At 69.2% G+C, this 54,750-nt stretch carries 56 protein-coding genes and 1 tRNA gene (2 of these 57 running past the window's edge); 35 read left to right on the top strand and 22 right to left on the bottom strand.

Annotation, left to right across the window (positions count from 1 at the left end; translation table 11 throughout):
* Positions 1–1,314, top strand: partial view of a DNA repair protein RecN gene (gene recN, locus WAE60_RS01400; protein WP_029916507.1) — the 3' portion only. 381 nt of this gene lie to the left of the window's left edge; 1,314 of the gene's 1,695 nt are visible here — the last part of the coding sequence; the start codon falls outside the window, past its left edge; it ends in the stop codon at positions 1,312–1,314.
* 96 nt (positions 1,315–1,410) lie between these two features.
* Here the strand turns inward: recN and WAE60_RS01395 are convergent, their stop codons facing one another.
* Positions 1,411–2,532: an acyltransferase gene (locus WAE60_RS01395; RefSeq protein WP_337684523.1), complete on the bottom strand. Its 1,122-nt coding sequence runs from the start codon at positions 2,530–2,532 to the stop codon at positions 1,411–1,413.
* Between the two features lie 845 nt (positions 2,533–3,377).
* On the opposite strand from WAE60_RS01395, the gene ligA reads away from it, so the two are divergent.
* The 3 genes from ligA (at position 3,378) to WAE60_RS01380 (ending at position 6,848) form a co-directional block, all read left to right on the top strand.
* Positions 3,378–5,732, top strand: a complete 2,355-nt coding sequence (ligA, locus tag WAE60_RS01390) for an NAD-dependent DNA ligase LigA (RefSeq protein WP_029916503.1) — start codon at positions 3,378–3,380, stop codon at positions 5,730–5,732.
* On the top strand, positions 5,729–6,334 hold the full coding sequence (locus WAE60_RS01385; protein ID WP_337684522.1) for a 3'-5' exonuclease: 606 nt from the start codon (positions 5,729–5,731) through the stop codon (positions 6,332–6,334). The genes ligA and WAE60_RS01385 overlap by 4 nt, the downstream gene beginning before the upstream one ends.
* 97 nt (positions 6,335–6,431) lie before the next feature.
* Complete coding sequence (locus WAE60_RS01380) at positions 6,432–6,848, top strand: DUF2147 domain-containing protein (protein ID WP_029916499.1); 417 nt, start codon at positions 6,432–6,434, stop codon at positions 6,846–6,848.
* Positions 6,849–6,987: 139 nt separating this feature from the next.
* Here WAE60_RS01380 and WAE60_RS01375 read toward each other — a convergent pair whose 3' ends face one another.
* From WAE60_RS01375 to WAE60_RS01365, 3 genes are read right to left on the bottom strand one after another with little or no spacing between them, the layout of a single operon-like run.
* Positions 6,988–7,791, bottom strand: coding sequence for an RNA methyltransferase (locus WAE60_RS01375; RefSeq protein ID WP_029916497.1), 804 nt, complete (start codon positions 7,789–7,791; stop codon positions 6,988–6,990).
* 5 nt (positions 7,792–7,796) lie between these two features.
* On the bottom strand, positions 7,797–8,708 hold the full coding sequence (locus WAE60_RS01370; RefSeq protein ID WP_337684519.1) for a class I SAM-dependent methyltransferase: 912 nt from the start codon (positions 8,706–8,708) through the stop codon (positions 7,797–7,799).
* An 18-nt stretch (positions 8,709–8,726) separates the two neighbouring features.
* Positions 8,727–10,190, bottom strand: coding sequence for a glycosyltransferase (locus WAE60_RS01365; RefSeq protein ID WP_337684518.1), 1,464 nt, complete (start codon positions 10,188–10,190; stop codon positions 8,727–8,729).
* A gap of 165 nt (positions 10,191–10,355) precedes the next feature.
* On the opposite strand from WAE60_RS01365, the gene WAE60_RS01360 reads away from it, so the two are divergent.
* From WAE60_RS01360 to WAE60_RS01345, 4 genes are read left to right on the top strand one after another with little or no spacing between them, the layout of a single operon-like run.
* Positions 10,356–10,991 carry a TetR/AcrR family transcriptional regulator gene (locus tag WAE60_RS01360; RefSeq protein WP_029916490.1) on the top strand — a complete coding sequence of 212 codons (636 nt, stop codon included), beginning with the start codon at positions 10,356–10,358 and terminating at the stop codon, positions 10,989–10,991.
* A gap of 5 nt (positions 10,992–10,996) precedes the next feature.
* Positions 10,997–11,809: an ABC transporter substrate-binding protein gene (locus tag WAE60_RS01355; RefSeq protein ID WP_029916487.1), complete on the top strand. Its 813-nt coding sequence runs from the start codon at positions 10,997–10,999 to the stop codon at positions 11,807–11,809.
* Positions 11,752–12,792, top strand: a complete 1,041-nt coding sequence (locus tag WAE60_RS01350) for an iron ABC transporter permease (RefSeq protein WP_337684551.1) — start codon at positions 11,752–11,754, stop codon at positions 12,790–12,792. Before WAE60_RS01355 ends, WAE60_RS01350 begins: the two co-directional genes overlap by 58 nt.
* Complete coding sequence (locus tag WAE60_RS01345; RefSeq protein WP_337684516.1) at positions 12,789–13,544, top strand: ABC transporter ATP-binding protein; 756 nt, start codon at positions 12,789–12,791, stop codon at positions 13,542–13,544. Before WAE60_RS01350 ends, WAE60_RS01345 begins: the two co-directional genes overlap by 4 nt.
* A 4-nt stretch (positions 13,545–13,548) precedes the next feature.
* Here the strand turns inward: WAE60_RS01345 and WAE60_RS01340 are convergent, their stop codons facing one another.
* Complete coding sequence (locus tag WAE60_RS01340) at positions 13,549–15,711, bottom strand: lytic transglycosylase domain-containing protein (protein ID WP_337684515.1); 2,163 nt, start codon at positions 15,709–15,711, stop codon at positions 13,549–13,551.
* Between the two features lie 262 nt (positions 15,712–15,973).
* On the opposite strand from WAE60_RS01340, the gene dapA reads away from it, so the two are divergent.
* Complete coding sequence (gene dapA / locus WAE60_RS01335) at positions 15,974–16,858, top strand: 4-hydroxy-tetrahydrodipicolinate synthase (RefSeq protein WP_337684513.1); 885 nt, start codon at positions 15,974–15,976, stop codon at positions 16,856–16,858.
* Positions 16,858–17,316 carry an SsrA-binding protein SmpB gene (gene smpB / locus WAE60_RS01330; protein WP_056759915.1) on the top strand — a complete coding sequence of 153 codons (459 nt, stop codon included), beginning with the start codon at positions 16,858–16,860 and terminating at the stop codon, positions 17,314–17,316. The genes dapA and smpB overlap by 1 nt, the downstream gene beginning before the upstream one ends.
* A 7-nt stretch (positions 17,317–17,323) precedes the next feature.
* Here the strand turns inward: smpB and WAE60_RS01325 are convergent, their stop codons facing one another.
* Both WAE60_RS01325 and WAE60_RS01320 read right to left on the bottom strand, forming a co-directional pair.
* On the bottom strand, positions 17,324–17,791 hold the full coding sequence (locus WAE60_RS01325) for a RidA family protein (protein WP_337684504.1): 468 nt from the start codon (positions 17,789–17,791) through the stop codon (positions 17,324–17,326).
* A 17-nt stretch (positions 17,792–17,808) separates the two neighbouring features.
* Positions 17,809–18,480, bottom strand: coding sequence for a spermidine synthase (locus WAE60_RS01320; protein ID WP_337684503.1), 672 nt, complete (start codon positions 18,478–18,480; stop codon positions 17,809–17,811).
* 129 nt (positions 18,481–18,609) lie between these two features.
* On the opposite strand from WAE60_RS01320, the gene WAE60_RS01315 reads away from it, so the two are divergent.
* From WAE60_RS01315 to WAE60_RS01295, 5 genes are all read left to right on the top strand, one after another.
* Positions 18,610–19,386 (top strand): class II aldolase/adducin family protein, encoded by a 777-nt coding sequence (locus WAE60_RS01315; protein WP_029916472.1) that lies wholly within the window; start codon positions 18,610–18,612, stop codon positions 19,384–19,386.
* A gap of 107 nt (positions 19,387–19,493) precedes the next feature.
* Positions 19,494–20,183 (top strand): hypothetical protein, encoded by a 690-nt coding sequence (locus tag WAE60_RS01310; RefSeq protein WP_337684500.1) that lies wholly within the window; start codon positions 19,494–19,496, stop codon positions 20,181–20,183.
* Between the two features lie 117 nt (positions 20,184–20,300).
* The gene (locus tag WAE60_RS01305) at positions 20,301–21,434 is read left to right on the top strand and encodes an efflux RND transporter periplasmic adaptor subunit (protein ID WP_337684498.1); all 1,134 of its coding nucleotides are present in this window, start codon (positions 20,301–20,303) and stop codon (positions 21,432–21,434) included.
* Complete coding sequence (locus WAE60_RS01300; RefSeq protein WP_337684496.1) at positions 21,434–24,577, top strand: efflux RND transporter permease subunit; 3,144 nt, start codon at positions 21,434–21,436, stop codon at positions 24,575–24,577. Before WAE60_RS01305 ends, WAE60_RS01300 begins: the two co-directional genes overlap by 1 nt.
* Positions 24,578–24,592: 15 nt before the next feature.
* Entirely contained in the window at positions 24,593–26,947 is a 2,355-nt protein-coding gene (locus WAE60_RS01295) for a transketolase (RefSeq protein ID WP_337684495.1), read from the top strand.
* A gap of 16 nt (positions 26,948–26,963) precedes the next feature.
* Here the strand turns inward: WAE60_RS01295 and WAE60_RS01290 are convergent, their stop codons facing one another.
* The 3 genes from WAE60_RS01290 to WAE60_RS01280 are packed head-to-tail and all read right to left on the bottom strand — an operon-like array spanning position 26,964 to position 28,197.
* Positions 26,964–27,317, bottom strand: a complete 354-nt coding sequence (locus WAE60_RS01290) for a nuclear transport factor 2 family protein (protein ID WP_337684494.1) — start codon at positions 27,315–27,317, stop codon at positions 26,964–26,966.
* Complete coding sequence (locus tag WAE60_RS01285) at positions 27,314–27,682, bottom strand: nuclear transport factor 2 family protein (protein ID WP_337684492.1); 369 nt, start codon at positions 27,680–27,682, stop codon at positions 27,314–27,316. The genes WAE60_RS01290 and WAE60_RS01285 overlap by 4 nt, the downstream gene beginning before the upstream one ends.
* A gap of 8 nt (positions 27,683–27,690) precedes the next feature.
* On the bottom strand, positions 27,691–28,197 hold the full coding sequence (locus WAE60_RS01280; protein WP_337684491.1) for a cytochrome c family protein: 507 nt from the start codon (positions 28,195–28,197) through the stop codon (positions 27,691–27,693).
* 290 nt (positions 28,198–28,487) lie between these two features.
* On the opposite strand from WAE60_RS01280, the gene WAE60_RS01275 reads away from it, so the two are divergent.
* The 3 genes from WAE60_RS01275 (at position 28,488) to WAE60_RS01265 (ending at position 30,036) form a co-directional block, all read left to right on the top strand.
* Entirely contained in the window at positions 28,488–28,976 is a 489-nt protein-coding gene (locus WAE60_RS01275) for a GcrA family cell cycle regulator (protein ID WP_337684490.1), read from the top strand.
* Between the two features lie 40 nt (positions 28,977–29,016).
* Positions 29,017–29,250, top strand: coding sequence for a hypothetical protein (locus tag WAE60_RS01270; RefSeq protein WP_029916460.1), 234 nt, complete (start codon positions 29,017–29,019; stop codon positions 29,248–29,250).
* A gap of 261 nt (positions 29,251–29,511) precedes the next feature.
* Positions 29,512–30,036 carry a MarR family transcriptional regulator gene (locus tag WAE60_RS01265; RefSeq protein ID WP_029916459.1) on the top strand — a complete coding sequence of 175 codons (525 nt, stop codon included), beginning with the start codon at positions 29,512–29,514 and terminating at the stop codon, positions 30,034–30,036.
* Here the strand turns inward: WAE60_RS01265 and WAE60_RS01260 are convergent.
* From WAE60_RS01260 to WAE60_RS01245, 4 genes are all read right to left on the bottom strand, one after another.
* Positions 30,033–30,563 (bottom strand): GNAT family protein, encoded by a 531-nt coding sequence (locus WAE60_RS01260; protein ID WP_337684489.1) that lies wholly within the window; start codon positions 30,561–30,563, stop codon positions 30,033–30,035. The two genes, WAE60_RS01265 and WAE60_RS01260, sit on opposite strands and share 4 nt — an antisense overlap.
* Before the next feature lie 122 nt (positions 30,564–30,685).
* Positions 30,686–31,108: an alternative ribosome rescue aminoacyl-tRNA hydrolase ArfB gene (arfB, locus tag WAE60_RS01255; protein WP_337684488.1), complete on the bottom strand. Its 423-nt coding sequence runs from the start codon at positions 31,106–31,108 to the stop codon at positions 30,686–30,688.
* Complete coding sequence (locus tag WAE60_RS01250) at positions 31,105–31,560, bottom strand: YaiI/YqxD family protein (RefSeq protein ID WP_029916455.1); 456 nt, start codon at positions 31,558–31,560, stop codon at positions 31,105–31,107. Before WAE60_RS01250 ends, arfB begins: the two co-directional genes overlap by 4 nt.
* Entirely contained in the window at positions 31,557–32,465 is a 909-nt protein-coding gene (locus tag WAE60_RS01245; protein ID WP_337684484.1) for an alpha/beta hydrolase, read from the bottom strand. Before WAE60_RS01245 ends, WAE60_RS01250 begins: the two co-directional genes overlap by 4 nt.
* A gap of 504 nt (positions 32,466–32,969) precedes the next feature.
* Here WAE60_RS01245 and WAE60_RS01240 point away from each other — a divergent pair.
* Positions 32,970–33,143: a hypothetical protein gene (locus tag WAE60_RS01240; RefSeq protein ID WP_197026750.1), complete on the top strand. Its 174-nt coding sequence runs from the start codon at positions 32,970–32,972 to the stop codon at positions 33,141–33,143.
* 143 nt (positions 33,144–33,286) lie between these two features.
* The gene (locus tag WAE60_RS01235) at positions 33,287–33,511 is read left to right on the top strand and encodes a hypothetical protein (protein ID WP_029916451.1); all 225 of its coding nucleotides are present in this window, start codon (positions 33,287–33,289) and stop codon (positions 33,509–33,511) included.
* Positions 33,512–33,523: 12 nt separating this feature from the next.
* Here the strand turns inward: WAE60_RS01235 and WAE60_RS01230 are convergent, their stop codons facing one another.
* Positions 33,524–34,168 carry a TetR family transcriptional regulator gene (locus tag WAE60_RS01230; protein ID WP_337684483.1) on the bottom strand — a complete coding sequence of 215 codons (645 nt, stop codon included), beginning with the start codon at positions 34,166–34,168 and terminating at the stop codon, positions 33,524–33,526.
* A 391-nt stretch (positions 34,169–34,559) separates the two neighbouring features.
* Between WAE60_RS01230 and WAE60_RS01225 the strand changes: the two genes are divergently transcribed.
* Entirely contained in the window at positions 34,560–37,079 is a 2,520-nt protein-coding gene (locus WAE60_RS01225; protein ID WP_337684482.1) for a TonB-dependent receptor, read from the top strand.
* A gap of 84 nt (positions 37,080–37,163) precedes the next feature.
* Here WAE60_RS01225 and WAE60_RS01220 read toward each other — a convergent pair.
* A tRNA-Thr gene (locus WAE60_RS01220) sits at positions 37,164–37,238 on the bottom strand.
* Between the two features lie 132 nt (positions 37,239–37,370).
* On the opposite strand from WAE60_RS01220, the gene WAE60_RS01215 reads away from it, so the two are divergent.
* From WAE60_RS01215 to WAE60_RS01200, 4 genes are read left to right on the top strand one after another with little or no spacing between them, the layout of a single operon-like run.
* Entirely contained in the window at positions 37,371–38,690 is a 1,320-nt protein-coding gene (locus WAE60_RS01215) for a serine hydrolase domain-containing protein (protein WP_337684481.1), read from the top strand.
* Positions 38,691–38,734: 44 nt separating this feature from the next.
* The gene (locus WAE60_RS01210) at positions 38,735–39,697 is read left to right on the top strand and encodes a zinc-binding alcohol dehydrogenase family protein (protein WP_337684480.1); all 963 of its coding nucleotides are present in this window, start codon (positions 38,735–38,737) and stop codon (positions 39,695–39,697) included.
* On the top strand, positions 39,694–40,629 hold the full coding sequence (locus WAE60_RS01205) for a nitronate monooxygenase family protein (RefSeq protein WP_029916440.1): 936 nt from the start codon (positions 39,694–39,696) through the stop codon (positions 40,627–40,629). The genes WAE60_RS01210 and WAE60_RS01205 overlap by 4 nt, the downstream gene beginning before the upstream one ends.
* 15 nt (positions 40,630–40,644) lie before the next feature.
* A complete protein-coding gene (locus tag WAE60_RS01200; protein ID WP_035018987.1) occupies positions 40,645–41,412 on the top strand; it encodes an SDR family oxidoreductase in 768 nt (255 codons plus the stop codon).
* A 5-nt stretch (positions 41,413–41,417) separates the two neighbouring features.
* Here the strand turns inward: WAE60_RS01200 and WAE60_RS01195 are convergent, their stop codons facing one another.
* A complete protein-coding gene (locus tag WAE60_RS01195) occupies positions 41,418–42,269 on the bottom strand; it encodes an arginyltransferase (RefSeq protein WP_029916436.1) in 852 nt (283 codons plus the stop codon).
* A gap of 207 nt (positions 42,270–42,476) precedes the next feature.
* On the bottom strand, positions 42,477–43,379 hold the full coding sequence (locus tag WAE60_RS01190) for a flagellar motor protein MotB (RefSeq protein WP_029916435.1): 903 nt from the start codon (positions 43,377–43,379) through the stop codon (positions 42,477–42,479).
* A gap of 116 nt (positions 43,380–43,495) precedes the next feature.
* Here WAE60_RS01190 and WAE60_RS01185 point away from each other — a divergent pair, with 116 nt between their 5' ends.
* Positions 43,496–44,350, top strand: coding sequence for an NAD(P)-dependent oxidoreductase (locus tag WAE60_RS01185; protein WP_337684479.1), 855 nt, complete (start codon positions 43,496–43,498; stop codon positions 44,348–44,350).
* A gap of 727 nt (positions 44,351–45,077) precedes the next feature.
* On the opposite strand, the gene WAE60_RS01180 is transcribed toward WAE60_RS01185, so the two are convergent.
* Positions 45,078–45,335 (bottom strand): hypothetical protein, encoded by a 258-nt coding sequence (locus tag WAE60_RS01180; protein ID WP_029915243.1) that lies wholly within the window; start codon positions 45,333–45,335, stop codon positions 45,078–45,080.
* Positions 45,336–45,475: 140 nt separating this feature from the next.
* On the opposite strand from WAE60_RS01180, the gene WAE60_RS01175 reads away from it, so the two are divergent.
* Positions 45,476–45,718, top strand: coding sequence for a hypothetical protein (locus tag WAE60_RS01175; RefSeq protein WP_337684476.1), 243 nt, complete (start codon positions 45,476–45,478; stop codon positions 45,716–45,718).
* A gap of 110 nt (positions 45,719–45,828) precedes the next feature.
* Here WAE60_RS01175 and WAE60_RS01170 read toward each other — a convergent pair whose 3' ends face one another.
* Both WAE60_RS01170 and hemB read right to left on the bottom strand, forming a co-directional pair.
* Positions 45,829–46,218 (bottom strand): NUDIX domain-containing protein, encoded by a 390-nt coding sequence (locus WAE60_RS01170; RefSeq protein ID WP_337684475.1) that lies wholly within the window; start codon positions 46,216–46,218, stop codon positions 45,829–45,831.
* 33 nt (positions 46,219–46,251) lie between these two features.
* On the bottom strand, positions 46,252–47,253 hold the full coding sequence (gene hemB, locus WAE60_RS01165; protein ID WP_029915238.1) for a porphobilinogen synthase: 1,002 nt from the start codon (positions 47,251–47,253) through the stop codon (positions 46,252–46,254).
* A gap of 118 nt (positions 47,254–47,371) precedes the next feature.
* Between hemB and WAE60_RS01160 the strand changes: the two genes are divergently transcribed.
* Positions 47,372–48,403 carry a proline iminopeptidase-family hydrolase gene (locus tag WAE60_RS01160; RefSeq protein ID WP_197026731.1) on the top strand — a complete coding sequence of 344 codons (1,032 nt, stop codon included), beginning with the start codon at positions 47,372–47,374 and terminating at the stop codon, positions 48,401–48,403.
* A gap of 6 nt (positions 48,404–48,409) precedes the next feature.
* Here WAE60_RS01160 and WAE60_RS01155 read toward each other — a convergent pair whose 3' ends face one another.
* Positions 48,410–48,850, bottom strand: coding sequence for a DUF2147 domain-containing protein (locus WAE60_RS01155; RefSeq protein ID WP_029915236.1), 441 nt, complete (start codon positions 48,848–48,850; stop codon positions 48,410–48,412).
* Positions 48,851–49,057: 207 nt separating this feature from the next.
* Between WAE60_RS01155 and WAE60_RS01150 the strand changes: the two genes are divergently transcribed.
* From WAE60_RS01150 to mmsB, 7 genes are all read left to right on the top strand, one after another.
* Positions 49,058–50,197, top strand: a complete 1,140-nt coding sequence (locus WAE60_RS01150; RefSeq protein WP_337684473.1) for an isobutyryl-CoA dehydrogenase — start codon at positions 49,058–49,060, stop codon at positions 50,195–50,197.
* Complete coding sequence (locus WAE60_RS01145; RefSeq protein WP_337684472.1) at positions 50,194–50,490, top strand: hypothetical protein; 297 nt, start codon at positions 50,194–50,196, stop codon at positions 50,488–50,490. The genes WAE60_RS01150 and WAE60_RS01145 overlap by 4 nt, the downstream gene beginning before the upstream one ends.
* 86 nt (positions 50,491–50,576) lie before the next feature.
* Positions 50,577–51,170, top strand: a complete 594-nt coding sequence (locus WAE60_RS01140) for a histidine phosphatase family protein (RefSeq protein ID WP_337684471.1) — start codon at positions 50,577–50,579, stop codon at positions 51,168–51,170.
* Positions 51,171–51,184: 14 nt separating this feature from the next.
* On the top strand, positions 51,185–52,237 hold the full coding sequence (locus WAE60_RS01135) for an enoyl-CoA hydratase/isomerase family protein (protein ID WP_337684470.1): 1,053 nt from the start codon (positions 51,185–51,187) through the stop codon (positions 52,235–52,237).
* A 56-nt stretch (positions 52,238–52,293) separates the two neighbouring features.
* Entirely contained in the window at positions 52,294–53,100 is an 807-nt protein-coding gene (locus WAE60_RS01130; protein ID WP_029915230.1) for a class I SAM-dependent methyltransferase, read from the top strand.
* Complete coding sequence (locus WAE60_RS01125; protein WP_337684469.1) at positions 53,097–53,927, top strand: hypothetical protein; 831 nt, start codon at positions 53,097–53,099, stop codon at positions 53,925–53,927. The genes WAE60_RS01130 and WAE60_RS01125 overlap by 4 nt, the downstream gene beginning before the upstream one ends.
* A 12-nt stretch (positions 53,928–53,939) precedes the next feature.
* Positions 53,940–54,750, top strand: the 5' portion of a protein-coding gene (mmsB, locus tag WAE60_RS01120; protein WP_304413049.1) for a 3-hydroxyisobutyrate dehydrogenase. 116 nt of this gene lie beyond the right edge of the window; the window shows 811 of its 927 coding nt (coding positions 1–811); the start codon lies at positions 53,940–53,942; its stop codon lies beyond the right edge, outside the window.

Genomic DNA, 54,750 nt, shown 5'->3' with positions numbered 1-54,750 from the left:
CTGGAGGTGCACGGCCAGCACGAGACGGTCGGCCTGCTGGACGTGCGCACCCACCGCACCCTGCTGGACGCCTTCGGGGCGGTCGGCGTCGGGGCCGTGGCCTCGGCCTGGAGCGGCTGGCGCGCCGCCCGCGAGAAGGCCGCCGCCCTGCGCGACCTGGCCGACCGCGCCGCCGTCGAGACCGAGGAACTGACGCTTCGCCTGTCGGAGCTGGACCGGCTGGACCCGCGCGAGGGCGAGGAGACGCAACTCGCCGAGGAGCGGGCCCTGCTGGGCTCGGCCGAGAAGGCCCTGGCCGACATCAGCGCCGCGTCCGAGGCCCTGGGCGGCGACAACCTTTCGGGCAAGCTGGCCGGCGCCTTCCGCGCCCTGGAACGGGCCCGCGACCGCGCCATCCAGGCCGGCGCCCCCGCCGACGGCCCGGCCGTCAGCCGCCTGGCCGCCGCCTGCGAGGCGGTCGACCGCGCCCTGGTCGAGGCCCAGGAGGCCGCCGCCGCCATCGACGGCGCCGCCGAGGCCTTCGAGTTCGAGCCCGACCGGCTGGAAAAGGCCGAGGAGCGGCTGTTCGCCCTGCGCGGCATGGCCCGCAAGCTGAACGTCGCCGTCGAGCTGCTGCCCGACAAGCGCGCCGAGTTCGCCGCCAAGCTGCAGGCCATCGAGACCTCCGGCGAGGCGCTGCTGGAGGCCGAGCGCGAGGCCGCCGACGCCCGCGACGCCTATCTCTTCGCGGCCCAGGCCCTGTCGGCCGAACGCCGCGCCGCCGGTGACCGCCTGGCCGCCGCCGTCGAGGCCGAGCTGACGCCGCTGAAGCTGGAGAAGGCCCGGTTCCGGGTCGCCGTCGAACCGCTGGACGAGGACCGCGCCGGCCCCACCGGCGCCGATCGCGTGGCCTTCGAGATCTCGACCAATCCCGGCGCGCCGTTCGGTCCGATGGAGGCCATCGCCTCGGGCGGCGAACTGGCCCGCTTCGCCCTGGCCCTGAAGGCCGCCCTGGCGGGTCGCGAAGGGCCCCAGCCGCTGATGATCTTCGACGAGGTCGACCAGGGCGTCGGCGGGGCCGTGGCCGACGCCGTGGGCCTGCGCCTCAAGCGCCTGGCGGCGAACGCCCAGGTGCTGGTCGTCACCCACTCGGCCCAGGTCGCCGCCCGGGCCGACGCCCACTGGCGGATCGCCAAGTCCGGCGACGACACCTCGACCCGCACGCGGGTGGAGCCGCTGTCGCCGGCCCAGCGCCAGGAGGAGATCGCGCGCATGCTGTCGGGGGCCGAGGTCACCGAGGCGGCTCGGGCGGCGGCCAAGGCGCTGATTGGGTAATTTTCTATCCGCTCATCCCGGCGAATGCCGGGACCCAGATGGAATGGCGCTGAGCTGACCTCCAAGAGCGCTGAGCTTTTCCAATCAGACCCAAAGCTAAGGGATCTGGGTCCCGGCATTCGCCGGGATGAGCGGATGATTGGGAGCGCGCGACCACCCCTTCACCCACACCTGCAGCGGCGCGTCGACGAAGCGTTCGAACAGCCAGGCGGCGGCGACGCAGGCGGGCAGGGCCAGGGCCCAGGCGGCCCAGAGAGCGGGGCCCTCGACGCCCAGCTTGCCCTCGACGACCCGCAGCAGGCCGAACCAGACCACGGCGACCAGCTGGTTGGTCAGGAACAGGGCGAACGACAGGCGGCCGGCCAGGCCCGCCCAGCCCCAACCTTTGGCTCCCGAGGCGCCGGCGGCCCAGATCAGCAGGCCCAGCAGGGCCAGGCTCGCATGGTCGAAGCGCCCGACGACCTGCAGGGCCACGACGCCGACGCCGGCGGCGAGGGCCAGGCCGTCGGGCCAGCGCGAGGGCAGGGCGGTCGGCAGGCGGGCGATCAGCATGCCCAGCGCGAACAGCGGGATCCCGCGCACCAGGCCGAACCGCAGCGGCAGCTGGTGGGCCGGGATGCCGGTCACGGCCTTGGCGGCGTAGTCGACGACCAGGAACAGGGCGACACCGATCGCCAGGGTGGTCCAGGGCGAGGTGATCCGGGCCGCGGCCCGCCAGGCGGCCGGGAAGCCGGCGTAGCAGACGATCAGGGCCGACAGGGTCCAGGTCGGCATGTTCCAGCCCGACGGGCCTGGCACGAACCAGGCCTGCATCAGGAAGACCTGCGGCAGCAGCTGGTCCCACTGGAACCACTGCGGATTCTGCGGGGCCAGGCCGACGGCGCCGGTGGCCAGGATGAAGATGACGAACAGGACCAGCATCACCAGGTGGGCGGGCCAGATGCGCAGCAGGCGGCGCTTGAGGAACTCGCCCGTGGTGACGCCCTGGCCGAGCACCCGAGGCCCGTAGGTCTTGGCCAGGACATAGCCCGACAGCATCAGGAAGAAGTCGGTGGCCAGGTAGCCGCGCCCGAACGCGGGGTGGATCGCGAACAGCGACACCGGCGCCCGCTCGGCCACGTGATAGAGCACGATGAACAGCGCCGCCACGAACCGCAGCAGGTCCAGGGCCCCGCCGCGCGACAGGCCGTTCTGGGACATCGTGGCGGTTTGGGACATGCGGCGGCTCCTTTCCCGCGAGGGAGCAAGGGCCGGGCCAGGAGAGGATGTGCGACCGGGGACATGCCCTTGGGCGTGTCCCCAGGTCTCGCGCGGCGCCAGGTGGTTGGGGACACGCCGCAAGGGCATGTCCCCGACTGAGCGACTTATCCTCGGCGGATAGCGAACAGACTTCAGCGTTTTCAACGCCCTGAACTTTTTCGACCGAACTTATGCTCACCCTTCCAGGCGCCCGTATCCTGAGGTCACCTGAAGGCGGGGGAGGGCGCACGTACGGCGACCGATGCGGCCTTCGGGGGTGGACGAGCGGGAAGGCTTTGTCCGTCGTGTCTCCTCGGAGACGCCCTGGGTTGGAGTTGGAGCAGGTTCGCCTTAGCCGCGACGAAGCTCCGGCGCTCGGGGAGACGGAGAAGCCGCCAGGCCTGGGCTGAAATCGCCCAGGCGGTCCGGGGTGCGGCCAGCACCTCGCCCGTCGGGGGCCTCTCTCGGAGCGGGTTAAAAATCCGCGATCCGAAGGCTTCCGGATAACGGCTCCGCGCGAAGCGCCTGTCTTCGTCGAAACGGTATTCAAAACTGCAAATCATCCGGGCGAGGCCCGGGCGCTTCGCACCCTTCCCACCCGCTCACAGCCGCAGGCGTGAGATCACACCCCCTTGCCCCAACTGACCGCTACGCGGTCTGTCCGCCCCGTAGGGGGCGGAGCCTTCGCGCCAGCGCTCTTCCCCCTCCGGGGGAAGACGACCGCGTAGCGGTCCGTAGGGGGCAAGTGTTCGCCTGCACTGAGCTCCCCCACGGCAAGACGGCCTGCTAGTCTCGCCGCCGTTCCACAGCCTCCGGATTCGCCCGTGTCCCAGATCGCCGTCGCCGACCTCACCAAGGACCAAGCCGATGCCGAACTGGCTTGGCTGGCCGACGAGCTGGCGGCCCACGACCTGCGCTATCACCAGCAGGACGCGCCGACGATCAGCGACGGCGAGTACGACGCCCTCAAGCGCCGCAACCTCGACATCGAGGCGCGGTTCCCCGACCTGATCCGCGAGAACTCGCCGTCGATGCGGGTGGGCGCGGCCCGGGCCGAGCAGTTCTCGCCGGTCGAGCACGGCGTGCCGATGCTGAGCCTGGACAACGCCTTCTCCAACGACGAGGCCTCCGAGTTCGACGCCCGCATCCGCCGCTTCCTGCGCCTGTCCGCCGACGAGCCGGTCTTCTACACCGCCGAGCCCAAGATCGACGGCCTGTCGGCCTCGTTGCGCTACGAGAAGGGCGTGCTGGTCCAGGGCGCGACGCGCGGCGACGGCCGGGTGGGCGAGGACGTCACCGCCAACCTGCGGACCATCGCCGACATCCCGCACAAGCTGAAAGGCTCCGGCTGGCCCGACGTGATCGAGATCCGCGGCGAGGTCTATGTCGAGCTGGAGGCCTTCGCCGAATTCAACGCCGCCGCCCTGGAGGCCGGCCAGCGCACCTACGCCAACCCGCGCAACTTCGCCGCCGGCTCGCTGCGCCAGATCGACCCCAAGATCAGCGCCCAGCGTCCGCTGCGTTTCTTCGCCTATGCCTGGGGCCTGGTCAGCGGGCCGTTCGCCGCCGGCCAGTGGGAGGCCCTGGGCAAGCTGCACGACTGGGGCTTCGTGACCACGGCCCCGCCGGCCAAGCGCGTCCGGGACGCCCAGGGTCTGCTGGACGCCTATGCCGAGTTCGAGGTGCTGCGGCCCAAGCTGCCGTTCGACATCGACGGCGTGGTCTACAAGGTCGACGAGCTGGAGCAGCAGCGCCGCCTGGGCTTCGTCTCGCGCTCGCCGCGCTGGGCCATCGCCCGCAAGTTCCCGGCCCAGCAGGCCCGCACCATCCTGGAGGCCATCGACCTGCAGGTGGGCCGCACCGGGGCGATCACCCCGGTGGCGCGGCTCAAGCCCGTGACCGTGGGCGGGGTCTCGGTGACCAACGCCACCCTGCACAACGCCGACGAGATCGCCCGCCTGGACGTCCGCGTCGGCGACACCGTGGTGATCCAGCGGGCCGGCGACGTGATCCCGCAGATCGTCCAGGTGGCGCTGGAGGAGCGTCCGAGCCCCGCGCCGGAACCCTATGAATTCCCTCACCAATGCCCGTGCCCGCTGAAGACGCCGCTGGCCCGCGAGGTCAACGCCTCGGGCGCGGAGTCGGTGGTGCGCCGCTGCACCGGCGAGTTCGCCTGTCCGTTCCAGCGCATCGAGCACCTGCGCCACTTCGTGTCGCGCCGCGCCTTCGACATCGAGGGCCTGGGCGAGAAGCAGCTGGCGGCCTTCTTCGAGGAGGGCTGGATCAAGGAGCCGGCCGACATCTTCAGGCTGGCCCGCGACGAGGAGAAGCTGGCCCAGCTTCGGGAACGCGACGGCTACGGCGAGACCTCGGTGGCCAACCTGGTCAAGGGCATCGAGGCCCGGCGCACCATCGGCCTGGACCGGGTGATCTACGGCCTGGGCATGCGCGACATCGGCGAGACCACCTCGACCGTTCTGGCCCGGAACTTCGACCGCTTCGAGGACCTGCAGGCGGCCGCCGAACGGGCGGCGGGGCAGCTGCCGGGCGCGGTCTATCTGGAGCTGGCGGGGGCGGCCGGGGTCGGACCCAAGGCGCGCGACGAGCTGGTCGAGGCCGGCAAGGGCGGGCTGAAGGCCGACCCGTGGCCCGAGGCCGACAGCCTGGAGGTCAAGATCGGCCACGCCGTGCCCAAGCTGAACAAACCGGCCCGCGCGGCCCTGGCCGAGCGCTACGGCGACTGGAACGCCTTCGCCCAGGCCCTGGCCGAGGCCGGGCAGGGGGCGCCGGGCGACGACTATCTGAACCTGGCGGCCATCGACGGGATCGGCCCTGTGGCCGCCCAATCGATCGCCCGGTTCTTTGCCGAGGACCACAATCGCGAGAAGGTCGCCAACCTCGTCGCCGAGCTCGACATCCAGCCGGTGGCCAAGCCCAAGACCGACACGGCCGTGGCCGGCAAGACCATCGTCTTCACCGGCTCGCTGGAGAAGATGACCCGCGACGAGGCCAAGGCCCAGGCCGAGGGGCTGGGGGCCAAGGTAGCCTCGTCGGTGTCGAAGAAGACCGACCTGGTCGTGGCCGGCCCGGGGGCGGGCTCCAAGCTGAAGACCGCGACCGAACTGGGGATCCAGGTGATGACCGAGGACGAGTGGCTCGAGATGGTGGGGGCTGGATGACCGTCGTCGCCATCGACTTCGAGACGGCCAACGAGCAGCGTTCAAGCCCCTGCGCCATCGGCCTGGCCTGGATCGAGGACGGGGCGATCACGGAGGTCGAGCACCACTACATCCGGCCGATCGACATGCGCTTCTCGGGCTGGAACATCGCCGTCCACGGCATCCGGCCGGCCGACGTCGAGGACGCCGACGAGTTCCCGGCGGTGCTGTCGCGGCTGCGGGACCGGATCGAGGCGGCGACGGTGATCGCCCACAACGCGTCGTTCGACATCAGCGTGATGCGCCGGACCTGCGAGCTCTACGGCCTGCCGTATCCGCGCTTCGACTACATCTGCACGGTGCAGGTGGCCAAGAACACCTGGCCGCAGCTGCCGTCGGCCAAGCTGGACGCGGTCTGCGGTTTCCTGGGCGTGGACTTCAAGCACCACGACGCCGCCCAGGACGCCTATGCCTGCGGGGCCGTGGCCCTGGCGGCCGTGGAGGCGACCCAGGCGGCGCACATCCGCGAGCTGCCGGACAGGCTGGGCATGACGGCCGGGCGGCTGAACGCCGACAGCTACACCACCTGCTCCAGTCCGGGCCTGCGGCGGCGGGCCGGATAGGGGATCGGCGAGCCTTGTTCGAACTTGGCCACCAATTCATGGCCGGTTCAGCCGAACGCGCGTTAGAAGGGTGACAACAACAGGGAGAGGACCCCCCATGAAACTGCCCATCGTCGCCGCCGTCCTGGCTCTTTCTGTCTCCGCCCCGGCCTTCGCCCAGGACGTCACGGGTCTGTGGCAGACCCAGACCAACGGCGGCCAGGTCGAGATCAGCCGCTGCGGCAACAGCCTGTGCGGCAAGCTGGTCAGCTCGGATCACATCAAGAAGGATCCGACGGTCAAGGACGAGAAGAACAAGGATCCCAGCCAGCGCGGCCGCACGCTGAAGAACATGCAGATGCTGTACGACTTCACCGGCGGTCCGACCAAGTGGACGGGCGGCAAGGTCTACAACGCCGCCGACGGCGGCACCTATTCGGGCACGATCACCGTGCTCTCGGCTAACGAGCTGAAGCTGAAGGGCTGCATCGTGGCCCCGCTGTGCAAGACCGAGAAGTGGACGCGGATCAAGTAGCTGGAGATTTCTCCCTCCCCCTTGTGGGGAGGGGGACCAGCGAAGCTGGTGGGTGGGGTCTGCGGAGTCATCAAGCCCCACCCGACCCTGGCTCCGCCAGGGCCACCCTCCCCACGAGGGGGAGGGAAGGATCAAAACCCTATCCCGTCACCGTGTAGATCATGATCCCCGTCGCCACCGACAGGTTCAGGCTGTCGGCCCGGCCCCGCATGGGGATCTTGACGTTGACGTCGCAGGCGGCGGCCAGTTCGGGCGGCAGGCCCTGCTGCTCGTTGCCCATCAGGATCAGCGACGGCTTCACATAGTCGGCGCTCTTGTGGTCGACCGTGGCGGTCAGCAGGGTGCCGATCACGCTGCCGGGCCAAGTCTCGCGCCAGGCCAGGAACTCGGCGATCGAGGCCTTGGCGATCTTGACCGCGAAGATCGAGCCCATGGTCGCCCGCACGCCCTCGACCGAATAGGGGTCGACGCAGTCGCCGACCAGGATCACCCCGCCGCAGCCGGCCGCGTCGGCCGTGCGGATCACGGTGCCCAGGTTGCCCGGGTCGCGGACGGCCTGCATGGCCACCCAGCACGGGGCGCTCTCGGGCACGATGGCGCTGAGCGGGGTGAAGACCTGTTTGAACACCCCGACCACGGCCTGCGGATTGTCGCGCCGCGAGACCTTCTCGAGGATCTCGCGATTGACCTCGATGACCTCGCCGCCGGCCTTCAGGCAGGCCTGGCTGGCCTTCTGCAGCATCGGATGGTCGGCCGCGTCGCGGCCGTACATCAGGATCTTGGGCGCGTGGCCGCAGTCGATCGCCTCGATGACGATCTTCAGGCCCTCGGCCAGGAACAGTCCGCTCTCCTCGCGCTCCTTGCGCATGTGCAGGGCGCGGACGGCCTTGACGGTATTGTTCGACAGGGAGGTGACGGTCTTTGAGTGCTGGGGGGCGTTCATGGCGACTACTCCGACGCCCAGCGGGCGAAGAACGACAGGCCGATCTGGCGGTCGCCCTTCTCCTCGACCAGGGCCAGCTCGCCCCAGTCGATGACCCCGCCGCGACCCTTCAGCTCCTGGGCCAGCAGGCCCGACATCGCCGCGCCCGAGACCCGGGCGGCGTAGGCGTTCATCAGCAGGAACGAGGCGTCGGGCGCCAGGATCTGGGCGCAGCTTCGAGTCAATTCCGCCAGGTCCTCGAACAGGCGCCAGACCTCGCCGTCGGCGCCGCGGCCGAACTTCGGCGGGTCCAGGATGATCCCGTCATACTGCGAGCCGCGCCGGACCTCGCGGGCCACGAAGCGGCGGGCGTCCTCGACGATCCAGCGGATGGGCTTGTCGGCCAGGCCGGCGAAGGCGGCGTTCTCGCGGGCGAAACCGACCGACTTCTTGGAGGCGTCCACGTGGGTCACGGCCGCGCCGGCGGCGGCGCAGACCAGGCTGGCCACGCCGGTGTAGCCGAACAGGTTCAGGACCTTGGGCTGGCGACCCCCAGGGGCTTGCGAGATGGCGCGGACCCGCTGGTCCTGCCAGGCCCAGTTGGCGGCCTGCTCGGGGAAGAAGGCGAGGTGGCGGAACGGCGTGAACTGGCCGTGGAACTTGGCCTCGCCCCAAGCCAGGGGGAACTTCTCCAGGGGCTTGCCCTTGAAGCGCCAGCGGCCGGCCTCGTCCTCGTCGGTGGGGTCGAAGACGGCGTCGGCGGCGTCCCAGACCTTTGGGTCCAGGCGCGGGGCCCAGAAGCACTGCGGCTCGGGGCGGACGACGGTGTAGCGGCCGTAGCGCTCCAGCTTCTTGCCGTGGCCGCTGTCGAGCAGGGCGTAGTCGGCCCAGCCGGTGGTGCGCATGACGAGCGGGGCGGCGGCGATGGTCGGATTCATGCCCCCGCCAATACGCGCTCAGGGCAAGGCCCGTCCAGTCCGCGCCAGCAGCCGGGGCAGGAGACGGTTCGCGGACCGGGGCGTGTGCGGGGTCTTGTCCCAGTGGAACGGCGCGACGACGAACTGCCGAAGCGCCTCGGCGGCCGCCAGGCTCTGCAGCGGCCAATAGGCGATCGCGCCCAGCAGCGGCAGCATCCGCTGGCGGTGTCCGGCCCGCCGCTGGGCCACGGTCCCGGCGACGGCGATGCAGGTCCAGCCGAAGACCATCAGCATCCAGTCCATGGCCGGCGCCGCGGTCCAAAGGCCCAGCTTGGCGCCGATCCCCTGCATCAGCAGCCAGGCGAACAGCGGACCGTGGACGTGGGAGGACACGACGGGCAGGGCCAGGGTGAGGATCAGCGCGACGAGGCCGCGCGGCGAGCGGGCCGCCGGACCGCGGGCGTGGACGGCCAGGGTCTGGAGATGGCCCTTGATCCAGCGCGCCCGCTGCGGCTTCCAGACCTTGAGGCTGGCGGGCGAGGTCTCGAAGGTGGGCCGGGTCAGGACGCCGAGCCGGCGGCCCTGGGCGGCCAGGCGAAAGCCGATGTCGGCGTCCTCGGTGACATTGTACGGGTCCCATCCACCGGCCGCGCGCAGGGCGCCGGTCCGGAAGTGGTTGCTGGTCCCGCCCAGCGGGAAGGGCAGTCCCCAGCGGGCCAGGGCCGGCAGGAAGACCTCGAACAGCACGGCGTATTCCAGCGCGAACTGGTCGGGCAGGAAGCGCGGGTCGGGTTCGATCCGCAGCGGTGCCTGCAGGCAGGCCAGCTCGGGCCCGGCCTGGGCGAAGCGCGCGGCGGCCTCGCGCAGCTGGTCGGGATGCGGCGCGTCCTCGGCGTCGTAGATCACCACCAGGTCTCCATGCGCCCGCTCCAGGGCGATGTTGCAGGCGCGCGGCTTGGTACGGGGCGTGCCGGGTGGGGCGATCAGCACCTGGAAGCCGACCGGCAGGTCGAGGGCGCCGAACGCGGCCTGGGTCTCGTGGTCCTGGGCTTCCAGCACGATCAGGACCTGCAGCCGATCGCGCGGATAGTCGAGGCGGGCCAGGTTGGCGATCAGCTCCGCCGCGACCGCCGCCTCGCGATAGAGCGGCGCGATGATCGTGTAGGCGGGCAGGGCCTCGTCCGGAAGCGGCGCGGCGGTCGTCGACGGACGCGGCGTGAAGGCGGCGACCAGCTTGATCCCCGAATGGCTCAGGAAGCCGACGAAGAACAGCAGATGGAAGCCCTGCATCATGGGGTCGGGCCGCCAGGCCGTCAGGAGAAGCAGCGCCAGCGCCAGGACCGCCAGTCCGACGATCTGCCCTCGCGACAGGCGTCGATGGGCGCCGTCCTGCAGGGGCGGGGCCGCCGAGCCGATGTCTTCCGGAAGGGCCTCGATCCAAAGCCCGTCGGCCGTCTTGGCCCCGAGCGTCCGCCCCCGCTGGTCTCTTTCCTCTCGCGCCATAGCCCCCGCCGCGCCATATCGGATCCAGCGAGCAGATAACGAATCCTCAACCATGACGCGTCAATCAGAAAAACACGCGTTTTGGCTAAATCGTTGAGAGTTGCGACGTTTGGGTGATTCCCGTTTAGTGTCGGGTTTGGGGACTAGGTAGGGGAACGCCATATCGTGACGGTCGCGTTGAAGAAGCCGCACAAGTCGGCGCGAAAGCCCAAAGGGGACGGGCATCTGCGTCGCGGAGAAATCCTGGCGGCCGCCGAGAAGATCTTCATCGCCGAGGGCTACGCCGGGGCGACGATCCGCAAGATCGCCGACGCCGTGGGCGTGTCGTCGACGGCGCTGTACATGCACTTCCGCGACAAGGACCAGATCCTGCTGGAGATCAGCGACGGCGCGATCGGCCAGCTGCTGGCGGTCAATGTCGACATCGCCCACCGGCCGATCGACGCGGTGGCGCGGGTCAAGCTGATGCTCGAGGCGTACATGCGCTTCGCCCTCGACAACCCCAACACCTACCAACTGGTGTTCTGCGGCTCGCGCGACGTGATCTCCAAGGAAAAGCAGGCCGCCACGGCCGAGCTGGGCGATCGCTGCTTCGCCGAGTTCAGCGGGCCGATCCATGAGATCGCCGCCGCCGGCCGTCTGCGCACGGGCTCGGGCGAGAGCGCCGCCCAAGTGTTGTGGGCCGCCTGCCACGGCCTGGTGGCCCTGCTGATCACCATGCCGGACCGCAATTGGGCGCCGCGCGAGGAACTGATGAAGGTCACCCTCGAAGGGCTGCTGCACGGCCTGGTCACGGACTGACATCCATGCGCGCCGCCTTGCTCGCCGGCCTGATCGTCGGCTTGGCGGCCGTCGCGGATCCCGCGGCCGCCCAGACCACGGCAAGGCGGGTGATGTCGCTGGACTCCTGCGCCGACCAGTACGTGCTGGCCCTGGCCCCGCGCGAGGCGATCGTCGGCGTCTCGCCGCGCGCCGACGCGCCGGATTCCTTCCTCCGCGCCAAGGCGATCGGCCTGCCGCAACGGCGGACGACGATCGAGGCCGTGCTGGGCGCTCGTCCCGACGTCGTGGTGCGACAGTGGGGCGGCGCCGCCCGGCTGACGGCGGCCGTCGCCCGTCGCGGCGTGCGGACCATCAGCCTGGGCGACGCCACCGACTTCGACGGGGTGCGGGCCAATGTCCGCCAGGTCGCCCAGGCCCTGGGTCGCCGGGCCGAGGGCGAGGCGCTGCTGGCGCGGATGGACGCCGACCTGTCGCGGGCCGAAGGGGCGGGCAGGGGGCGCGCCGCCTTCTACCTGACCCCCGGCGGCTACACGGCCGGACCCAACACCATGATCGACGCCATGCTGCGGGCGGCGGGCTTCACCAACGCCTCGACCCAACCCTACTTCTCGCCCGCGCCGCTGGAGAGCCTGGTGCTGAACCCGCCCAAGGCGGTGGTGCTGGGCTTCTTCGACCTGACCCGCGCCGGCGCCGATCGCTGGGGACCGGGGCGTCACGCAGCCTTGCGCAAGACCACACGCGGCCGGGTGGTCGCCTCGCTGCCCGGCGCCATGCTGGGCTGCTCGGCCTGGTTCGCCGCCGATGGCGCCCGGACCCTGGCGGAGGCGGCGCGATGAGCCCGCGCCGTTTGGAACTGATCCTCCTGCTGATCCTGGTCGTCGCGGCGGCGATCGCCGTCAGCCTCGGCGAGAGCCCGCTGAACGCCGCGCAATATCACCAGGCCCTGACCGACCCGGCCTCGCCGCCGGGCGAGGTGCTGTGGACCATCCGCCTGCCGCGCGTGCTGATGGCGGCCCTGGTCGGGGCCGGCCTGGGCCTGGCGGGGGCGACCATGCAGGGGCTGTTGCGCAATCCCCTGGCCGAGCCCGGCGTGCTGGGCGTCTCGGCCTCGGCGGGGCTGGGCGCGTCCCTGGCCATCGCCGGCGGGCTGGCGGCCCTGCCGGGCGCGATCGAGCTGGCCGCCCTGGTCGGAGCCCTGCTGGCCGGAGGCGCGGTGGTCGGCCTGGCGGCGCGGTTCCGCGAGCCCGAGGTGCTGATCCTGTTCGGGGTGGCGCTGTCGGCCTTCGCCGGGGCGCTGACAGCCCTGGTCTTCAACCTGTCGCCGTCGCCGGTGGCCGTCGCCGAGGTCCTGGCCTGGCTGATGGGCTCGGTCGAGAACCGCGACTTCACCGACATCCTGCGCGCCTTGCCGCCGATGGCCATCGGCGCTGGGCTCTGCCTCTACGCGGCGCGGGGCCTGCGGATGCTGACTCTTGGCGAGGAGGCGGCCCAGATGTCGGGCCTGCCGATGGCCCGGCTGCGGGTGGCGGCGGTGGCCGGCTCGGCCTTGCTGGCTGGCGCCTCGGTCGCCGCGACGGGCGTGATCGGTTTCGTCGGCCTGGCCGCGCCGCACCTGGTGCGCGCCGCCGTCCGGGACGATCCGGGCCGGTTGCTGCGTCCCTCGGCCCTGGCCGGAGCCGTGCTGCTGGTCGCCGCCGATCTGGCCGCCCGCGTGATCCCGACCGAGCAGGAGCTGAAGCTCGGCGTGGTCACCGCACTGTTCGGCGCGCCCGTCTTCGCTCTGCTGGCCTGGCGCGCGGCGCGGAGCTGGCGGTCATGACCGCGGCCTGGACGATCGAGGGCGCGAAGGCCCGGCGCGGCAAGGCCCTGGTGCTGGACGGCGCGTCCCTGACCGTCGCGGCGGGCGAGGTGCTGGGCGTGGTCGGCCCCAACGGCGCGGGTAAGACCAGCCTGCTGCGAGCGGGCCTGGGGCTGATGCCGCTGGAGGCCGGTTCGGCCCTGCTGGCCGGGCGCCCGGTCGGAAGCCTCAACCCTGTCGAACGGGCGCGGCTGGTCGGCTACCTGCCGCAGGAGCGGCGGTTGGCCTGGAACCTGCCCGCTCGCGACGTCGCCGCCCTGGGCGCGCCCGACCTGCCGCCGGAGCAGGCGCTGGCCGTCGCCCGCGAGCGGTTGGAACGGGTGGGCGTGGCCGCCCTGGCCGATCGCGGCGTGCTCGACATGTCGGGCGGCGAGCGGGCGAGGGTTCTGCTGGCCAGGCTGCTGGCGACGCGCGCTCCGCTGCTGGTCGCGGACGAGCCCGTGGCCGGGCTGGACCCGGACGCCCAGCTCCTGACGCTGGACCTCCTGCGCGCCGAAGCGGCGTCCGGGGCGGCGGTGGTGGTCACCCTCCACGACCTGGGCCTGGCGGCGCGGACGTGCGATCGGGTCCTGGTGCTGGATCGCGGTCGCGTGGCGTCGCAGGGCGCGCCGGTCGAGGCGCTGTCGCCCGGTGTGCTGGCGTCCGTGTTCCGACTGGACGGCGCCTTGATCGACACGCCGGCCGGGCTGGTCGTCGCGGCCAGGCGCCGTTAGCCCGTCAGCGGGTGCCGGGAACGTAGCCGCCTTGAGGGATGGCGGTGGTCGAGGCGGGCGTCGTTCCACCGATCGGCGGCAGGCCGCTGGCCGTGGTTCCCGCCGGGCCCGCATAGCTGTAGCCGCCGCGCTTGAGATCGCTCGACAGGGTCAGCGGCGTGACGCCGCCGTTGAGGCGGGCGCGGTAGACCATGGTCGTCTCGATGGTCCGCATCACGTAGTTGCGGGTCTCGGAGAACGGGATGCACTCGATGAAGTCGAGCGGGTCGGTGGTCGCGCCGCGCGGGTCGCCGCACAGGGTCACCCACTGGGCCGGTCGTCCGGGGCCGGCGTTGTAAGCGGCGGCGGCCATGATGTACGAGCCGCTGAAGTTGCTGACCATGCTGCCCAGATAGGTCGAGCCCAGGCGCATGTTGTAGAACGGGTCGGACAGGCGGTCGGCGCTGTAGCTCTCGCCCATCTGGCGCGCGACGATGGCCGCCGTCGACGGCATCAGCTGCATCATGCCGCGCGCCCCGACGCCCGAGCGGGCGTTGGGGTCGAAATTGCTTTCCTGGCGCGAGATCGAATAGACGAACGCCGTCTCGGCCGCGCCCGGTCCGGGCGTGAACAGGTGGTCCAGCAGCGGGTAGCCGCGCTCGGGCAGGGTGAAGCCGCGCTGGGCGGCGGTGCGCACCGCCCGCATGGCCAGGTCGGGATCGCCGTAGCTGCGGGCCAGATCGACCAGCAGGGCCTCCTCCTCGGCGGTGGGCAGCTGGTCGTCGATGTAGAGCACGAAGACCCGGACCTGGTCGCGGGCCCCGGCCGCCATCAGGGTGCGGACCGCCCGCACCAGCTCGCGGCCCTCGAAACGGGCGCGGTCGGCCTGGGTGATCGTCGGGTCCTTGTCGAGGCGGATTTCCTTGATCCCCGCCTTTTCGGCGGCCAGCTGGCCGTAGAAGGTGGTGATGTAGCGCGAACCCTCGGCGTAGAAGGCCTGGGCCGCGATGCGGTCGCCCTGGGCCTCGGCGGCGCGGCCTTGCCAGTAGAGCGCCCGGCCGCGGGTGATCGGCGAGGCGCCGATCTCGGCGATGCGGGCGAAGTGGTTGGCGGCGCGATCGGCGTCCTTCAGGCGGGCCAGGGCGATCCAGCCGGCGAAGAACTCGCTCTCGGCGGCGTCGGCGCCGTCCTTCAGGCGAGCGTTGGCGGCCGCGTAGGCGCCGGCGTTGTCGCCGTTCTTCAGCGCGGACATCACCAGTTGCTTGCGTTCGCGCCAGATGGCGGCCGCGGCGTCGTCGCTGGGCGGCGGGGCGGGGAACTGGCTGACCAGGGGCAGGGCCAGGGTGTCCAGGCCCTTCCGGCGCAGATAGGACGCGCGTTCGAAGACCACGCCCGGCTGGGCCTGCTGGGCCGGCGACAGCGCCGCGTAGAGGTCGTTGGCGTTGCTGGCGTTCGAGCGCAGGGCGATCCGGGCCTGGGCCGCCGCCTGCTGGTCGTAGGGCAGCAGGGCGACCATGTCGCGGGCGGCCGGACCCTGGGGGCCGTACAGCAGGATGTCGGCGCGGCGGACGTGGTCGTCGCTGGTCAGCAGCGTGCCGAACCGCGCCAGCATGCCGCGCTGGGCGTCCAGTTCGAACACCTGGTCGCGCCACCAGCGGCGAATCAGGTTGCTGGCGTCGGCGGTGCGACCGGCGGCCTGGTAGGCGGCGGCCAGGGACATCGCGCCCTCGGCGGTCTGCGGATCGCGTCCGCCGAACCAGGCGATCATCCGCTGGGCGTCCAGGCCGGAGGTGACCAGGGCCTTTTCGGCGGCGTTCTCGCGGCGCTGGGAGCGCGGCCAGCCGGCGAGGTCGCGTCGGGCCTGGTCCAGCTCGAAGAAGCCCATGCTCTCGGCCCCGGCGTCCACCAGGGCCCACAGGGCGATCTTGCGCGACAGCGGGTCCTGGATGCTGGACATGGCCATGCGGATCGTGGCCGGGTCGCGGCTGGTCACGGCGGTGCGCAGGTTGGCGGCGTCGGCCTCGGCCGGCGTGGCGTAGGTGGCGGTCGGCGGCGTGGTGATCAGGCCCGACGGCGTGTAGGGCTGGGGGCCGCGGGGCAGGTCGACGTCGTCTTGGGCCAGCGCCACTCCAAACAGCGCGACAACCGCGGTTCCGCCCAGCAACACCTTACCCAGCCCTGACGCCAAAACGCCGTCTCCTTCGATTCTCTGGCCCTCGCGGGCTGCATTCTCGCCGTTTTCGGATGATCGAGGGGCCGATTTGCGGCGTTCGTGACCCTGTTTGGCGCTTATAGACCGCTTCGCGGCGGATTGACCTATGCAGAAACATCCCCAAATCGGTGCAGAGCGGCACGGACCGGTTGCGGGACAGGGGGAGCGGGACATATTGTCCGCCCCCATCCTCAGGCCGCAACCGTCGCGGCGCGTTTCTCACGGCAAATTGCAAGTCATGGCTCATTCTCCGTTCAAGGGCGTCATTCCGGCGCTGGTCACGCCATTCCGCGACGGCGCGGTGGACGAGAAAGCCTTCGTGGCCCTGGTCGAACGCCAGATCGCCGGCGGCGTGCACGGCCTGGTGCCGGTCGGCACCACCGGCGAGACCGCGACCCTGTCGCACGAGGAGCACAAGCGCGTCGTCGAACTGTGCGTGCAGACCGCCCGCGGCCGCGTGCCGGTGATCGCCGGCGCGGGCTCGAACTCGACCGCCGAGGCGATCGAACTGGTCGCCCACGCCAAGGCCGTCGGCGCCGACGCCGCCCTGGTCGTCTCGCCGTACTACGTGCGTCCCAGCCAGGAAGGCGTCTATCAACACTACAAGGCCATCAACGACGCCGTGCAGCTGCCGGTGCTGGTCTACAACGTGCCGGGCCGCACCGGTTCGGACATCGCCAACGAGACGCTGGAGCGCCTGTCCAAGCTGCCCAACATCGTGGGCATCAAGGACGCCACCGGCGACCTGACCCGCGCCAGCTTCCAGCGGATCATGTGCGGTCCCGACTGGGTGATGCTGTCGGGCGACGACCCCACGGCCCTGGGCTACGTGGCCCACGGCGGCCACGGGGTGATCTCGGTCACTTCGAACGTCGCGCCCGACGCCTGCGCCACCTTCATCAACGCCTGCCTGAACGGCGAGTGGGAAACCGCGCTCTACTGGCAGGACCGCCTGGTGAAGCTGCACAAGGCGCTGTTCCTCGACGCCTCGCCGTCGCCGACCAAGTTCGCCATGGCGCATCTGGGCCTTTGCGAAGCGACCACGCGCCTGCCGATCACGCCGTGCAGCGAAGCGGTGCAACCAGCGATCCTGGAAGCCATGCGCGAGGCGGGTCTGGTCTGATGACCAAGCCGATCGCCGAGAACCGCCGCGCGCGGTACGACTACTTCATCGAAGAGACCGTCGAGGCCGGGCTTATGCTGACCGGCACCGAGGTGAAGTCGTTGCGCGTGGGGCGGGCGAACATCGCCGAGTCCTACGCCTCGGTGGAAGGGCGCGAGATCAAGCTGATCAACGCCGACATCCCGCCCTACGGCCACGCCAACCGCTTCAACCACGAGCCGCGCCGGCACCGGAAGCTGCTGCTGCACCGCAAGCAGATCGACAAGCTGATCGGCGCGGTCCAGCGCGACGGCCGAACCCTGATCCCGCTGAAGCTCTATTGGAACGAGAAGGGCCTGGCCAAGCTGGAGATCGGCCTGGCCAAGGGCAAGAAGAACCACGACAAGCGCGAGACCGAGGCCGCCCGCGACTGGCAGCGCGACAAGGCGCGGCTGATGAAGGGCGACCGGGGGGACTGACCGCCCGCTACTTCGCCGCGGCCGGCCGGGCCGCGACCAACTCCACTTCCAGCAGCAGGTCCGGACGGACTAGTCCCGCGACGCCGACCACGGTGCTGGCCGGCGGCGGCGTCGCGCCGAAGAAGTCTCCCGCCGCCTGGCGATAGGCGGGCAGGGTGTTCTGGATATCGACCAGGAAGCCGCGGACCTGGATCACGTCGGCGGGGGTCAGGCCGCGCGCGGCCAAGGCGATGCGGAGATTGCGGAACACCGCCTGGGCCTGGCCCTGGGCGTCCTTGGGCGCGACGCCGTCCGGGCCCTGGGCGGTCAGGCCGGACACGAAGACCAGGTCGGCCCCGGCGGGGACTTCGAGGACATTGGTGAAGCGCGGGCTGGTGAACAGTCCCGGCGGGTTGTCGCGGACGACGGCGTTCTGGGCCATCGCCGGCGCCGTGCAAAGCGCCAGGGCGGCGGCCAGGGTCAGCAAGGTCTTCATCGTGGTCCGCTCCGCGTTCAGGGCCGGGTCGCCATCCAGATCACATGCCGCGCGCCGCGTCCCTTGTGGGCGCGGACGCCGATCTCTTCAACGGCGTAGCCCGCCCGCTTCAGTCGGGTCGTGAAGCCGTTGTCGCGGGTCGACGACCAGACTTCCAGCACGCCGCCGGGGCGTAGGGCGCGCTTGGCCGCGGCCAGGCCGGCGGGGACGTAGAGGCCGTCGTTCTCCCTGCGCGACAGTCCGCCGGGACCGTTGTCGACGTCCAGCAGGATGGCGTCGTAGGCCGCCGCCTCGGCGCCGATCGCCTCGCCGACGTCGCCCAGGCGCAAGGTCACGCGCGGATCATCGAGGCCGCCGGCGTGGAGTTCGCTGAGCGGCCCCCGCGCCCATTCGACGACGGCCGGCACCAGTTCGGCGACCACGATCCTGGCGTCGGTCCCGAAGGCGGCGAGGGCGGCGCGCAGGGTGAAGCCCATGCCGAGGCCGCCGATCAGCACCCGCGCCCTGGGACGCTTGCCGATGCGCTCGAACGCCAGGGTGGCCATGGCCTCTTCCGAGCCGCTGAGCCGGCTGTTCATCAGTTCGATCGGGCCGGCCATGATCGAATATTCGGTCCCGCGCCGCATCAGCTTCAGCTCGCCGCCGTCGCCGGGGACCTTGGCGGTGTCCAGGTGCTGCCAGGGGATCATGGAAAGTCTCGAACGCGGGGAAGACGCACGGGCTAACACAGGCTCGCGGATGGAGCCATCATCGCTTGACGCAGCGGGCGCGCGGCGCGACCCTTAAGCTAACAATGATAACCTACGGAGGATCCGCTCATGGCCGACGGTGCATCGCCCATCGCCACGTCGCTCAAGGACAAGGTCAGCGAGGCCGAATGGAAGGCCCGCGTCGATCTGGCCGCGCTCTATCGCCTGGTCGCCGTCCACGGCTGGGACGACATGATTTTCACCCACATCTCGGCCCGCATCCCGGGGCCCGAGCACCACTTCCTGATCAATCCCTACGGCATGTTCTTCGGCGAGATGACCGCCTCGTGCCTGGTCAAGGTCGATCTGGACGGCAACGTCATCGACAAGACCCCGTACTTCATTAATCCGGCGGGCTTCACGATCCACTCGGCCATCCACGCCGCGCGCGAGGACGCCCAGTTCGTCATGCATCTGCACACCGATCAGGGCGTGGCGGTGTCGGCGAACAAGGAAGGTCTGCTGCCGCTGTCGCAGCACGCGTTAATTGTCTTGCCTCAACTATCGTATCACGATTATGAAGGTATTGCGCTCAACCTGGACGAACGGGAACGGCTGGTGGCTGACCTCGGCGAGAAGAAGCTGATGATGCTCCGCAACCACGGGACTCTGTCCACGGGGATGACGGCCGCCGAGTGCTGGCTGGGCATGTTCTACCTCGAGCGCGCCTGCGCCCAGCAGGTGATGGCGCTCAGCGGCGGCCGCGGGAACGTGCTGGAGGCTCCGGAGGGCGCCCAGGCCGAGGTCCGCAGCCAGACGGGCATGGGTCTCGGCATGATCGCCGGCCTGGCCTGGCCGGGCTGCCTGCGCAAACTCGACCGGGAGTCCCCCGGCTACGCGGATTGACGCCCAAACGTCGAAAACCAAACGCCGCCGCGATCCTCGGGGTCGCGGCGGCTTTCTTTTGCGCGCTGCTGGGGGCGTCGAGCGCCGCCCGGGCCGGCGCCTGGCCGATGAAGGACGGCGAGGGGCTGGCCATCCTCAAGTACGAGGATCAGAAGGCCGACAAGGGCTACGATCCCGACGGCGTGGAGCGGTCGATCGATCCCCGGCGCGACCAGACCCTGTCGATCTATGGCGAGTACGGCCTGACCGATCGGCTGACCTTGCAGACCAAGGCGGCGCTGACCCGCGGCCACGACAACTTCGTCGACTACGACGGACTGGGCCCGCTCGAACTGGGCCTGCGCTATGCGCTGCTGCATACGGATCGATCAGCGGTCAGTCTTTATCTGGGCGCCACCAAGGACGGCGTGGGGCGCAACGCGGGCTACGCGGCGCCGGGGCAGGGCGACATGGACCTGGAGGCGCGTCTCCTGGCGGGGACCTCCCGGCAATGGCGCAAGGCGCACGGCTTCGCTGAACTGCAGGTCGCCCGCCTCAAGCGCAGCGGCCTGGCGGACGAAACCCGTATCGACGCCACCGTGGGGCTGCGGCCCACGCCCCGCTGGCTTCTGATGGCCCAGACCTATATGGGCAAGGCCGAATCCGAACCGGTCGCGTCACGCTGGCGCAAGCGCGAGGTGTCGGTCACGCGCGACCTGGGCGTGTGGAGCCTGCAGGCGGGATGGCGACAGACCTTGTCGGGACGGGAGACCCCGATCGACCATGGCCCGGTCGTGGCCGTGTGGCGTCGGTTCTGATATTTCAACGATGTAATATTCGGTCATCCGTGTGTCACTGGACGCGGCCTAGGGCTGACGGCTATTGAGCCGATTTGTATCAGCTGAGCCGGTCATCTCCGGCGCCCGGAGCTTTTCGTGATCCGCAGACACTTCTTCCTCGTCGCGGCGGTGGTCGCCGTCTTGCTGATGCTGTTGGTCGGCGGACTGAAGCTGGCCTTCGGCGGCAAGGCGCCGGGGCAGGGCGGCCCGGGCGGTGGCGGACGCGCGACGCCGGTGTCGCTGGTCGTCGCCCAGCCGCGCGGCTTCGCCGACCGGGTCGAGGTGCTGGGCGTGGCCAAGGGTCGCCAATCGGTCACCATCACCTCCAACACCGCCGAGCTGATCACCGCCGTGCACTTCAGCGACGGTCAGACCGTCTCCAAGGGGCAGGTGCTGGTCGAGCTGAAGGGCGACCAGGAGGACGCGGGCATCGCCCAGGCCCAGGCCCAGCTGGCCCAGGCCGATCGTGAATACACGCGGTGGAAGACCCTGGCCGAAAAGGGCATCGCGCCGCGGGCCTCGGCCGACCAGTACCTGGCCGCCCGCGACACCGCCCGCGCCGCCCTGGCCGCCGCCAGCGCCCAGAAGCTGGACAAGGTGATCCGCGCCCCGTTCTCGGGCCGGGTCGGCATTTCCGACATCGCGCCGGGCGCCCTGATCAGCCCCGGAACCGCGATCGTCACCCTCGACGACGTCTCCGTGATCCGCGTCGACTTCTCGGTGCCCGATCGCTATCTGCCGATCCTGCGCGAGGGCCTGGCCATCACCGCCAAGCCGGACGCCCTGCCGGGCGAGATGTTCACGGGCCGTATCGCCCAGATCGACACCCGCATCGACCCGGCCACCCACGCGCTGAAGGCGCGGGCCGAGTTCCCCAACGGCGACGGCCGCCTCAAGCCGGGCATGCTGATCAAGGTCGGCATCGACCAGGGCCAGCACCAGAACGTCGCCGTCCCCGAGGCGGCTGTGCAGTTCGAGGGCAACCAGGCCTCGGTGTTCCTGATCGCCAAGGGGCCGAAGGGGCAGGTCGCCCGTCGCACCGCCGTGCAGACCGGCATCACCGCCGACGGCTTCATCGAGATCACCTCGGGCCTGAAGCCCGGCGACCGGATCGTCGGCGACGGCCTCAATCGCGTTCAGGACGGCGCGCCGGTCAATCCGGGCGGCGGCAAAGGCGACAAGGCCCAGGGCGGCGAGAAGGCCGGCGGCCGCAAGCAGAAGGCCGGCTGATGCTTTCCGACCTTTCCGTTCGCCGCCCGGTCTTCGCCGCGGTCGCCGCGATCATTCTCTGCGTCGTCGGCCTGGCCGCGTTCAAGAGTCTGCCGATCCGTGAACTGCCCAGCGTCGATCCGCCCGTGGTGTCGATCTCGACCGCCTATCGCGGGGCCTCGGCCGAGGTCATCGAAGAACGCATTACCCAGATCATCGAGCGGCAGGTCGCCGGCATCCAGGGCATCGACCGCGTCAACAGCTCGTCGCGCGACGGCCGTTCGCAGATCACCATCACCTTCACCCTGGACCGCGATCTCGACGCGGCCGCCAACGACGTGCGCGACGCGGTCAGCCGGGTAGCGGCGAACCTGCCGGACCAAGCCGACCCGCCGCAGATCGCCAAGGCCAACGCCGACTCCTCGCCGATTATCGTCCTGAACCTGACGTCCAGCTCGCTCAGCACGCTGGAGCTGGCCGACTACGCCGACCGCTACCTGGTCGAGCGGATGTCGACGATCCCGGGCGTGGCCCAGGCCAACCTCTACGGCGCACCGCTGTACGCCATGCGCATCTGGCTGGACGCCGACGCCATGGCCGCGCGCGGCGTGACGGTCGACGACGTCGAGAACGCGCTCAACGCCCAGAACGTGGAACTGCCCGCCGGCGCGCTGGAAGGCGCCGCCAAGGACTTCACGATCCGGGTCAGCCGGGCCTATTCCAAGCCCGAAGACTTCCTGAAGCTGCCGCTACGCGCCGGCGACGCGAACGGATTCGTCGTCCGCCTGGGCGACGTGGCGCGGGTCGAGGAGGGCGCGGACGAGCGCCGCAAGCTGTTCCGCGGCAACGGCGTGCCCCAGGTCGGCATCGCCCTGACCCGCCAGTCGCAGGCCAACGACGTCGCCATCTCCGAAGCCGTACGCAAGGAAGTGGAGGCGATCAACCAGACCCTGCCGGCCGGCTCCAAGATGATCGTGGCGATCGACAACTCGGTGTTCACCGCCGAGGCGATCCACGAGGTCTGGATCACCATGGGCATCTCGATCGCCCTGGTGGCCCTGGTCAATCTGCTGTTCCTGGGCAGTTGGCGGTCGGCCCTGATCCCATCGATCGTCGCGCCGATCTGCATCCTGTCGACCTTCATCGTCCTGGCCCCGCTGGGCTTCTCGCTGAACCTGCTGACTCTGCTGGCCCTGGTGCTGGCCGTCGGCCTAGTGGTCGACGACGCCATCGTGGTGGTCGAGAACATCCAGCGCCGCGTGGACGAGGGCGAGCCGGCGACCGTGGCGGCCCTTCGTGGCACCCGCCAGGTGTTCTTCGCCGTCGTCGCGACCACGATCGTGCTGATCTCGGTGTTCGCGCCGCTGATGTTCCTGCCCGGCTATATCGGCCGCCTGTTCGTCGAGCTGGCCGTGGCCATCGCCGCCGCCGTTGGCTTCTCGGCCCTGCTGGCGCTGAGCCTTTCGCCGATGATGGCGTCGAAGCTGCTGAAGCCGGCCAGCTCCAACTGGTTGTCCAGCCGGGTGGACAAGGCGATGGACGCCCTGAAGGACAGCTATCGGCATTCGCTGGAAGGCCTGCTGGGCAGGGGCTCGGCCACCGTGGTGACCGGCCTATCGGTGCTGGTCCTGGCCGTGTGCGCCGGCGGCCTGTTCGCCTTGCTGCCGCAGGAACTAGTGCCCGCCGAGGACCGCGGGCGCGTCGACGTGTCGATCAACGGTCCGGAAGGCAGCGGCTTCGACGCGACGGTCAAGGTCGCCGACCGGATCGAGTCCATCCTCGACCAGTACCGTCAGGACGGCGTGGCCGAGCGCACGATCATCACCGTGCCGCGCTTCGGCCAGAACCAGTTCAACACCGGCAACGCCGTCATCGCGCTGAAGCCCTGGGGCGAGCGGGACAAGTCGGCCGACCAGGTCGCCGCCGAGCTCAACAAGAGTCTGTCGAAGATCACCAGCGTCCGGGCGGTGGCCTCGGTGCGCGGAGCCTTCCAGCGCGGCGGCGGCGGCGGCGGCGGGGGCGGCACCAATGTCGACATCATCGCCGTCGGCAACGACTACGTCCAACTGGCCAACTGGCTGAAGCCCATCCTCGAAGCGTCCCAGGCCAATCCGGGCCTGTCGCGTCCGCGCCTCGACTACGAGCCGACCGCGCCGCGCCTGTCGGTGCAGATCGACCGCGACAAGGCCGCGACCCTGGGCGTTTCGGCCCAGTCGATCGGCCGGGCGCTGGAGACCATGTTCGGTTCGCGCCAGGTCACGACCTACATCAAGACCGGCCAGGAATACGACGTCATCCTGCAGACGGCGCTGGACCAGCGTCGCGGCCTGGAAGACCTCAACCGCCTGCAGGTGCGGACCCTGTCGGGCGCCTTGGTGCCGCTGTCGACGGTGGTTACCACCGAGCTGCGCGGCGACACGCCTGATCGTCCGCGCGTCGACCGGCTGCGCGCGGTGACCCTGACCACCCAGCTGAACCTCGGCTACACGGTGGCCGACGCGGTGAAGTTCTTCCAGCAGCAGGCGGCCGAGCATCCGACCCCGGGCGTCAGCGTCAAATGGGGCGGCCAGGCCAAGGACTATCTGGAAGCCTCCGGCGCCGTGGGCCTGGCCTTCGGCCTGGCGCTGCTGCTGGTGTTCCTGGTGCTGGCGGCGCAGTTCGAAAGCTGGATCCACCCGGCCGTGATCATGCTGACCGTGCCGCTGGCGGCGCTGGGCGGCCTGTTCGGCCTGCTGATCACCGGCTCGACCATCAACACCTACAGCCAGATCGGCCTGATCATCCTGGTCGGCATCGCCGCCAAGAACGGCATCCTGATCGTCGAGTTCGCCAACCAGCTACGCGACGAGGGGCTGAAGGTGCGCGAGGCGGTGATCGAGGCGGCGGCCCTGCGCCTGCGTCCGATCATCATGACCTCGATCTCGGCCGCCATGGGCGCGCTGCCGCTGATGCTGTGGGCGGGCGCTGGTGCGGGCAGCCGCAAGACGATCGGGGCGGTGATCTTCACCGGCGCGATCTTCGCCACCCTGCTGACGCTGTTCGTGGTGCCGGTGTTCTACAACCTGCTTGCGCGCTTCACGAAGTCGCCGGAGTGGACGGCGCGGCAGATCGAAGAGTATGAAGCCCGCGAGAAGAGCGGGGAGGGGCATGCCTCACCCGTCTGAACCGGGTGAGGAAGCATGGCTGAAGCCATTTTGGCGGCGAAGCGGCAGGAGCTTGCGCTCCTGCGTCGCATCGAGGAACGCATTCTCTGGCTGGCCTCGTGGACGATCCACAACGCCAACCATCTGCGTGAAAGCCGCGACGGGCTGAAGGTCGGCGGTCACCAGGCGTCCTGCGCCTCGATGACCACCCTGATGACCGCGCTCTACATGAAGGCGCTGCGGCCGCAGGATCGCGTGGCGGTCAAGCCGCACGCCAGCCCGGTGTTCCACGCCATCCAGCACCTGTTCGGTCGCCAGAGCCTGGAAAAGCTGAAGGCCTTCCGGGCCCTGGGCGGGGCCCAGTCCTATCCGTCGCGGACCAAGGACACGGACGACGTCGACTTCTCGACCGGTTCGGTCGGGCTGGGCGTGGCGATGACGGCGTTCGCCTCGCTGAGCCAGGACTATCTGGCGGCGCGGGGCGCGGTGAAGCCCGAGCGCATGGGGCGGATGATCTCGCTGCTGGGCGACGCCGAGCTGGACGAGGGCAACATCTACGAAGCCCTGATCGAGGCCTGCAAGCACGACATCCGCAACACCTGGTGGATCGTCGACTACAACCGCCAGAGCCTGGACGCGACCACCAAGGATCGGATGTTCACCCGCTACGGCGAGATCTTCGAAGCCGCGGGCTGGACCGTCGAGACCCTGAAGTGGTCGAAGCGCCAGCGCGAGGCCTTCGCCAAGCCCGGCGGGGCGGCGTTGCAGCAGTGGATCGAGACGGCCCCCAACGACCTCTACGCGGCCCTCAGCTACCAGGGCGGCGCGGCCTGGCGCGAGCGGCTGAACGCGGACCTGGCCGGCGACGCCGAGGCTCTGAAGTTGATCGCGACCTACAAGGACGTCGATCTCGGCGAGCTGATGACCGAGCTGGGCGGCCACTGCATGGAGACCATCCTGGAGGCCTTCGAGCGGGCCGGCCAGGACGACGCGCCGCGTTTCTTCATCGCCTACACCGTCAAGGGCCTGCGCCTGCCGTTCCAGGGCCACAAGGACAATCACGCCGGCCTGATGACCGAGTCCCAGATCGCCGAGCTGCGCGCCCGGCTCGGCGTGGTCGAGGGCGAGGAGTGGGACGCGCTGTCGGGCCTTTCCGCCGCTGAGCACACGGCCCTCAAGGGCCTGGTCGCCCGCGCCCCGTTCGCCGCCCAGGTGGAGCGCGAGCATGTCGCGCCCCGGATCGCCATCCCGACGGCCGACGAACTGCTGGCGCCGGTGCTGGGCGGCGGCGAGCAATCGACCCAGGCCGCCTTCGGCAAGGTGATGTTCGAGATCGCCCGCCGCGACGACGAGTTCGCCGGCCGGGTGGTGACCACCTCGCCGGACGTGACGGTCTCGACCAACCTGGGCGGGTTCGTGAACCGCCGGGGCGTGTTCCAACGCCGGGCGCACGAGGACGTCTTCAAGCGCCGACGCATCCCCTCGGCCCAGGTCTGGTCCAAGGCCGAGACCGGTCAGCACGTCGAGCTGGGCATCGCCGAGAACAACCTGTTCATCGCCCTGGCGGCCCTGGGCCTGACCGCGCCGCTGTTCGGCGAGCGGCTGTTCCCGGTCGGCACGCTGTACGACCCATTCATCGCCCGTGGGCTCGATGCGCTGAACTACGCCTGCTACCAGGACGCCCGCTTCCTGCTGGTCGCCACACCGTCGGGTCTGACCCTGGCCCCCGAGGGCGGCGCGCACCAGTCGATCGGTTCGCCGCTGATCGGCATGAGCCAGCCGGGCCTGGACAGCTACGAGCCGGCCTTCGCCGACGAGACGGCGGTGCTGATGGCCCACGCCTTCTGCCAGATCCAGGCCGAGCAGGGGGCTTCGACCTATCTGCGGCTCTCCACCCGGGTGATCTCCCAGCCGGACCGCACCGACGATACCTGGCGTCAGGGCGTGGTCGATGGAGCCTACTGGCTGCGGCCGCCGGCTCCCGGCGCGCGCCTGGCCATCGTCTATGCCGGCGCCCTGGCGCCCGAGGCCCTGGCCGCCTTCGAGGCGGTGCTGGAGGACGAGCCGGGCGCGGGCTTGCTGGCCGTGACCTCGGCCGACGTCCTGCATCGCGACTGGACCGCAGCGGGGCGCGCACGCTGGACCGAGGGCGGACCGCGCGTCTCGACCATCGAAACCCTGCTGGCCCCGCTGGCGCGGGATGCTGGACTGGTGACGGTCATCGACGGCGCGCCGTCGACCCTGTCGTGGCTGGGCTCGGTCCGGGGCATGCGCCTGCGGGCCCTGGGGCTGGAGACCTTCGGTCAGTCGGGCGATCTGCCGGACCTCTACGGCAAGTACCGCCTGGACGCCGACGCCATCCTGGACGCCTGCGCCGACCTGCTGATCTGACGACGGCGCGGATGGCTCAGGAGGTCGGGCCCAGCAGCTCGACCCCCTGGATCAGCCCGTCCGCCAGCGTATAGATCGCTGCCTGCCGGGTGTCCGACCACAGGTGGCCCGACGGCGAGTGGATCGAGGACTGGAATTCGGTCCGCACCCGTCCGTCCGGCAAGGTCTCGACCGTGATCAGGTCGAGGTCCGGCGCGAACTCGAACATGCGTCGGTAGAAGTCGCGGGCGGCGGCCAGGCCGTCGACCTCCCCGCCGTCGAGGAAATCCTCGAAGCGCACTTGGGCATGGGTCGTCGCCAGGACCGCCTCGAGATCGCGTTGCTCGATCGCTTCGTAGTAGCGGACGATCAGGTCGGTCGCCGCGCTCATGCTTCGCGCCCCTTGTCGAGGAATTCGATGTCCATCCGCGCGACCTTGCCGTCGCGGAGCGTGAAGACCTGGCGCTGACAGCTGTCGGACCAGATATGGCCCGCCAGGTTGCGGACGATCTGGTTGACGTCGACGGCGACCCGGCCGTCCGGCCGCGTCTCGAACGAGACGGGCGCGGCGTCGACGGTGATCATCTTGTCGTTCCGGGTCCAGTAGGCCGCCACGGCGTCGAGGCCGATCAGCCTCCCGCCCTGGATCTGATCGGGCCAGTCGACGTCAGTCGCCAAGAGGGCCGAGAACGCGGCCAGGTCGCGCCGGTTGTAGGCCTCGTAAAGCCGCGTGAGCAGCGCTTGGGCGTCGTCCATGCTCGGCCTCAGCCGTTCGGGGGTTTGTAGCCCGTCTCAACCTTCAGGTAGGCGATCAGATCGATGCGGTCCTTGGGATCGTGCAGGCCCGCGAAGGTCATCTTGGTGCCCGGCATGAAGCCGCGCGGATTGTCCAGCCACTTGTCCAGATGCGCGGCGTCCCAATCGAAGCCGGCGGCGGCGACGACGGGCGAATACTTGTAGCCCGGCTTGCTGCCCGCCTTGCGCCCGAAGACGCCGTAGAGGTTGGGGCCGGTCATGTCGGGGCCGCCCTCGGTGATGGTGTGGCAGGACCGGCAGAGCGCGAACTTGCTCTGGCCGTTCATCAGGTCTCCGGTGTTGTAGGGGGCGGGCAGGGCGGCCAGCAGGGCTTGTTTCTCGGCGTCGGTCGGCGCCGGCGTCGCCGCGGGCGTCGAGCTCGCCGATCCGTCGCCGGAGGCTTCTCCGCCGGGCTTCGAGCAACCGGCCAGGAGGAGGCTTACGACCGCCGCGGCGGCGAGGTGAAACTGACGCATTTACTGGTCCCCGACTGACATTATGCCGCAAGCTGTGCGGCGCGGCGCCGCATTCATTTCCTGGCCCAAATGTGGGCCTCGCATCCAATATATAACGTCGTTATCCGGTCAAGGTCTCGCCACCTTTCAGAGAGCGCCCTGCGACAACGCGCGTTATCCCACAGAATGTAAAAGCAAAATGCCCGATTACAAACCGTGGGTATGCACATAAAAAATTGACCGGAATTAACCATAAACGTACCCAGAAAGTCGTCGGAGGGGCTGCTCCGGCGACCGGGTAGGAAAAAATCATGGACTGGAACGAAGAGCGCACCGCCACGCTTCGCAAGTTGTGGCTCGAGGGGATGAGCGCCAGTCAGGTGGCGCGTCAGTTGGGCGGCGTCAGCCGCAGCGCGGTGATCGGCAAGGTGCACCGTCTGGGCATCACCGTTCGCGACATTCCCGCCCGTCAGCGCACCGCGGTGCGCACCGCCGTCCGAGCCCAACCTCGCGCTCGGGTCGCCCGCGAAGCCGCTTCCGTCCGTTCCGCCGTCCGCGTGATCGAGATCGCCGAGATGGCGCCGACCTCGAACATCCTCGGCCTCGAAACCCATTCCTGCCGCTGGCCGATCGGCAATCCCGACTCCCACGACTTCGGCTTCTGCGGTCGCGAAAAGACCGCCCGCGCCTCGTACTGCGACGAGCACGCCCGGGGCGCCTTCCGCAAGCTGGCCTCGCCCTCCGAGCTGAAGGCCTGGGCCCGCCAGCCGGCCGCCCAGATCGAACGCCACACCGCCTGATCACCTTCATCGCCTGAACCCAAGCTCCAGGACGACCCCCATGAACATGGTCTTGATCGAAAACACCGCCGGCAGCAGCCAGGTGATCACCATCATCGAAGAGTTCGCCGGTCATTCGGTGTCGCGCGACCTCAATCCCGGCGAGAACACCCGCATCCCGGTGGGCCAGTTCAAGTCGATCGTGGTGCGCGAGACCTATCCCGACGACTGGTTGACCCGGGCCCGCGCGCGCAACGCCACGACCCCGGAAGCGGTCGCCAACCGCGCCGCCTGATCGGGCCTTAGGCCCCCAAATGAGCGAGAAATGCACGGCCCCCGCGAACTTGTTCGCGGGGGCCGTCTTGTCTGGAACTGTATGGTTAGCGGTGACGTTAGGGCTCGATCGAACGGTGTTCGCTACCGTTCACGCCAGGGGGAACGGCGCTGAGTTCCAATAGATGCAAACGCGCGCTTTCGTGACCGCGCAAGCGGAGCCGTGATTGTGTGTGGCTTCCGCGTGTGAGATGAAGACGCGCCATTTGGCGTGGGGGGAACCATGTCAGAGCAGAAGCAAGGGGAGGGCCGCGGTTTGCCGTTGCCGACCTATGTCAGCTATCTGATGTACCAGACCGAACAGCATCGGCGCGCCTTGGCGGCCGACTGCATCGCGCAACACGGGTTGAGCTTCGCCAAGTGGGTGGCGCTGGCTTCCCTGGCGCGGTTCGGAGAATGCTCGATGACGCGCCTGGCGCGGTTGTCGGCGGCCGATCGCACGACCTTGACCCGATCGATCGACGGCCTGATCCGCGACGGCCTCGTCGAGCGGGGAACCCAGGCGTCTGATCGGCGCAAGGTGGTGGTTCGTCTGACCCCGGAAGGCCAGGAGATCCTGGGGCGGATCCGCGAAGACATCCATCCGATTAACCAGGAGGTCTGCGCCGAGCTAACCGTGGAGGAGCAGACCAATCTCGCGACCTACCTCCAGAAGATCCTCGGCGGGCTGATCACCGAGCCTGAGTGGAAGCACGAGGTGCTGTCCTATGGGCCGGGTCCGGTCGTACCGGCCTGGGAACGCGGCTAGGAATCCAGCTTCGCGGGCCGGCTGATGACCCATCGCGTGACGGGCTGACGGAAGTTCAGCGGTCCCGGCACCGTGATGTGGGTCTTCAGATATCGGAAGCCGGCCGATCTCAGCGTGCGGTTCGGCGCGGCGTTGAACGCGTGGGGTTCGCAGAACAGCCGCTTCAGCCGCAGTTGCTCGAAATAGAGTTCGACGCTGCGTCGCACCGCCTCGCCCCCGAGACCGCGCCGACGCTGGTCGGCCGCGGTGACGTGCAGATGCATGTGGGCGTGCTGGCCGAACACGATCTTGTCGGCGCTCGAGAAGCCGACGGGGCGCTCGTCGTCCAGCCAGGTCAGGAGCAGGGTCTCGCGGCGTTCCAGCGGCTGTCGGAAGACCACCTCATAATAGGCCCGCCAGTCCTCTCGCTTGGGCAGGCGCTCACGATCCACCCCGATGAGTTCCAAGTGGTCCGGGGGCGACGCATGGAAGTAGTCGATGATCAGATCGACCTCGGACTCCGCCATTTCTCGAACCACCAGGCTCATGGGCCGCCCCGCCGCCAGCGCTTGGCGGACTGTGATCAATATCCTTAAAAATTGTCCAGATATAAATACTTACGCCAAGGTTGAGCTTGCGATGGATGGCTCAACACGGTGGGCGTTGCAACTCAGTCATCCCCTCTCGGGCGCCCGCGCAGGGCCTTGACGCCCGCTCGCTTGCCCTTGGTCTCCAGCCGCTTGAGCTTGCTGGAATAGGTCGGTTTCGTCGGCCGTCGGGGCTTGGGCTTTTCGGTCGCGCGACGGATCAATTCAACCAGCCGGTCGCGGGCCTCCTGGCGGTTCATCTCCTGGGACCGGCTGCCCTGGGCGAACAGGACGATCACGCCGTCCTGGGTCAGGCGGCTGCCGGCTAGGGCTTCCAGCCGGGTCTTCACGTCATCCGGCAGGGTGGGGGAGTTGCGGACGTCGAACCGCAACTCGATCGCGGTGCTGGTCTTGTTGACGTGCTGGCCGCCGGGGCCCGAGGCGCGCGTCGCCTTCTCGACGATCTCGTCGTCCTCGATGCGCAGCCAGGAGGTGATCTCGATCATCGGACCACGCGCCTGGCCCTGACCACGGCCTGGTCGAGCGCCTGCAGGAACCTGGAGCGGTCGGCGGGACCAAAGGGCTTGGGGCCGCTGGTGACCTCGCCCATCGACCGCAGGTGCTCGCCGATCATCCGCGACGCCAGGGCCGAGCCGATGGTGTCGACGGTGAACAACCGCCCGGTCGTCCCCAGCGCCTGGCCGCCGGCCTTCAGCACGCGATCAGCAAGCGGGATGTCGTTGGTGATGACCACATCGCCCGGACCGGCCCGTTCGGCGATCCAGTCGTCGGCGATGTCGGGACCGGCGTCGACCACGATCTGCTCGATGGCGGGCGTCTGGGGGATACGGATCCAGCTGTTGGAGACCACGAAGGTCTTCAGCCCGTAGCGGGCGGCGACCTTGTAGACCTCGTCCTTCACGGGGCAGGCGTCGGCGTCGATGTAGAGAACGGTCATGGGCCGTCTCGTAGCGCCTTCCCGAGCCGGGCGCCAAGCGTCGCGACGGCCTCGACCGCCGCGGGCAGGACGTGGGTGAAGTTGACGAAGCCGTGGGCCTGGCCCGGATAGGTCTTCAACTCGACCGGCACGCCGGCCGCCTCGAGGGCCTGGGCGTAGGCGACGGCGTCGGGGTGGACCGGGTCGAGCAGGGCGCCGCTGACCAGGAAGGTCGGCGGGGTGGCCGTTCCGACGGCGTCCAGCAGGGAGGGCGCGCGGGCGCTGGCCAGTTGGGCGTTGATATAGGCCACCGCGAGGCGACCGATCAGCCGGGCGTCCCGCAACAGGGTCTGCGCCCAGACCTCGTCGTCCAGATGGACCAGCGGATAGAACAGGCCCTGGGCCTTCACCGCGCCGGGGCGGCGCGCGTTGGCCTCGGCGGCCACGGTGGCCGCCAGATAGGCGCCGGCGCTGTCGCCGGCCACGGCCAGGCGATCGGGATCGACGCCCAGTTCGTCCGCCTGGTCCAGCAGCCAGGCCAGCGCCGCCCGGGCGTCGTCGACCTGCGAAGGGAAGGGGTGTTCGGGCGCCAGGCCGTACGCGGCCGACACCACGCGGACGCCGGCGGCGTCGGCCAGGCGCTGGCAGAGGGCGTCGTGGGTCTCGATGTCGGAGATCACGAAGCCGCCGCCGTGGAAGAACAGGATCGCTGGCCCGACGGCGGGGGCCTGCATCGGCACGTAGAGCCGGGCGGCGCGTCGGCCGTTGGTGGCGGGATAGTCGAGATTGCGGATCTGGGCCAGGCGAGGAAGTCGGCGGTCGCGATGGGCGATGGCGAAACGCACGGCGCGGCGGACCCGCTCGAGCCCGAAGCGATGGGCGCCCGCCACCCGTTCGGCGAAGACGCTGGTCAGGGGCGCGTTCATCGGTCTTCCACCTTGGCCGTTCGAACGCGAGAAGGCTTATCCGGCCGGGGTTCGGCTGTCCATGACGGGCTTTCGGCTCGCGCCGGTCGGACGGAACGCGACTCAGGGAGATCGACTCACAAGCGGTCACGGGCGCGGAGGGCTTCGACTTTTCGCCCGTCGCGCGAACCCCCGCGCTCAGGGTTTGGGCAGCTGTGTTCCGGTTGCCCGCTTTGCGCACAACCAGGCGTTCTTCGAAGCTTCAGCGTGAGACGCGGCGGTCTTGCCCTTGATCGGCCGCCCCGGCGCACTAGTTATCAACCCGTGGAGCCGCCCTTGGCGCTCCTGCCCTTCCTGGGCGTTTCCTCCCTAATGACTGCCCGGCCTTCGCGCCGGGCATTTTTTTGTCCTGTGCGGCCGCACGTTCCGACGGCCGGGAAACACATCGCAACATGGCGACAACATCGCGATGGGACGGTCCCTGCGACCGCCTTCGGTCGCCACGTCTGGGAGGACAAGACGCAGATGACTTTCGCCAAACTATTCGGAACCGCCGCCCTGGCCGCCGCCGCCCTGAGCCTGACCGTCGCGGCTCCCGCCTCCGCGCGGGATTCACATCACCGCCACGAGCACAAGGTCTGCAAGTGGGAGCGCCATCACGGCCACAAGCAGAAGGTCTGCCGCTGGGTGCACAACTAGCCCAAACGGTGGTCCGGGCGGGGCGGGCGCCCGGACATCCTCCACGGACCACAGTTTGATCGACGCGCCCGCGCGCGCGCCGTAAGCTCGGACTTCAAGAGACCCGATCGTCGGCGACCCGGCGATCCCAGTGGAGACCGAGTATGGACAAGGCCGAAATCAATCGCGTCGTCGAGCGACACAAGGCCGAACAGGAGGCGCTCGACCAGCGCCTGGAGGCCCTGCGCAGCGGCAAGCTGCAGGTCGGCTCGCGCACGGACGACGGCGCGGTGCAGGACGAGACCCACGTCCACATCAGCGAACTGGAGCGGCTGCGTCAGTGGCTCGCCGAGAACGTCGCGCGCTACGAGGCGTTGCTGGGCGCCTAGGCCCGGGATCTGTCAGGCCTGGGGCGCGTCGTTCCTCAGGCCCTGCAGCCCCATCACGCCGATGGCGGCCATGAGCCGGTCGACCGTCACGCCCTCGACGGTCGGGACCCACTTGGCCAGCCAGATCAGCATGCCCAGCAGCAGCTGGACCACCAGGGACGACTCGCACGGCGTGATCGACCCATCCGCCATGCCGTCCTGGATGATCCGTTCCAGGCGGCGGGTCAGGTGCTCGCTGCAGGCGGCGATCGCGTCGCGCTGATCCTCGTCCAGATAGGACCGGTCGCCGAAATAGAGCAGGGGGCCGTTGCGGGCGGACTCTACCAAGAGTGCCCGCAGGAAGCGTTCCAGTCTTTCGAAACCGGCGCCGCCGTCCTGGTTGGTCTCGCTGAGGACCCGCTCGAACCGCTCCAGCGAACTCTGGTGGCAGGCGAAGACCAAGGCTTGCTTGTTGGGGAAATAGTAGTAGAGCGCCGCGTCGCGCAGATCGAGCGCCGCCGCGATCTCGGTCATGGTGGCCAGGGCGTAGCCCTTGACGTTGATGATCTCGGTGGCCGCCCGGAGGATGGCGTCCCGCTTCTTGGCCGATTTCGGGCTGTGCGACAGCGGTTTGTGACCGTCCGGCGTGGCCGTCACGGTCTCGTCTTCCCCGGTCAAGGTTGCGCGCTCCCCTGGTGTTCTCTTTACGGAACTTCCGCAGTGGTAGCGGTCTGACACCGCTTTGGGCAAGCACGCTGAAGAACGATGTTCTATTTCATCCTAAAATTTCTAACTTGCTCTAGAATATCTGGAGTGTACTAGAATCTGCCTTGGGACGTGAAAGCGCCGAAACAGGCGCTCGCGGCCCCGGGGGAAACTGAATGGCCGCGAACGCCGCGCAGGACCGAGTCTGCGTCCTCATCGAGGGCGACGTGTCGCGCGATGTCATCGCCGTACCGCTCAACCGAATCCGAAATCGCCGAGCCCCTCGTGTCCGCACGGGGCGGGCCGGTCCGCGTCGCGATTGCCTCGCACGCTGAAAACAAGAACAGATCCCAGGGAGAATAACGTGAAGAAGGTGCATTTCGTCGGCGCGTCGTTGCTGGCCCTGGCCGTGGCGGGGCCCGCCCTGGCCCAGGACCAGACGCCGCCCGCCAACGCCGCCGCGACCGTCGAGGAGATCATCGTCACGGCGACCAAGCGCGAGCAGACGCTGCAGGACGTGCCGATCTCGGTCGCGGTCACCGGCCAGAAGACCCTCGAGCGGGCCCAGATCCGCGACCTGATCGACCTGCAGTCAGTCGTGCCGTCCCTGAAGGTCCAGCAGTTCAACGCCGCCAGCCAGACGAACTTCGTCATCCGCGGCTTCGGCAACGGCAACGGCAATGACGGCATCGAAAGCTCGGTCGGCGTGTTCATCGACGGCGTCTACCGTTCGCGTTCGGCGGCGGCCCTGGACGACCTGCCCGAGGTCGAGCGCATCGAGGTGCTGCGCGGCCCGCAGTCGACCCTGTTCGGCAAGAACGTGTCGGCGGGCGCGATCAGCATCGTGACCAAGCAGCCGCAGTTCGAGTTCGGCGGCAAGGCCGAGGTCACCCTGGGCAATTACGACACGCGTCAGGTGAAGGCCACCGTCACGGGACCGCTGAGCGACACGGTAGCCGTGCGCCTGTCTGGCGGCATGAACGAGCGTGACGGCTACGCCACCAACCTCACCACCGGCAACGACGTCAACGACCGCGACCGCTGGTCGATCCGGGGCGACCTGCTGTGGGTCCCGACCGACCAGACCCAGGTCCGGATCATCGCCGACTACAACAAGATCACCGAAGTCTGCTGCGCGGTGAACTCGATCTACAACGGCCCGGCCACCCAGTTCATCGGCGCGCCTTCGCCTTTCGGCCTGGGCAAGCCGATCAGCGATCCGAACAAGATCTTCGACCGTGACGTGGTCTTCAACACCGACCCCTCCAACCGCCTGACCGGCAAGGGGATCTCGGGCCAGCTCGACCAGGACCTGGGCTTCGCGAAGCTGACGGCGATCACCGCCTATCGCGAACAGACCAGCGCCTCGTACCAGGACGTCGACTTCACCGGCGCCGACCTGGCCAACAAGGACGACGGCAACGACATCAAGACCTTCACCCAGGAACTGCGCCTGGCCTCCAGCAGTGACGGCCCGTTCAACTGGCTGATCGGCGGTTTCTACCAGGACGAGAAGCTGCAGACCGGCCGGACGATCAACTACGGCTCCGACATCCGCGCCTACGCCGAGGGCCTTAGCGGCCAGGTTCCGGCCGCCTTGCTGGCCGCCCTACCGGCGGGCATCCGCCCGGCGCTGACGGGCAAGTCCAATCTCTACGCCCTGGAGTTCCTGCAGAGCCTGGTGACGCCGTCGATCCATCCGGGCTCGACCTACTTCCAGGCCGGCCAGGGCATCGACGACGACTATTCGATGAAGCAGCGGTCCTATTCGCTGTTCGGCCAGGCCGACTACAAGATCACCGACAAGCTGACGATCACCGGCGGCCTGTCCTATCTGAACGACCGCAAGCGCGTGGTCTCGGACGTGGTGCTGCGTGACCCGTTCTCGGCCCTGAACCTGCAGAACGTTCCGCAGTTCACGGCCCTGGGCCTGCCGGCCAACCTCTACGGGGCCCTGGGCAGCCTGCAGTTCTACTACGGCAACACCACCAACCACGCGCCGGTCAACTTCCCCAACGCCAACGAGTCGGGCGAGCTGAAGGGCGACAAGGTCACCTACGCGGTCCGCGCCGCCTACGACTTCGGCTGGGTGAACGCCTATGTCAGCTATTCGACGGGCTGGAAGGCCGGGGCCTACAACCTGTCGTCCGACAGCCGGCCGCCGAACGCCAACGGCGTGGGCCGCACCGCCGCGCCCGAGGATGTCAGCGTCTACGAAGCGGGCCTGAAGGCCAACTTCCAGGGCGGCTACCTGAACCTCGCGATCTTCGACCAGTCGATCAAGGGCTTCCAGTCCAACGCCTATACCGGCATCGGCTACAGCCTGGTCAACGCCGGCGAGGAGTCGGTGAAGGGCTTCGAGGTCGACAGCGCCTACCGGCCGCTGGACTGGCTGTCGCTGACGGCGTCGGCGACCTATCTGGACCCGACCTACGACTCCTTCACCGGCGCAGCCTGCGTGAACTACGACACCGCCCGCTGCCCGGTGAATCCGGCCACCGGCCTGCGGCCCAACTTCCGCGACCTGACCGGCGACAAGCCGGCCGGGATCCCCAAGTGGACCGTATCGACCTCGGCCACCGTCTCGCACGACCTGGGCAAGGGCTACGCCGGCTATCTGCGCGTCGAGTACGACTACACCAGCAAGGTGCAGCTGAGCGAGACGACGCCGCCGGACGTCGGGACCTGGGGACAGAACATCGTCAACGCCAGCCTGGGCGTGACCGACGACGCGCACGGGCTGGAGCTGACCTTCTGGGGGCGCAACCTGACCGACGACGAGAGCCTGATCGCCACGTTCCCGACCGTGGCCCAGGACGGCAGCTACAGCGGCTATCCCACCCCACCGCGCACCTACGGCGTGACGCTGCGCAAGACCTTCTAGTCCTCCCCGGACACGAGCAGACTTCGCCGCCCGGTCCCTCGCGGATCGGGCGGTTTTCTTTTGGGCTGTCGGTGGGAGAAGGAGTGGTGCCGGATGCAGGGATCGAACCCGCGACCTTCGGTTTACAAAACCGCTGCACTACCGCTGTGCTAATCCGGCCCGCCGCTCGTCGAACGGGGCGTTCTCCTTAGCCGCATCGGCGGGGAGGGGGCAAGGGCGGCCGCGACGTGATCCATTGCCGCGTCATCAAAGCAAGCTAAGGTGCTTCCAAACAATCGTTTGGAGGGATGGATGCGGATTCGGCTGACGATGGCGGCGGCGATGGCGGCGATCGCCTTGGCCCCGATGACGGCGCACGCGGCGCCCAAGCCGGCGCCCGCCGCGATCCTGGCTCCCGCGACGCCCGAAGCCGAAGGCTTCTCGTCCGAACGCCTCAAGCGCCTGGACGGCTACATGCAGGGCCTGGTCGATCAGGGTCACCTGCCGGGCGCGATCACGCTGGTCGCGCGCCATGGCAAGGTCGTCAGCTACGAGACCTACGGCAAGAAGGCCATCGGCGGCGCGCCGATGACCAAGGACACGATCTTCCGGATCTATTCCCAGACCAAGCCGGTGACCGGCGTGGCGATGATGATGCTGTTCGAGGAGGGCAAGTGGCGGCTGGACGATCCGGTCACCAAGTTCGTGCCCGAGTTCGCCCATCTGCAGGTCTACAAGGGGCAGAACCCCGACGGGACCTTCATCACCGAGCCGGCGACGCGCGTGCCGACCATGCGCGAGATCATGAGCCACACCGGCGGTTTCGCCTATGGTCTGCGCACGGATCAACCGGTCGAGAAGGCCTATCGGGACAGCGGCCTGCTGGGTTCGAAGACCCAGGCCGAGTTCCTGGACAAGCTGGTCAAGCTGCCCCTGGCCAGCCAGCCGGGCACGGAATGGCGCTACAGCGTCTCGGTCGACATCCAGGGCCTGATCGTCGAGCGGCTGTCGGGCATGAGCCTGGCCGACTTCATGAAGAGCCGCATCTTCGATCCGCTGAAGATGACCGACACGGCCTTCTACGTCCCCGCGGCCAAGAGCGATCGCCTGGCCGCGCTCTACATCCCCGATCCCAAGACCCGCAAGCTGGTCCCGGCCGACAACTTCATGGTGCTGGACGTCACCAAGCCGCCTGTGATCGCCTCGGGCGGCGGCGGCCTGGTCTCGACCACGGCCGACTACGCCCGCTTCGCCCAGATGCTGCTGAACGGCGGCGAGCTGGACGGCGCGCGCATCCTGTCGCCGGGCACGATCAAGCTGATGGCGTCCAACCATCTGAGCGACATCGTGATGGCCGCGCCCGACGCCTCGTTCTCGCCTGGCAAGGGCGTGGGCTTCGGCCTCGACTTCGCGGTGGTCACCGATCCGGCCCGGGACGGCACGCTGCAAGGCGAAGGGACCTACAGCTGGGGCGGGGCGGCCGGGACCTGGTTCTGGATCGACCCGAAGAACGACCTCTTCATGCTGGGGATGATCCACATCCTGGCCAAGGACATTGATCCGGCCCTGGCCAAGATCAGCGATGACGCCTCGACCCTCGTCTATCAGGCCCTGGTCGATCCGGCGAAATAGGCAGGCCCTCGAAGGCAACGAAAACAAAGCTTAGGGAGCCCGTCATGAAGGCCGCCGTCTATTACGAAACCGGTTCGCCGGAGGTGCTGAAGTACGAGGAGGTCGCCGATCCGCCCTGCTATCCGAGCGGGGTGGTGATCCGCGTCGAGGCGGTCAGCATCGAAGGCGGCGACACCCTCAACCGCGGCGGCGGTCCGATGGCGGGCAGCCCGCACATCGTCGGCTACCAGGCGGCCGGCGAGATCGTCGAGGTCGGGGCCGAGGTCACGCACCTGAAGGTCGGCCAGAAGGCGGTGACCGTGAACGCCTTCGGCTCGCACGCCGAGCTCCGCAGCGTGCCGGCCCGCAACGCCTGGCCGATCCCCGAAGGGTTAGACGTCCGGGAAGCCGCGGCGATCCCGGTGCCGTTCGGCACGGCGCACGAGTGCCTGTTCGGGGCCGGCCATCTGAAGTCCGGCGAGACCGTGCTGGTCCAGGCGGGAGCCGGGGCCGTGGGCGTGGCGGCGATCCAGCTGGCCAAGCGGGCCGGGGCGACGGTGCTGGCCACCGCCTCCAGCGACGAGCGCCTGGAACGCCTGAAGCCCTTTGGCCTGGATCACGGGATCAACTATCGCCGCGACGACGTGGTCGAGCAGGTGATGAAGCTGACCAAGGGCGCCGGCGTCGATCTGGTGGTCGATCCGGTCGGCGGCCAGACCCTCCAGGCCAGCATCCTGGCCCTGGGCTATCGTGGCCGGATCTCGCTGGTCGGCCAGGCGGGCCGCGAGCCGACTAAGGTGGACGTGTCGTCGCTGATGGGCGGCAACCGCAGCCTGACGGGCGTGTTCCTGGGCGCCGAGATCATGACCGACCGCGTGCACGACATGATCCAGACCCTGATCGACGAGGCCGCGCGCGGCGAGCTGAAGGTGCTGATCGACCGGACCTTCCCGCTGTCGGAGGCCGCCGCCGCCCACGCCTATATCGAGAGCCGCCAGGCCGTCGGCCGGGTGCTGTTGATCCCATGACCAATCGCGTCCTGGCCCATACCGGCGCCAAATATCCGATCGTCCAGGCCCCCATGGGCTGGATCGCCCGCTTTCCGCTGGCCAGCGCCGTCTCGCGGGCCGGCGGGCTGGGGATCATCGAGACCTCGTCCGGCGAGACCGAGACCTGCAAGGCCGAGATCCGCAAGATGGCCGACAGCGGCCTGCCGTTCGGGGTGAACCTGCCGATCCTGTTCCTGAAGGACGATGCCATGCTGCGCTTCGTCTGCGAGAGCGGCGTGAAGTTCGTCACCACCTCGGCCGGCAGCCCGGCCAAGTTCGTGGGCCCGCTGAAGGACGCCGGCATCGTCGTCTATCACGCCGTGCCCACGGTCGACGCGGCGGTCAAATGCGTCGAGGCCGGCGTCGACGGCCTGGTGGTGGAGGGCGCCGAGGGCGGGGGCTTCAAGAACCCCGAGGAGGTCTCGACCCTGGTGCTGCTGCAGGCCATCCGCGCCCGGGTGGACGTGCCGCTCATCGCCGCCGGCGGCATCTGCGACGGCCGAGGCATGGCCGCCGCCTTTGCCCTGGGCGCCGAGGCCGTGCAGATGGGCACCCGTTTCGTCAGCGCCGCCGAGAGCCCGGTCCACGCCAATTACAAGGCCGCGATCACCGGCTCCAAGGAGACCGGCACCTGGGTGCTGAACAAGAAGGCCAGCCCCTGCATCCGCGCGCTGAAGTCCGAGCGGACCCGTGAAATCCACGAAGCCGGCCTGATGCCGCCCGACGCGCTGAAGGGCATCCTCGGCGTCTATTTCGGCGGCGACATGGAGGCGGCGCCCGCCCTGGCGGGCCAGACCGTCGGCCTGATCGACGAGGTCAAGCCGGCCGCCCAGATCATCGACGAGACCGTCGCCCAGTTCTTCGACATCACCCAGCGGATGGGCGCGCTCGCCGCCGGCCGCAGCTTCTGAGAGACCGATCCCATGATGCAGAATCTGTTTTCCCTGAAGGGCCGCGTGGCCCTGGTCACCGGCGGCTCGCGCGGCATCGGCAAGATGATCGCCGAGGGTTTCCTGACCTACGGCGCGCGCCGCGTGTACGTCTCGGCCCGCAAGGCCGCCGCCTGCGACGCGACGGCCGAGGAGCTGTCGGCCCTGGGCGAGTGCATCTCGCTGCCGGCCGACGTCTCGACGCTGGAGGGCATCAACGGCCTGGTGGCGCGGATCGCCGAACGCGAGGACAAGCTGGACATCCTGGTCAACAACGCCGGCGCGGCCTGGGGCGCGGCGTTCGACGAGTTCCCCGAGAGCGGCTGGGACAAGGTCGTGGACCTGAACATGAAGACGCCGTTCTTCCTGACCCAGGCCCTGATCGGCCACCTGCGGGCGGCGGGCAAGGAGCACGTGGCCAAGGTGATCAACATCGCCTCGATCGACGGCCAGTCGGTGGCCCGCGAGGAGACCTATCCGTATGGCGCGTCCAAGGCGGGCCTGCTGCACATGACCAAGCGCATGGCCCTGCGGCTGGCGCCCGACAACATCGCCGTCAGCTGCATCGCCCCGGGGGCGTTCGCCTCCGACATGAACCGGGTCGCCCGCGACCATGCCGAGGCGGTGTCGAAGGCCATTCCGGCGGGCCGGATCGGCACGACCGAGGACATGGCGGGGACGGCGATCTTCCTGGCCTCGCGGGCCGGGGACTATGTGACGGGCTCGGCCGTCACCGTGGACGGCGGGGTGTCGTTCGCGCGCTAGGGCGCTCAGGGCTTGCCCGGGCTGGGGAAGCCGCCCAGCTCGGCGGGTTCGGCGTCGCTGAGCTCGACCCCGGCGTTGGAGCCGCAGCCGACCGGCTTGGGCGGACGCGCGCCGCGCTCGCGGGCCGACATCAGGGCCCAGCCGCCGGGCTTGAGGATCTCCAGCGGCGAGAAGCGCGCCTTGTAGGCCATCTTCTCGCTGCCCGGCACCCAGTAGCCCAGATAGACGTAGGGCAGGGCGTTCAGCTGGGCCTGCAGGATGTGGTCCAGGATGATGAACGAGCCCAGGCTGCGCTTGGTCAGGCTGGGGTCGTAGAAGCTGTAGACCAGCGACAGGCCGTCGGCGAGCACGTCGACCAGCACGCAGGCGATCAGGTCGCCCGGGCCGCGGTCCTTCGAGCGCAGGCGGTATTCGATCAGGTGGGTGCGGACCGCCGTGTCCTCGACCATGGCCACGTAGTCGGGCCAGGTCATCTCGGCCATGCCGCCGTCGGCGTGGCGGGTCAGCAGGTAGCGGCGCAGCAGTTCGAACTGCTCGAGCGTGGCCTCGGCCTCGACCAGGTGGCGTTCCAGGTCGGCGTTGCGGGTCAGGACCTTGCGTTCCGAACGCGAGAAGACGTAGTCGCCGGCCGGGGCGCGCGCCGACTGGCAGGCGCGGCAGGTCTCGCAGGCGGGGCGGTAGGCGATGTTCTGCGAGCGGCGGAAGCCGACCTGGGTCAGGCTGTCATTGACCGTCGGACCGTCGGACAGCGGCAGGTGGGCGAACACCTTCCGTTCCTCGCGGCCGGGCAGATAGGGGCAAGGCGTGGGCGCCGTGAGGAAGAAGCGCAGCTGTCGCGTCGGAAAATGCTGCGTCACGGAAAGCGCCCGATCCCTCTAGTGGCCTGGAGCCTGAGGGCAGGCTCCATTTTTAACACTTAGAGCGTGGCAGGCGCCGAAACCGGCAACCACTTTCGGCTGCCACGCTCTAACCCGCGTAACCGGGCTGAAACACGATTAGGCGGCATCCGCGACGGTTGCGCAAGCTGTGCAGCACGCTTGAGCGTCATCACTTCACGGGACGCCTCAGAGCCCATCGGGAAGCACCGGCTTTTCGCGCAGGAGCACGATGGAGATGCGGCGGTTGCCGGGCAGGGTGGGATCGTCCGCGTACAGCGGCTCGGAATTGGCCTTGCCCGAGACCTGGTAGATGCGGTCCTCGTCCACCCCGGCGCCGCGCAGGATCTGACGCGAGGCGTCGGCGCGGCCGGCCGACAGGGCCCAGTCGCTGTCGGCGCGCTTGCCGGCCGAACTGGCGCTGGTGTGGCCCGAGATGGTGATGCGGTTGGGCAGCTGGTTGATCACCTTGGCCACCGCGCGCAACAGGATGCGGGCCCGGTCGTTCGGGTCGCGCGAGTTCTCCTTGAACATCGAGCGGCCGTCCTGGTCGACCAGCTGGATGCGCAGGCCTTCCGGGGTCTGGTCGATGAGGATCTGCTTGGACAGCTCGGCCAGTTCCGGCATCTCCTGCAGCGACTGGCGCAGCGACTGGGCGGCCGAGGCGAAACTGTCCTGCTCCTTCTTGGCCAGAGCGTCGCGCAGGGCCTGCTCGCTGGCCGAGTCGAGATTGGCCGAGGCGGTGCTCTGGCCGTCCTTGTCGGTTTCCTTGGGGGCTTCGGGGGCCATCTGCTGGATGACCGACATCTTGCCGTCGGCCTTGGCGCCGTCGTCGCCCAGCGAGGTGCCGCCCAGGATGCCGCCCGAGCCGCTGGTGCTGGACGAGATCGAGGCCGGCGCGAAATAGTCGGCGATGCCCTGTTTCTGCTCGGGGCTGGTCGTGTTCAGCAGCCACATCAGCAGGAAGAAGGCCATCATCGCGGTCACGAAGTCGGCATAGGCGACCTTCCAGGCGCCGCCATGGTGACCATGGCCGCCGCCCTTCTTGACCTTCTTGATGACGATGATCGGCTGGTCGCCGCTGACGGCCATTGCACTTAAGCCTGTTTAACCCTGTTCGAGCGAAGGTGAGGGGCGGACGTTAAAATGCCGTTGCGATCCGGCCCGCGAAGGGCGATGTCGGGCCTCTTCCAAGAGGAGTTTCCGACATGAAGACGGCGTTCATCGGCCTGGGCGTGATGGGTTTCCCGATGGCGGGCCATCTGAAGGCCGCCGGCCACGAGGTCACCGTCTTCAACCGCACGCCCGAAAAGGCCGCGCGCTGGGTCGAAAAGCACGGCGGCGCGTCCAAGCCGACGATCGCCGAGACGGTAGCGGGGGCCGAGCTGGTCTGCCTGTGCGTCGGCAACGACGACGACGTCCGCGGCGTGGTGGCGCAGGTGCTGCCGGCCATCGCGGAAGGCGGGGTGATCGTCGACCACACCACCACCTCGGCCACGGTGGCCCGCGAGATGGACGCCGCCGCCCGGGCCGTGGGCCGCTGGTTCGTCGACGCCCCGGTGTCGGGCGGCCAGGCGGGCGCCGAGAACGGCCAGCTGACGATCATGGCCGGCGGCGACGCGGACGCCTACGCTCGCGTCGAGCCCGTCCTGATGGCCTACGCCAAGGCCATCCGCCCGATGGGGCCCTCGGGCGCGGGCCAGCTGACCAAGATGTGCAACCAGATCGCCATCGCCGGCGTGGTCCAGGGCGTGGCCGAGGCCCTGCACTTCGCCAAGCGCGCCGGTCTGCCCACCGACGACGTCCTGGCGGCCATCTCCAAGGGCGCGGCCCAATCTTGGCAGATGGAGAACCGCTGGAAGACCATGTCGGAGGGCAAGTTCGACTTCGGCTTCGCGGTCGACTGGATGCGCAAGGACCTGGGGATCGCCCTGGCCGAGGCGGGCGTGAACGGGGCCAGGCTGGAGGCCACGGCGATGATCGACGGCTTCTACGGCGAGGTTCAGGCGATGGGCGGGAACCGTTGGGACACCTCCAGTCTGGTGGCGCGGTTGGAGAAGTAGGGGGGTTTTCTGCTCCTCGATGCGGCGCCCACTTGCCCCCTACGGACCGCTTCGCGGTCATAGGGGGAAGAGCCCTCCGGCTGGCGCGGCGCGAAGGCTCCGCCCCCTACGGGGGCGGACAGGCGGCGAAGCCGCCAGGTGGGGGCAAGTGAGTGAGCCACGGCTTTTCGGCCTCACGCCTTCGCTGTGAGTTGGAAAGGGACGCGGAGCGCCGGACACCGTCCGGAAGAAATTAGAGAATACCGTTTCGACGAAGACCGATCGCTCCGCGCGGTCGTTATCCGGAAGCGCGACGGCGCCGAGTTCTATTGGAACCTCGCCGCCTTGAAGCCTCCGGCGGGCGGGCTGGAGCAACGATCCCCAGTCCCGGACCGCGAGCGTCTCACCGCTCGCCTGCTGCTCAACCGGCCCCCATCCAACGCTGTATCCGTGTTCCGAGCCCAGCCGGCACCAGATGGATGGGGTTTGATCCTTTCGGACCGCCGAAGGAGCTTCCCGCTCGATCGCCCCCCGCCGCCGCATCGGTCGCTGGCCATGCGCCCTTTCCCGCGTCGAGGTGGAGCCATTATGCGGCCGCCGGGAAACCCTGCGGGGAATAACGATTAGCGCCGCGATATCAGCGGGTTGTCCGCCGCGGTGACGGGGACACGCACTCGCACGTGTCCCCAACCGCTTGGCTCGGTGCGAAACCTGGGGACACACCCAAGGACATGTCCCCGTCGGTGACCTACCGCCCCTCGATCCACAGGTTCAGCGGCTGCTTCTCCTCGCGGCGGACCAGGATGGCGTGGCCGATCGCGAACACCACGATCCCGATGATCAGGCCGCCCCAGAAGCCGGCGGGGCTGGCGAACCACAGGGTCAGGGTCGAGATGGTGGTGGCCAGGCCCAGCATGCACCATCGCAGGAGGATGCTGAATCCGTGATAGGTCTGCTCGTGGGCGAGCAGTTCGGGTTTTCCGGTGTCGTTGAAATCGGCGTCCATGCGTCACCTCCGCTTGTCGTTGAGGTTCGGACCGGGCCGTCGTACGCGGCCTCGGGCCGAACACTAGGAACACCCTAAGCCCGTTCCCGGTTTCGCGCGAGGGCGGTTGCGGCGGGTCGAAGCGTCGCCATATCCAACCGATGGGAACCTTGCAGGCCACGCTCGTCCTGACCGCCTTCGGCGCCGCCGTGATCCTGCTCTGCGTCTGGGGCGTCCTGGCGCTGCGTCGCTCCAAGCGGTCGCTGGCCCCGGTGGCGGGCATGCTGATGCTGCTGGGCGCCTTCTTCAGCGCCGATCCGCCGCCGCCCCCGAGGTCGGAGACGATCGCCCGGGACGACGCCGACGAGGACGCCGCGGGCGATCCCGACGAACTGGAAGACTAGCGGAGCGCGGTTTCACCGCCGGATTATTGCTTTTTGATCCGCTCATCCCGGCGAACGCCGGGATGAGCGGGTGGAAGGAATGATGATGGCCGAGAGGTGTGAGCGCCGCACTAGGCCGCCAGCCGCGCCAGCACCACCCGCATCAGCGGGGCCAGCACGATGTCGCCCGGCGCGGCCGGGTCGATCCAGGCCAGCTCCTCGATCTCGGCCCGGGCGGCGATCTCGCCCTCGACCCTGGCCAGATACGTCGCCGCGCGCACCGTGAAGCCGGGCTCGTTGGCGGCCGGCGCCTCGAAGGCGCCCAGCAGGGTCGCCGAGACCAGTCGGGCGCCGATCTCCTCGCCCAGCTCGCGGGCCAGGGCGGTCAGGTCGTCCTCGCCGGGCTCGCGCTTGCCCCCCGGCTTCATGAAGATCGCCGTGCCGCGCTTGCGCACCACCAGCATGCGGCCGGCCTCGTCGCGGATCACGGCGGTGACGATGTCGATGCTGGGCTGGGTCATGCGGCCAGCTTAGCGACGGCGGCGAGTCGCGTCCTAGCCCAGCTTCTCAGCCGCCCAGGGCGCGAAATAGGTGATGATCCCGGCGGCGCCGGCGCGCTTGAAGGCGGTCAGGCTCTCCATCACGGCGCGGTCGTGGTCGATCCAGCCGTTCTGGGCGGCGGCCTTGATCATCGCGTACTCGCCCGACACCTGGAAGGCGTAGGTGGGCATGCGGAACTCGTCGACCAGGCGGCGCAGGATGTCGAGATAGGGCATGCCCGGCTTGACCATGACCATGTCGGCGCCCTCGGCGATGTCGAGCGCCACCTCGCGGAGGGCCTCCTCGGTGTTGGCCGGGTCCATCTGGTAGGTCTTCTTGTCGCCCTGGCCGGCGCTGAGCTTGGCCGAGCCGATGGCGTCGCGGTACGGGCCGTAGAAGGCCGAGGCGTACTTGGCGGCGTAGGACATGATCATCGTGTCCTGGAAGTTGGCGCCCTCCAGAGCCGCGCGCAGCTTGCCGATGCGGCCGTCCATCATGTCGGACGGGGCCAGGATGTCGGCGCCGGCCTCCGCCTGCATCAGGCCCTGTTCGATCAGGCGCTCGATCGTCGGGTCGTTGAGGATCCTGCCGCCCTCGACCACGCCGTCGTGGCCGTGGTCCGTGAAGGGGTCCAGGGCCACGTCGCACATGATGCCGACCTCGGGGGCGGCGTCCTTCATGGCCTTGACCGCGCGGGGGATCACGCCGTCCGGGTCGGACGCGATCGAGCCGGCGGCGTCCTTCCGCGACCCGTCGATGTGCGGGAAGATGGCGATGGCGGGGATGCCCAGATCGCGGGCCCGCACGGCGGCCTTGGCGGCCTCCTTGACCGACAGGCGCTCGACGCCCGGCATCGAGGCGACCGGGACCACGCCTTCGCCCTCGTGCACCACCATCGACCAGATCAGGTCGGACGGCTCCAGCGTGGTCTCGCGGACCAGGCGGCGGGTCCAGTCGGCCTGACGCAGGCGGCGCAGGCGGGTGGCGGGGTAGGGGGCGAGCGGGGGCGTGGTCATGGGGCGAGGTTTCGCGCGCCAGGTGGCGCGAGGCAAGGCGGTTGGTTGCTTAAGGGCGCTTGCCCCGCCCCGCGATCTCGCCAATGGTCGCGCCAGGGCTGAATCGAAGAGGCGGACCATGAAGCGGTTTGTGTTGGCGATGGCGTTCCTGGCGACCTCCCTTTTCGCGACCTCCTTTTTCGCAACGGCGGCCCTGGCGCGACAGGCGCCCCCGGCCAGCTACTACGACGTCAAGGCGCCCGACGCCTGGTCGGGCGGGGTGAAGATGGTCGACATCGACACCCCCTCGGGCAAGTTCCGGGTCTGGACCAAGCGGGTCGGCTCCAACCCGAAGCTGAAGGTGCTGCTGTTGCACGGCGGCCCGGGCGCGACGCACGACTATTTCGAGCCCTTCGACAGCTACTTCCCGGCCCAGGGCATCGAGTACATCTATTACGACCAGCTGGGTTCGGGGCGCTCGGACAAGCCCACCGACACCAAGCTGTGGACCATCGACCGCTTCGTCGATGAGGTGGAGCAGGTGCGCAAGGCGCTGAACCTGGGTCCGGAGAACTTCTGCGTGCTGGGCCACAGCTGGGGCGGCGTGCTGGCGATCGAGTACGCGCTGAAACACCAGGCCAACCTCAAGTGCGTGGTCATCTCGAACATGATGGCCTCGATCCCGGCCTACAACGATTACGCCGAGAAGGTGCTGATGCCGGAGATGGACCAGGCCCAGCTGGCCAAGGTCAAGGCGCTGGAGGCGGCGGGCAAGACGTCGGACCCGGATTACATGGGCACGCTGATCCCGATGCACTACGAGAAGCACATCCTGCGCCGTCCGGCCGACCAGTGGCCCGAGCCCGTGACCTATGCGTTCGGCCAGTTGAACGGCGAGCTCTACACCCTGATCCAGGGACCCAGCGAGCTGGGCGCCAGCGGTCTGCTGGAAAAGTGGGACCGCTTCGACGACCTGAAGCGGATCACCGTGCCGACCCTGGTGATCGGGGCCCGGTACGACACCATGGACCCGGCCTATATGGAGAAGATGTCCAAGCAACTGCCCAAGGGCCAATACCTGTACCTGGCCAACGGCAGCCACCTGGCGATGTACGACGACCAGGCGAATTACTTCGCCGGGCTGACCGCGTTCCTCAGGAAGCAGGAATAGCCGGGCTTACGGCGCGTAGCTGGCGGGGCCGTCGTTCTTGGCGGTGACGGCGTCGATGCGGTGCCAGGTCTGCGACTTGCACAGCAGGCCGCCCAGGACGCAGCCCTTGGCCTTCATGGTGCGGGCGTCGACGAACTCGGCGGTGCCGGTCAGGGTGACCTTCAGCGTCGGCACATAGACCTTGCCGCGCATGCTGCCGTGGCCGGTGGGCTCGAAGTCGCGCAGCAGCTGCTTGCCGACCAGGGTGTCCAGGCCGCTCTTGCGGGCGTCGGCTTCGGCCTTGGGGCTGGCGTAGACCACCGTGCCGCAGGTGCTGGACCCGCAGCTCTTGATCGCGACCCGGACATTGTCCTTGGGACCCGTCCAGACGCCCAGGTCGGCCGCCTGGACAGACGACACGCTGACAAGCGCCGCGACCGCGGCGAAAACGGCAGTGAACTTACGCATGACAGAAAGACGACGCCTCCGATAACCGCGATTTATACCGAGGACGCGGCGGTTCAAGGGCGGTGCGACATTTGGTTCCCGCTTTTCTCGCGGTGCGACATTCAAAGTCACCGAGTGAGATATGATTGACACAGTCGCCCGGGCGCGGCACGTCAGCGGCCAAGAAGGCGAGGGGATCACTCTGCCCCACTTGGGAGGATTTCGCGCATGGATTTCGCGCTCAACGACGATCAACGCGCCATCCAGGACATGGCCTCGGGCTTCGCGGCGGAACGCCTTGCCCCGCATTCCGCCGAGTGGGACGAGAAGAAGCACTTTCCGGTCGACGTGCTGCGCGAGGCGGCGGGCCTGGGCTTCGCCGGCATCTACGTCCAGGACGACGTCGGCGGCAGCGGGCTGTCGCGCCTGGACGCCTCGATCATCTTCGAGGCCCTCAGCTATGGCGACGTGCCCACGGCGGCCTATCTGACGATCCACAACATGGCCTCGTGGATGATCGACCGGTTCGGCTCGGACGAGCTGCGCAACCGGTACCTGCCGCGCCTGACCACCATGGAGCTGATCGCCAGCTACTGCCTGACCGAGCCGGGCTCGGGCTCGGACGCGGCGGCCATGCGCACCACGGCCAGGCTGGACGGCGACCACTACGTGCTGAACGGCGGCAAGGCCTTCATCTCGGGCGGCGGCGTCTCGGACGTCTATGTCGTCATGGCGCGGACCGGGGGCGAGGGCGCCAAGGGCGTCTCGGCCTTCGTGGTCGAGAAGGGGACGCCGGGGCTCAGCTTCGGGGCCAACGAGCGCAAGATGGGCTGGAATTCGCAGCCGACGGCGGCCGTGAACTTCGACGACTGCCGCGTGCCGGTCGCCAACCGCATCGGCGGGGAGGGCGAGGGCTTCCGCTTCGCCATGATGGGCCTGGACGGCGGGCGGCTGAACATCGCCTCGTGCTCGCTGGGCGGCGCGGCCTTCGCCCTGGACACCGCCAAGGCCTATCTCGAGAGCCGCAAGCAGTTCGGCAAGCCGCTGAAGGACTTCCAGGCCCTGCAGTTCAAGCTGGCCGACATGGCCACCGAGCTGGAGGCCGCCCGCCTGATGGTGCGCCGCGCCGCCCACGCGCTGGACAACAAGGATCCCCAGGCCACCAAGCTGTGCGCCATGGCCAAGCGCTTCGCCACCGACGCCGGCTTCCAGGTGGCCAACGACGCCTTGCAGCTGCACGGCGGCTACGGCTACCTGCAGGACTATCCGCTGGAGCGCATCGTCCGCGACCTGCGGGTGCACCAGATCCTGGAAGGGACTAACGAGATCATGCGCGTCATCATCGCCCGCGAGATGTTCCGCCAGTGAGCGAGGAGGAGCCGCCGGAGTTCGACGAGGAGGACGGTCCGCCTCTAGAGGCCGGCGTCGCCTGCGAGCGCACCTACCAAATCCTGTTGGATGGCGTGGCGAAACCGCTCCTCTGCCGTTGGTTCGTACCCGAGCCTTGGGGTTCGAGCTGGCTGTGCCGCATCACGATCACGATGGTGGACGGACGGGTTCGGCGCCTGAAGACGGGCGGGGTCGATTCAACCCAGGCGCTGATCCTGGCTCTGCAGCGGGTCTCAGCGGAACTCCTGGACGGGGACGTACCGGCCTATTGATTCGATGAAGACGACGATCTCGGCCTGCCTTACATGGACCTCGTCGCGGATGACGTCGCCGCTCGCAAAGCCAGGTTCGAGGCCAAATGATCTATCTCTGCCGCCACGGTCAGACGTTCCACAACCGGGAAGGCCGCATGCAGGGCCAGACTGAGTCCGACCTCACCCCGCTGGGCCGCGCCCAGGCCGGGGCGATGGGCGAGCTGCTGGCCTCGCTGATCGAGCGGCCGGCCGAGTGGCGTATCGTCGCCAGCCCGCTGCGCCGGGCGCGCGACACCGCCGAGACGATCGCCGCCCGCCTGGGCCTGCCGGTCGCGTTCGAGGACCGCCTGATGGAGGTCAGCGTCGGCGACTGGTCCAACCGCCTGCGCGACGACGTGAAACGCGAGAACCCGGCCCTGCTGTCCGACCCGGAGTGGGCGTTCAGGTCGCCGGGCGGCGAGACCTATGACGACATCATGGGCCGCGTCTCCGGCTGGCTGGCCGAGCAGCCGCCCGAGCCCGAGCGCAGGCTGATCGTGGTCAGCCACGGCATCGCCGGCTGGATGCTGCGCGGCGCCTACGCCGGCCTGCCGCGCGAAGAGGTCGTCGCCCTGGACACGCCGCAGAACGCCATCTTCCGCCTGAGCGGCGGCGCGATCGAGCGCCTCGCCTGCGACCCCGTCGCCGAACCCGCCTAGAGTCACGGACCGCCATGAACGACCAGCCCGAAGTCCTTGTCCGTGTTGAGAAAAACGTCGGGCGCATCACGCTGAACCGGCCCCAGGCGCTGCACGCCCTGACCCAGAACATGTGCGAGCTGATGATCGCCGCCCTGCTGGACTGGCAGGACGATCCGGAGGTCTACATGGTCATGATCGACCATGCGGGCGAGCGCGGCTTCTGCGCCGGCGGCGATATCCGCATGCTGGCCCACAGTGGCGCGGGCGACGCGGTCGAGGCGCGGGCCTTCTTCCACACCGAGTACCAGCTGAACCACCTGCTGTTCACCTACGACACGCCCGTGGTCGCCATCCTCGACGGTGTGGTGATGGGCGGCGGGGTCGGGATCTCGATGCCGGCCCACTTCCGGATCGCCACCGAGCGCACGACCTTCGCCATGCCCGAGACCGGCATCGGCCTGTTCCCGGACGTCGGCGGCGGTTGGTACCTGCCGCGCCTGCCGGGCAAGGCGGGGCTGTGGTTGGCCCTGACCGGGGCGCGGATCAAGGGCGCGGACTGCATGCGCCTGGGCGTCGCCACCCATTTCGTCGAGTTCGGCGCCGTCGAGGGCCTGAAGAAGGCCATCGTCGCCGACCCGCGCCGCATTGAAGAGACGCTGAAGAAGTACCGCGCCGACGCCGGCAAGGCCTCGCTGGTCGGCTTCGAGCAGGACCTCAACCGCCTGTTCGTCGGCGACAGCGTCGAGCAGATCTTCGAATTCCTGGAGGCCGACAGCAGCGACTGGGGCAAGGCCCAGCTGGAGGTCATGAAGACCAAGTCGCCCCAGACCCTGAAGGTGGCCTTCCGCCAGCTGGAGGCCGGGGCGGCGATGACCGACTTCGCCCACAACATGGCCATGGAGTACCGGATCGGCTCGCGCGTCGTGCGCCGCCACGATTTCATCGAGGGCGTCCGGGCCGTGATCATCGACAAGGACAATGCGCCCCGCTGGGACCCGGCCACGCTTGAAGACGTCACCGACGCCATGCTGGATGATATTTTCGCGCCGCTGCCCAGCGATCAGGAATGGTCGCCGCTGACGTAGCGTGAATGCTGCGCTAGCTTGGGGGCAATCAAGAAGACGTCGTCGGAAGGAATACCATGCGTAAGCCGTTACTCAGCCTCGTCGCCGTGCTCGCCCTCGCGGGCTGCGCCACGACTCCCATGGGTCCGATGGCGCCGCCGCCGCCTCCGCCCGCCGACGCGCCCGCCGCGATCCCGGCCAACATCGCCGCGGCCCTGTCCGACCCGAACCGTCCGGCCGCCGACATGGTCCGCGACGAGAACCGCCTGCCGGGCCAGACCCTGTCGTTCGCCGGCGTCAAGCCGGGCGCCAAGGTGGCCGACCTGATCCCGGGCGGCGGCTACTTCACCCGCATCCTGTCCAAGGCCGTGGGGCCCAAGGGCCACGTCTACGCCTATGTGCCCGACGAACTGACCAAGCTGGCCAAGCGCGAGCCGGCCGTGAAGGCCATCGCCGCCGATCCGGCCTACAAGAACGTGTCGGTGATCCTCAACACCCTGCCCAACTTCGCCGCGCCGGAGAAGCTGGACCTGGTGTTCACGGCCCAGAACTACCACGACATGCACGACAAGTTCATGGGCCCGGCCGACCTGTCGGTGGTCAACCGCCAGGTCTTCAAGGCCCTGAAGCCGGGCGGCGTCTACCTGGTGCTGGACCACTCGGCCGAGCCCGGCTCGGGCCTGCGCGACACCGAGACCCTGCACCGGATCGACGCCGAGGCCGTCAAGCAGGAGGTCACCGCCGCCGGCTTCATCTTCGAGGGCGAAAGCCGCGTGCTGCGCGACCCGTCCGACACCCGCAAGCTCAGCGTCTTCGACCCGTCGATCCGCGGCAAGACCGACCAGTTCATCTACAAGTTCCGCAAGCCGGCCGGGGCGCGATGAGCAAACCCTCCTGGCGGCGCGGCGCGAGGATTGTCGCGCTGCTGGGAGGCGCCCTCGCGCTGACGATCCTGACCCAGGTCGGGGGCGTGGCGCTGCTCCTGACGGCCTGGCTGGCCCGCCTGCGTCGCTGGCCGGTCTGGCTGTCGGTTCTGGGGTTCGTCGCGGTCTACGGCGTGGTCAGCTTCGTGGTCGTCCCCCCGCTGGCCGAGATCGGCGGCCGCGTGCGGCTGTCCTGCGTGGCGGGACCCGGTCGCCCCTACGCGGCGGTCAATCCGGGGCTCTGCGTCCTCAACAGGAACTATGCGACCCCCGAGACCGACGCGCTGGTCGCGGCCCTGGCGACCCATATGGCGGATCGCTATCCGGGCACGATCACGCGCTTCCTCGACGCCGGCTTTCCGTTCTTCGACGGCTTTCCGCTGATGCCGCACCTGTCCCATCGCGACGGGCGCAAGGTGGACCTGGCCTACTACTATCGCGAGGCGGACGGGCGGCGGGTGCTGGACGGCGCGGCCGGCCCGATCGGCTATTGGGCGTATGAGGCGCCGGGCGCCGACGAGGCGCGGCCCTGCGCCCACGCCAAGCAGCCGAACCTGCGCTGGGATTTCGCGGCGCTGCAGTCGCGGGTGACCCGCCGGGCCGACCCCGAACGGATGAGCGCCGCCCTGGCCTGGCTGACCACCGAGGGGCGCGCCCATGGCCTTCGCAAGGTCTTGATCGAACCCCATCTGAAGCAGCGATGGGCTCCGGGTGTGGACATGGTCCGCTTCCAGGGCTGTCGGGCGGCGCGCCACGACGACCACCTGCATCTCGAACTGTCGAAATAACGAAAAGGCCGAATGGCCGAGCGTAACCGGAGGAGACCTCACATGACCCGCATCGCCTTCATCGGCCTGGGCAACATGGGCGGCGGCATGGCCGCCAACCAGGCCAAGGCCCAGCACCACGTCAGCGCCTTCGACCTGTCGGCGGCGGCGCTTGAGAAGGCCGTGGCGGCCGGCTGCCACGCGGCGGGATCCGTGGCCGAGGCGGTCAAGGACGCCGAGGTCGTGATCACCATGCTGCCCGCCGGGCCGCACGTGCGCGGCGTCTATGGCGAGCAGGTCCTGGCCCATGCGCCCAAATCGGCCCTGCTGATCGACTGCTCCACCATCGACGTCGACAGCGCCCGGGCCGTGGCGGGGCAGGCGAGGGCGGCGGGCTTCCGCTTCGCCGACGCGCCCGTCTCCGGCGGGATCATGGCCGCCGAGGCCGGGACCCTGGCCTTCATGGTCGGCTGCGACGCGGCCGATTTCGCGCAGGTCGAGGCGGCGCTGGCCCCGATGTCGCGGGTGACCATCCACGCGGGCGACCACGGGGCGGGGCAGGCGGCCAAGATCTGCAACAACATGCTGCTGGGAATCTCGATGCTGGGGACCTGCGAGGCCTTCGCCCTGGCCGAGAAGCTGGGCCTGGCCGCCGACCGGTTCTTCGAGATCGCCAGCAAGTCGTCGGGCCAGTGCTGGTCGGTCTCGACCTACTGTCCGGTCCCGGGCGTGGGGCCCTCGACCCCGGCCGATCGCGGCTACGAGGGCGGCTTCGCCACGGCCATGATGCTCAAGGACCTGAAGCTGGCCCAGGAGGCCGCCGCCAAGTCCGGCGCCTCAACCC

This window comes from Caulobacter sp. CCG-8, assembly GCF_037402475.1.
Lineage (GTDB): Bacteria > Pseudomonadota > Alphaproteobacteria > Caulobacterales > Caulobacteraceae > Caulobacter.
This window is presented reverse-complemented; position numbering and strand designations above follow the sequence as displayed.

Coding starts and splice junctions, on each gene's coding strand:
- WAE60_RS01395 (WP_337684523.1), bottom strand. CDS start 2,532: ATGTCCCAAACCGCCACGATGTCCCAGAACGGCCTGTCGCGCGGCGGG.
- WAE60_RS01385 (WP_337684522.1), top strand. CDS start 5,729: ATGACCGTCGTCGCCATCGACTTCGAGACGGCCAACGAGCAGCGTTCA.
- WAE60_RS01380 (WP_029916499.1), top strand. CDS start 6,432: ATGAAACTGCCCATCGTCGCCGCCGTCCTGGCTCTTTCTGTCTCCGCC.
- WAE60_RS01375 (WP_029916497.1), bottom strand. CDS start 7,791: ATGAACGCCCCCCAGCACTCAAAGACCGTCACCTCCCTGTCGAACAAT.
- WAE60_RS01370 (WP_337684519.1), bottom strand. CDS start 8,708: ATGAATCCGACCATCGCCGCCGCCCCGCTCGTCATGCGCACCACCGGC.
- WAE60_RS01365 (WP_337684518.1), bottom strand. CDS start 10,190: ATGGCGCGAGAGGAAAGAGACCAGCGGGGGCGGACGCTCGGGGCCAAG.
- WAE60_RS01355 (WP_029916487.1), top strand. CDS start 10,997: ATGCGCGCCGCCTTGCTCGCCGGCCTGATCGTCGGCTTGGCGGCCGTC.
- WAE60_RS01345 (WP_337684516.1), top strand. CDS start 12,789: ATGACCGCGGCCTGGACGATCGAGGGCGCGAAGGCCCGGCGCGGCAAG.
- dapA (WP_337684513.1), top strand. CDS start 15,974: ATGGCTCATTCTCCGTTCAAGGGCGTCATTCCGGCGCTGGTCACGCCA.
- smpB (WP_056759915.1), top strand. CDS start 16,858: ATGACCAAGCCGATCGCCGAGAACCGCCGCGCGCGGTACGACTACTTC.
- WAE60_RS01325 (WP_337684504.1), bottom strand. CDS start 17,791: ATGAAGACCTTGCTGACCCTGGCCGCCGCCCTGGCGCTTTGCACGGCG.
- WAE60_RS01320 (WP_337684503.1), bottom strand. CDS start 18,480: ATGATCCCCTGGCAGCACCTGGACACCGCCAAGGTCCCCGGCGACGGC.
- WAE60_RS01315 (WP_029916472.1), top strand. CDS start 18,610: ATGGCCGACGGTGCATCGCCCATCGCCACGTCGCTCAAGGACAAGGTC.
- WAE60_RS01310 (WP_337684500.1), top strand. CDS start 19,494: ATGAAGGACGGCGAGGGGCTGGCCATCCTCAAGTACGAGGATCAGAAG.
- WAE60_RS01300 (WP_337684496.1), top strand. CDS start 21,434: ATGCTTTCCGACCTTTCCGTTCGCCGCCCGGTCTTCGCCGCGGTCGCC.
- WAE60_RS01295 (WP_337684495.1), top strand. CDS start 24,593: ATGGCTGAAGCCATTTTGGCGGCGAAGCGGCAGGAGCTTGCGCTCCTG.
- WAE60_RS01290 (WP_337684494.1), bottom strand. CDS start 27,317: ATGAGCGCGGCGACCGACCTGATCGTCCGCTACTACGAAGCGATCGAG.
- WAE60_RS01285 (WP_337684492.1), bottom strand. CDS start 27,682: ATGGACGACGCCCAAGCGCTGCTCACGCGGCTTTACGAGGCCTACAAC.
- WAE60_RS01280 (WP_337684491.1), bottom strand. CDS start 28,197: ATGCGTCAGTTTCACCTCGCCGCCGCGGCGGTCGTAAGCCTCCTCCTG.
- WAE60_RS01275 (WP_337684490.1), top strand. CDS start 28,488: ATGGACTGGAACGAAGAGCGCACCGCCACGCTTCGCAAGTTGTGGCTC.
- WAE60_RS01270 (WP_029916460.1), top strand. CDS start 29,017: ATGAACATGGTCTTGATCGAAAACACCGCCGGCAGCAGCCAGGTGATC.
- WAE60_RS01265 (WP_029916459.1), top strand. CDS start 29,512: ATGTCAGAGCAGAAGCAAGGGGAGGGCCGCGGTTTGCCGTTGCCGACC.
- WAE60_RS01260 (WP_337684489.1), bottom strand. CDS start 30,563: ATGAGCCTGGTGGTTCGAGAAATGGCGGAGTCCGAGGTCGATCTGATC.
- arfB (WP_337684488.1), bottom strand. CDS start 31,108: ATGATCGAGATCACCTCCTGGCTGCGCATCGAGGACGACGAGATCGTC.
- WAE60_RS01250 (WP_029916455.1), bottom strand. CDS start 31,560: ATGACCGTTCTCTACATCGACGCCGACGCCTGCCCCGTGAAGGACGAG.
- WAE60_RS01245 (WP_337684484.1), bottom strand. CDS start 32,465: ATGAACGCGCCCCTGACCAGCGTCTTCGCCGAACGGGTGGCGGGCGCC.
- WAE60_RS01240 (WP_197026750.1), top strand. CDS start 32,970: ATGACTTTCGCCAAACTATTCGGAACCGCCGCCCTGGCCGCCGCCGCC.
- WAE60_RS01235 (WP_029916451.1), top strand. CDS start 33,287: ATGGACAAGGCCGAAATCAATCGCGTCGTCGAGCGACACAAGGCCGAA.
- WAE60_RS01215 (WP_337684481.1), top strand. CDS start 37,371: ATGCGGATTCGGCTGACGATGGCGGCGGCGATGGCGGCGATCGCCTTG.
- WAE60_RS01210 (WP_337684480.1), top strand. CDS start 38,735: ATGAAGGCCGCCGTCTATTACGAAACCGGTTCGCCGGAGGTGCTGAAG.
- WAE60_RS01205 (WP_029916440.1), top strand. CDS start 39,694: ATGACCAATCGCGTCCTGGCCCATACCGGCGCCAAATATCCGATCGTC.
- WAE60_RS01200 (WP_035018987.1), top strand. CDS start 40,645: ATGCAGAATCTGTTTTCCCTGAAGGGCCGCGTGGCCCTGGTCACCGGC.
- WAE60_RS01190 (WP_029916435.1), bottom strand. CDS start 43,379: ATGGCCGTCAGCGGCGACCAGCCGATCATCGTCATCAAGAAGGTCAAG.
- WAE60_RS01185 (WP_337684479.1), top strand. CDS start 43,496: ATGAAGACGGCGTTCATCGGCCTGGGCGTGATGGGTTTCCCGATGGCG.
- WAE60_RS01180 (WP_029915243.1), bottom strand. CDS start 45,335: ATGGACGCCGATTTCAACGACACCGGAAAACCCGAACTGCTCGCCCAC.
- WAE60_RS01175 (WP_337684476.1), top strand. CDS start 45,476: ATGGGAACCTTGCAGGCCACGCTCGTCCTGACCGCCTTCGGCGCCGCC.
- WAE60_RS01170 (WP_337684475.1), bottom strand. CDS start 46,218: ATGACCCAGCCCAGCATCGACATCGTCACCGCCGTGATCCGCGACGAG.
- hemB (WP_029915238.1), bottom strand. CDS start 47,253: ATGACCACGCCCCCGCTCGCCCCCTACCCCGCCACCCGCCTGCGCCGC.
- WAE60_RS01160 (WP_197026731.1), top strand. CDS start 47,372: ATGAAGCGGTTTGTGTTGGCGATGGCGTTCCTGGCGACCTCCCTTTTC.
- WAE60_RS01155 (WP_029915236.1), bottom strand. CDS start 48,850: ATGCGTAAGTTCACTGCCGTTTTCGCCGCGGTCGCGGCGCTTGTCAGC.
- WAE60_RS01150 (WP_337684473.1), top strand. CDS start 49,058: ATGGATTTCGCGCTCAACGACGATCAACGCGCCATCCAGGACATGGCC.
- WAE60_RS01140 (WP_337684471.1), top strand. CDS start 50,577: ATGATCTATCTCTGCCGCCACGGTCAGACGTTCCACAACCGGGAAGGC.
- WAE60_RS01135 (WP_337684470.1), top strand. CDS start 51,185: ATGAACGACCAGCCCGAAGTCCTTGTCCGTGTTGAGAAAAACGTCGGG.
- WAE60_RS01130 (WP_029915230.1), top strand. CDS start 52,294: ATGCGTAAGCCGTTACTCAGCCTCGTCGCCGTGCTCGCCCTCGCGGGC.
- WAE60_RS01125 (WP_337684469.1), top strand. CDS start 53,097: ATGAGCAAACCCTCCTGGCGGCGCGGCGCGAGGATTGTCGCGCTGCTG.